Source organism: Tsuneonella troitsensis (genome assembly GCF_001441535.1).
GTDB classification, from domain to species: domain Bacteria; phylum Pseudomonadota; class Alphaproteobacteria; order Sphingomonadales; family Sphingomonadaceae; genus Tsuneonella; species Tsuneonella troitsensis.
Genome location: NZ_LMAU01000006.1, coordinates 1 through 57,671 on the forward strand (window position 1 = coordinate 1; position 57,671 = coordinate 57,671).

Genomic DNA, 57,671 nt, shown 5'->3' on the forward strand with positions numbered 1-57,671 from the left:
CATCGTCGACGACCTTCCGACGGCCTTGAACGACGGTCCATTCGGTGTGGTCGAGGACGGCGTGAGCAACGTTGCGGGCAACGTGCTGACCAACGATGCCTCGGGCGCCGATACGCCCAAGAGCTTCACGGCATGGTCTGCGGGCAATGCGGCGGAGATCGCGGATCTCAACGTTTACGGCACGCTGACCCTCAACCCTGACGGCAGCTACAGCTACGTGCTCGACAACAGCCGTGCGGCGACGCAGGCGCTGACCGCGGCTGACCTGAAGACGTACACGCTCGACTACACGATGCAGGATGCCGACGGCGACGTGTCGCCGGCGACGCTGACGATCACGATCACGGGTGCCAACGACGGCGCGACCGTGGTGACCGCGGCGGCGAACGGCCCGGACAACACGGTGTTCGAGTCGGGTCTGAACCCCAACGGGTCGCAGGCAGCGGGCAACGGCGAGACGAGCACGGGGACGTTCACGGTCTCGGCGACCGACGGCATCGCGACGGTGACGATCGGGGGCACGGTGTTCACGCTGGCGCAGGTCCAGGCGTTCGGCACCACGAACGGCGTGGTCGACACGGGCGAGGGCACGCTGACGCTGACCGGCTACACCGGGAGCGCGACGAGCGGGACGGTGAGCTACAGCTACACGCTGAAGGCGACGATCGACAACGACAGCAAGGTCGGTGCGACCGGGACCGAGTTCGACGACGCGATCGCGCTGTCGGTGGCGGGCCTGGGCGGCACGGCTGCGGGCGACACCCTGGTGGTGCGCATCGTCGACGACCTTCCGACGGCGAATGCCGGCCCCGCGTTGACCGTGGTCGAGACCGCCGGTCCGACTGCAGGCACGAACCTGCTGGCGAACGACGTGAGGGGTGCTGACGGTGCGACTTTGACGCACGTAAACCTGGGATCCGGGTTCGTTGCGATCACGAGCGGCACGAACCTTGGCGGCGGTAATTACAGCTTCATCGTGGTCGGTAAGGGCACCTATGTGTTTAACGCCGACGGAAGCTGGAGCTTCGATCCGGTGCCAGTGAACAACGTCGGCAATGCCGACGTCGATGCGAGTTTCAATTACCGCATCACCGACGGCGATCTCGACACATCGGAAGCTCTGCAGTCGGTGAAAATCACCGACGGGCCGGGTCCGCAGGCGGGTACCGACATCACATTGACGGTTGATGACGAGAATCTGGCCGACGGTACCTCTCCGGCAGTGCCGGTGACCGACGCCGATGCGATCGTGTTCACGGCCGGATCGGACCCGATCACGACCATCGCGTTCGCAAACGACCTGACCACGCTCGACAGTTCGAACCTGACCTGGACCCGCGTGTCGGACACGCAGATCGTGGGCAAGGACACTGGTTCGGGACTCACGATCGTCACGCTGGATCTGGTCAAGACGGGCAATACCGCAACGGTGACCGCGACGCTGTCGGACAATTACGACGCGCATCCGGGGATCAACGCGGACGACCTCAAGACCTTGGGCTACGTCAACGTAATCGCGACAGACAGCGACGGTGACGAAGCGACCAACCGCGTGAACGTCGAGGTTTCGGACGACGTGCCGACCAACTTCACGCCGGAAGCCTCCTCGGCCATCAATACCGGTACGGCAGTTATCTCCAACAAGCTGCTCGACACGGTGGGCAACAACATCTTCGACAACGATGGCGCCGACGGCATCGGCTCGATCCGGTTTGCCGCTTCCCTGAACGGAACCAAGCTTACCGGGGGAAGCGGCATTCTCCAATCGGGCGGGCAGGATATCTTCCTGTACGTGCAGCCCAACGGGTCGCTCATCGCGTCCACCGACGCCAACCCGGGCGACGGCCTGGCGCCTGCTCTCACGGTGTTCACGGCCACGATCGATCCGATCACCGGTACTTATACGATCGATTTCGACCGGCCGATCGACAACGGCAGCGGCGTCAAGATTTCAGATTTCTCTGCAACCAAGGCTGGTCAGAACCAGTGGAACGGAGTCGATCCCGACCTGGTAAATGGGTCTGCCATCGACATCGCAGCTGCCAACGACCCGAATCCGAATTCGACGGATATCTTGTTCACGCCATCTACGGGTGGGACGATCAACACTTCGGCGACCGATATCGGGGTCAGCAATCAGTGGATCGATGCCGGCGAAGCGCTGCGTGTCGATTTCGTGCAGGATCTACGGCGCGATCCGGGATTGGATGAGGCAAATGCCGGAGGCTACCTCTACGACACCCACTCTGGCGTGACGCAGGCGACCTTCACGGTAGTGCAGGCGAAATCGACGGCAACCGTTCGCATTACTGCTAGCAACGTCGACGATACCAACGCCACCTCGCAATCGAATGTGCAGCTGCCCGGTATCAACACCGCAGTGAACCTCGATCATACCACCATCATCGTGAAGAATGCGGGTGGGACCACGCTGACTGCTGGCGTTCACTACACCGTTTATGACGCAGGCAACGCGATCGTCATTTCGGGGCTGGATCAGGGCGACTCGGTCACGTTCGGTGCTCAGGCCAATGCGACATTCGAGGCCTTCACGGTCGAGAATGTGGCAGGAGGCCCCGTCCCTGGAGGAGCCGGCACGTTGCCGGGCGACGATTTCGCCCTGGGTGCCTTCGCGTACAACTTCACTGCTATCGGTGCACCAATAAGCTTCTCGCTGCCGGTGGTACTCACCGATGGCGATGGCGACACTTCGACCGGTTCGATCGCGGTCACGCTAAACCCCGTGACGCCGGTCGTCCTCGACCTGGACGGTGACGGTGCGGAGTTTGTCGACAGTTCTGCTGGGGCGGTGTTCGATTATAACGGCGACGGCAATGGCGTGGCCACGGCCTGGGCAAGTTCGGACGACGCACTGCTGGCGATCGATGCGAACGGCAACGGCACGGTCGATGGAGGCGCGGAGATCGTCTTCGGCGGAAACGGGTTGACCGACCTAGAGGGTCTTGCCGCCCGATACGGCGATATTCTCGATGCGAACGACGCGGACTTCGCCAAGTTCGGCGTTTGGCAGGATCTCGACGGTGACGGCGTGTCCGATGCTGGCGAGTTCCGCACTTTGAGCGACGCCGGTATCGTCTCGATCTCGTTGAAGTCGGATGGGAATGCCTACAAGGCGGCCGATGGCGAAGTACACGTATTCGGAACGTCCACGTTCACTCGAGCCGACGGATCGACCGGCAGCGTCGCAGACGCGGCTTTCGCCACCAAGGCGAAGGACAGCCAGCGGACGGCCGAACTCGTAACCACCGCCGCTGTTGCGGGGGCGATCGTTCAGGCCGCTCCGCTTGCGGCCCAGCCTGCGCTTTCCGAGGTTCATTCGTCGCTTCAGTCGGCGCCGATGGAAACCGCTCGTGTTGCCGGACGGGAAGTCGCCAACTCCGACAGCAGGTCGAACGAGGTCACCATCGATCGAACCGATCGCGATGCGAGCGATGAACCGACCGAAGCAACCGCTCACATCCGCGGCGAAACTGCCGAGGCGCGTATCGTCACCGACGATCCGGACTTCGACCAGGGCGCACCTTCAACCGATTATCTCGCTTCGGCGCAAAGCAACCTTGGCGGAGCAGGCGCAAGTGCGTCGCTGTTCGCTTCCATGGGCACGGAAGGCGTGATGGACGGGCTGCTGACGCTCGGGCAGCCGCAGTTCGCTGAGGGCCATCTGCCTGAAGGCGGGTTCGCCATGGCCGGAAACGTGCTGGCGGATGTTGCAGGCGGAGCCATGATCGACGGCTTGCTCGATCATTTCGCGCCTTTGGGCCAGGGTCCGGCCTTCGCAATGATGTCGCACGACGGAATGGCCGACCTCCTTTCGCAGGGTCTCGGCGGCGCCGGCGGGTTCGCAGTGTTCGCAATGCCCGAAGCCAACGACGACGCGAGCATGCTCGCTGCGGCGCAGGCCTGAACTTCGAGGAACGGGGGTTAATGATGAGAAAGACGCTTGTATCGACGATCGCAATCGCGGTCGCGGCGTATGCAGTGCCGGGGCTGGCCCAGGATAGCTCGCTATCCGGTCTGGACCTCGGATCGCTGCGGTCCGAAATCCAGCAGCGGTACGACGCCGCGCTGACCCTCTCGACCGATCCCGCGATCGTGTCGGGTGACAACCCGCGGTACGTCTGGGCGAACGAGGCGAAGGTCCAGTGCGGGATCGCTCTCGGCTATCTCAAGTCTTCCACGCGCGACGAAGTCAGCATCTCGAAATGCGAGATGGCGTCGAACCTGATGAACCGGGTTTCGACACCGATGGCACCGCCGCCGCCGCCCGCCGCGCCCGCGCCGCCATCCGAAGTGTGCAGCCAGCGTCTTCCGGGGATCGTGTTCTTCGAATTCGATTCGGCGGCCCTTCCGGCCGATGCGAACCAGACCATCGAGTTCGTGTCGACCAACGCGGCTGCCTGTGGCTGGACGGCGTTCGACGTGATCGGTCACGCCGACCGTTCCGGCAGCAATGCCTACAACACCGGTCTGTCCGAACGACGCGCACAGGCGGTCGCCGCGCTGATGGCGTCGATGGGCGTCCCGCAATCCGCGATCACCACCGGTGCCCGCGGCGAAGAAGAGCCGCGTGTCCCAACCGAAGATGGGGTCCGCAATCCGCAGAATCGCCGCGTTGAAATCGGCGTTCGGTAACAGTTCGAGGGGTTACTATGCGCAAGTACACACTATCGATCGCAACAGCGGTCCTGCTCGCATCGACGTCCACTGCCGCGCTCGCTCAGGACTCCGGTCCGGTAACGCTTCAAGAGGCCGTCTCCGTGGCGATGAAATCGAACCCTGAGATCATTCAGGCCCAGATGAATACCGAGGCGATCCAGGCCGAGCGCAAGCAGGCCCAGGGTCTTTACGCTCCCCGCGTGGACCTCGAGGCATCGGCGGGTGTCCGCCGGCTCGAGAACACAACCCGGCGCAACCTCGGCATCGCCGACCAGGAGCTTTATCCGCTCGAAGTGGGCGGTGTGCTCGACTGGACCCTTATCGACTTCGGTCGGCGCCGGGGAGAGCTGCTGCGCCAGGCCGCGCGGGTCGACGGGGCCTCGCTTCGCGTCGTCGAGCGGTCCCAATTCATCGCCCTGCAGATTGCTCGCCAGTACTTCGACGTCCTGTTGCAGCAACGCGTCGCGGCGGCTTCGACCGACAACGTGACGTTCCACCAGATGCTGGTGGGCGATCTCGGCAAGGGGGTCGAGCAGGGCTCGATCAGCATTGCCGACCGGCAGCAGGCGGAAGAGCGCCTTCAGTCGGCGCTGGTCCGTCAGACCGAGGCGCAGCAGGACCTGCAGGATGCGCGGATCGAGCTGCAGCGGCTGACCGGGCTGGACATCAGCCAGGTCGTTCTGCCGCCCAATCTCGCACCGGCGCTTCCGTCGAGCCTCGACGAGGCAGTCGGCCTTGCTCGCACGAAGCACCCCAAGGTGCGCGAGGCGATGGCCGACGTCGACGCCTCGACCGCGATGGTGAAGGCAGCCGAAGGCGATCTCTACCCGACCGTCGGCGTCGAACTGCGCGGGCGCTACGGCGACGACATCGACGGCTTCCGCGGTGAGACCAACGACCTGCAGGCGCGCGCCGTGATGCGCTGGAACATCTTCGACGGCGGCATCAACCGCGCGAAGGTGCAGGAGATGGTCCGTCGTGCCAGCCAGAGCAGGTATCGTCTGCACGAACTGCAGCGCGAAGCCGAGGCAGACGTTCGTACAGCCTGGACCACGATGAACAGCCAGGCCGACATCGTCGGCAAGGTCGAACGCCAGAGCCAGGTCAGCGACGATCTGCTGCTGTCGTATCGCAGCCAGTTCAACGTGGGCCGCCGCTCGCTGCTGGACGTGCTGGATGCGCAGAACACGCGGTACAACACCCAGGTACGGCTCGAAACCTCGCGCTTCTCGCAGCTCTTCGCGCAATATCAGACGCTTGCTGCGACCAACAACCTGCTCGACGCCCTGAGCATCGCTCCGGGCGCAGGTGCAGGTATGGAGGAGCGGACCCGGTTCGACTTCGGACCGCCGGCCCCGGCCGAACTACAGCGTCGCGTTTATCCCTAGAGGATAAGCAGGACGCGCGAACGGACAGAGTATGATGATCGAAGGTGAAGTGATCGAGGGCGCAACGGCCGACCCGTTGGTGGAGTGCGTCCTCGAACTGTCCCGGCGTTTCGGGCCGTCGCTCGACGTCTCTCGACTCGAATATTTGCCCCGCGACGAGACGGGGCGTTTGCCCGGACATCAGGCCGAAGCCGCGCTCGAGGTCGCCGACCTCGGGTTCGAGCCGCTGGTCAGGCGTCGTCTTCCCGCGCAGGCGTCCGACTATCCGGCGCTTGTCGAGTTCGGACCGGGCGAGTTCGCCATCGCGCTCGAGATTCGCGAGGGCGACGTCCTCGTCTGGCGACCATACGTCGGCGAACGATGGGAAAGTCGTTCGGCGCTGAAGTCGGCGGCGATCACCCGTTACATCATGGTCTACGGCGACCCCGACAAGCAGCGCGAGGACGAGGCGCCGTGGCACGCCAAGGGCCGCGGCCACTGGTTCTGGGGCGAACTACGCAAAGAAGTCCCCGCGTTTACTCCTGTTCTTGTAGCCTCGGTCGTCGTGAACCTGCTCGCGGTGGCCCTGCCGCTGTTCTCGATGAACGTCTACGATCGGGTCATTCCCAATCGGGCGCAGGCGACCTTGTGGGTGCTGGCAGTGGGCGTCGTGATCGCCTTCACGCTGGAATTCATGCTGCGCCGGGCGCGCACCGAGGTGATCGACGAGATATCGCGGCGCCTCGATCTCAAGCTGTCCCAGAAGATATTCTCCCGGCTTCTCGCTGCGCCGCTCGACCGCAAGCAGGGCCACACGGGCGCGCTGGCGGCCCGGGTCTCGGAATACGCGACCGTTCGCGAATTCTTCGCCTCGACGACGGTCGTGCTGATCGTCGACGTGTTCTTCCTGTTCATTTTCGTCGGCGTGATCGCGATCATTGCGGGCTGGCTGGCGTTGATCCCGCTGGTGATCATCGCAGCGATGGCTGTGGCAGGTTGGATCCTGCAGAAGCGAGTGGTCGAGGCGGCGCAGGACGCGCAGGCCGACATGGGCCTGCAGCAAACCCTGCTCGTCGAGTCCCTCACCGGCATGGAAACGCTCAAGAGCTTGGGCGGCGAAGGCGGCATGATCGGTCGCTGGCGGCGCCTCGCCGAAGCAGGCGTCCACTCGCAGCAGCGTCTGCGGCACATCAACTCGCTCGCGATCGGTCTTGCCCAGACCTTCCAGCAGATATCCACCGTCGCGCTGGTGATCGGCGGCTACTACCTGTTCGCCGCGGGGCAGATCACCATGGGGGCCATCATCGCGGTGGTCATGCTGGCTTCGCGCTCGCTCGCTCCGGCAGGGCAGATCGCGTTCCTCCTGACCCGTGGCCGCCAAGCCAAGGAGACCCTCGATAGCATCGAACGCCTGTTCGATGGCGACGACGAACGACGCCGGACCGGTGCACTGGCGCTCGGGCGGATTGAGCGGCCGACGATCAAACTGGAAAATCTCTCTTTCCGCTATCCGGATTCTTCGCAATCGGCATTGGATGGGCTCAACCTGACGATCGCTCCGGGCGAGAAGGTTGCCATCGTCGGGCGTGTCGCATCGGGCAAGTCGACATTGGGCCGGATCCTGTGTGGTCTCTATGCGCCGACCGAAGGCGCGCTGCTGATCGACGGTCTCGACAGCCGCCAGTACCGTCCGCAGCAACTGCGTGAGGCGTTTCGCTTCGTCGGACAGGATGCGGCGATCTTCACCGGATCGGTGAAGGAAAACCTCGCCCTGGGCCGCCGCGACGTGAGCGATCAGCAGATGCTGGCAGCATTGCGAGCCACCGGTGCGGACCAGTTCCTTTCGCGCGATGCAGGCGGATTCGACCGCGCCGTGGGTGAAGGCGGGCGTCGCCTTTCCGGCGGCCAGCGGTCGTTCCTGTCGCTGGCCCGCGCTCTCGTGAGTCCGTGCGAACTCCTGTTCTTGGACGAACCCACTGGAGCGATGGACGCGCAAACCGAGCAACTATTCGTCGAGCGGTTGTCCCAATCCATGACGGAAGGGCAAACCCTGGTCATTTCGACCCACCGCCCGGCGCTTTTTGCGGTCTGTCAGCGCCTTATCGTACTCGACAACGGTCGTGTCGTGGCGGACGGACCGATCCAGGAAGTGATCGCCCGATCGGGCTTGGCAGGAAAGACGACATGACCGCTCTCACTCTCGAAAAGGCTGAAAGGTTGCCGCGCGCCGCCACTGCCCGATCGGGCTGGGTCAGGGGCGCTATCCTGTTCGCGATCGTCGCCGGAGCGCTGGGTGCGTCCTCGTTCGTTCCGCCCGAGAGGGCGGCGAGTGCGGCGGTCCCCGTGAGCAATTCGGTGCGCGACCAGATCGCGACTATGTCCACCGGCGTCGACCAGGCGCTCGTGGTCACCGGCGACAGCGCGGTTGATCGCAATGCGCTCATCCCGATCAGCGGATTGCCGGTCGGTCGGATGTCGCCGTTCACCGCAATCGGCACCAGTTCGCCGGCATATGGCACCGCGCTGCGCTGCATGACCCAGGCGATCTATTACGAGGCAGCCAACGAGCCCGAAACGGGCAAGCGGGCCGTTGCCCAGGTGGTGATCAATCGGCTGAAGCACCCGGCTTACCCCAACTCGGTATGCGGGGTGGTCTATGAAGGGGCCAATGCGCGGGTCTGCCAGTTCAGCTTCACCTGCGACGGTTCGCTGCTGCGCGCGCCGGCCGCTCCGCAATGGAACGAATCCCGCCGCATCGCCGCGGAGGCGCTGGCAGGGGTTACCGAGCCTTCCGTCGGCACGGCGACCAATTACCATGCCGACTACGTCGTGCCCCGCTGGGCGTTCACGCTCGGCAAGCTGACCCAGATCGGACGTCACATTTTCTACCGGCTTCCGGGCCGCGTCGGCAGCGAGGGAGCGTTCGGCGACCGCTGGACCGGAGTGGAGCAAATCCCGCAGTTGAACATGAACCGCCTCCGGGCTGCGCTTGACGCGCGGTTGACGGAAGAGGTCATGGCCGAGCCGGAGGACGCGTTCGTGCCCGGCCTAACGGTCACACCGGACGCCAGCGATCGCCATGCTCCGATCGACGTCGGCGGCAGGCTCGACACCACGACGACCTGGCGCCTGTCCATTCCCGATCCCACCGAGCTAAGCACGGGGTACAAGTCCACCATATCAGTCCAGGGCGATGCGACTGCAAGCCAGGCCGCGGCTCCCAAGGAGCCGGATGCGTGAAATTTCGTGAGAGGTACGAAAACTGGGATGCCAGCCGGCGACTGATCGCCGTTTCCGCGCTCGGCGTGGTGTTGCTGATCGTTTGGGCTGCGTTCGCGCAGGTCGATCAGGTCACTCGCGGAATGGGCAAGGTCATCCCATCGAGCAAGGCACAACTGGTTCAACCTGCGGAACCTGCGGTGATTCAGGAAATCCTGGTGCGCGGGGGTCAGTCCGTGAAAAAGGGACAGCTTCTCGTCAGGCTCGACGACGCACAATCTTCGTCCGAGTTGGGCCAGTTGCGGGCGGAGACCGAACGGCTCGCGATCCGTGCCGATCGCCTGCAAGGGGAAGCCGGCGGCGGCGCCTTGGGATGCGAGGGCGCCGATTGCGCCGACGAGCGCCGCTTGCAGCAGGTGAGGGTGGCAACCAACCAGTCCCGTCAGAATGCCTTGGCTGCCGCGGTAGAGCAACGCCGACGCGATCTGAGCGAGGCTCAGGCGACCGCTGCGTCGCTTGAGGATAGCGTCCGACTATCGCGTGAGCAGGTGAACATGCTCACCCCGCTGGCTGCCAAGGGCATCGTCCCCCAGACCGAACTGCTCACAGCCCAGCGCGAGCTTGTAGATGTGCAGGGGCGACTGTCGGCGGCGCGCCAGGCTGCCGCTCGCGCCGCGGCGGGTATCAACGAGGCGCAGGCGGATCTGTCCGCGGCACGCCTCGATTTCCGGCAGCAGGCGCTGACCGAGCGCAGCGAGCTTCAGACCAAGATCGCGGTCAACGAGCAGACGATCCGCGGGGCGTCGGCGCGGCAGCAGCGCAACGAACTGCGTGCACCGAGCGACGGCATCGTCAACGACGTGCAGATCACCACCGTCGGCGGGTTCGTCAACGCGGGCGAAAAGATCATGCAGGTCATCCCGGTGGGTGACAAGCTGCTGGTCGAAGCGCGGATCGCGCCGAGCGACATCGCCTTCATCAAGGTCGGCGACACGGCGAACGTGAAGGTAACCGCCTACGATTTCTCCATCTTCGGCGGGCTGCGCGGAAAGGTGCAGCAGATCAGCGCAGACAGCATTTTCGACGAGGCGGAGCGACAGGCCTATTACACCGTGCTGATCGAGACGGACCGATCCTACATCAACAAGGGCGGTCAGCGATTGCCGATCGTGCCCGGCATGATCTGCGACGTAGAGATCATCACTGGAAGCCGCAGCATCCTGACCTATTTGTTGAAGCCGATCGAAAAGGCCTTCGACATGGCGCTCACCGAACGCTGAAGGCGCGTCCCTGCGTCAGACCCCGTGCAACCAGCGGGTCTGGTTGCCGAAGCTGAGGATCGGGCGGTAGTCGTGGCCGGGCGCGGCATCGAGCACGTCGTCGGTCGCGTTGTCGAGCAGGCGGTACCCGGCATCGGTGCGAACCACCAGCACCGCATGATCGGCATTGCGAACCAGGTCGCGGGCGATCGTCAGGATCATGTCGTCGCGTGGAATGCCGGCCGCGGCGAGCAGTTGCATCTTCACCAGGGCGATATCTTCGCAATCGCCCTTACCCGATTTCAGAGTCTTGCGTGCCCCTGCCCAGAAATCGCCTACCCCGTACTGGTCGCGATCTTCCGCATAGCGGATGCGCCGGTTCACCCAGCGATTGACGGCCGCCAGCGCATCGGCACGCGCTGCGGGAAGTGCGCCCATGTGGCGCCTGAGCTGGCCCACGGAAAGCGTGTCGGAACTGACCCGTTTCCAATCCTTGTCGAAGTTCGTCTGCCCGATGCGAACGCGCTTGCTGGCGAGGAAGTTCTCGGGGTCTGGCGGGACGACGGCAAACGGGGAAAGCGTGCCCGGCTGCGCTGCGACGCGACTGGCCACGAGCCCGTTGCAGGAAGCGGCAGGGCTGACGGACGCGTCGATCCCCGGCGAAAGAGCCGCACGCGGTGTCGCGATCCCGGCGAGCATAGTCGGGGAAGGCGAGAGTGCAGGGCCGGGCACCGTCTGCTGTGCCTTGATTGCGTCGAGCGCGCTGACCGCGCCGCCCAGCAGCGCAGCGGACTTGCTGCCGGCGGAAAAAGGCGCGCTTGCAGGTGAAAGCGGATGCGGCGAGATCGCGCAGCCGGAGGCGGCATCGCGCATAACATGCGCCTTGGCGAGCGCGGTATCGATGGTGCCCGCAGCCTGGGCCGGCGCGCACAGACCGGCTGCGATAAGCGCAGTCGCTCCGGCAATCGACCGGTGCAGCGGCAAGCGGAGGAGATGACCCTTTCGCATGCCCTATCAGATACGGACCACGGATGAGCGTAAGGTCTCGGAACAAGGTTAACGGCCGGGTTACCGATTTGGCGAGGCCGGTGACCCACTCTGCCGAAGGGCGAGCAGCGGCTTGCGTTCCAAAGGCACATGCCCTCGCGAGATGGTCCTGGCGAAGAAACCATCGGCCTATCCCGTTTGGTTGTAACATGATTGCCTCAGGTTATGAGAAAGTGCAGCGAACCTGTCACACGGCAAAACAACCTGATAATCGGGCCGGATAGCTTTCAATGGGGGGAAGTCATGCATTTCTCGAAGAATATCCGTAATGCCCTGTTCGCCACCACCGCGGTTGCGGGCCTGATGCTTTCTCCCGCTGCGAGCGCGCAGGATGCGACAGAGGAGCCGACGGCGGGCACCCCCGCGGGCGATATTATCGTGACCGGTACCCGCGTCGTGCGCGACGGCTACCAGGCGCCTACGCCGCTCACGGTGCTGACCGCCGAAGAGATCGCGAACACTTCGCCCACCAACAACATCGCAGACTTCGTGAACCAGTTGCCCGCGCTGGCGGGATCGACGCGCCCCTCCAACTCGCGTCTCAACATCAGTAGTGGTCAGGCCGGCATCAACGCCCTCAACCTCCGCAACTTCGGCGAAACCCGCACCCTGGTCCTGCTCAACGGTCGCCGTTCGGTCGCTTCGACGATCACAGGCGTGGTGGACGTCAACACGATCCCGCAGATGCTGGTCGAGCGGGTCGACGTCGTGACCGGCGGTGCATCGGCGTCCTACGGTTCGGACGCGGTCGCGGGCGTGGTGAACTTCATCCTCGACAACGACTTCGAAGGTCTGAAGCTCGAGGCAGATACCGGCATCACCAATTACGGCGACGGGTTCAATTATTCGATCAGCGCGGCGGCCGGACTGGCGTTCGCCGACAACCGGGGACGCCTGCTCCTGAGCGGCGAAATCGCCCATCGCGACGGTATCTTCAGCACCGACGACCGCGAATGGAACCAGCGCGGTTATGTCCGGTTCGAAGACCCGACCTGGACGGTCAACAGCACCAATCCGCGCTATATCACCACCTTGCTTCAGGTGGGCGCGGCCAACTCGACTCCCGGCGGCCTGATCACGGGCTCCGCCGGCGGCACGGCCAATCGCCTGCGCGGATTGTACTTCGGCGACGGCGGCCAGGTGCTCCAGTATCAGTACGGCGCCAACACCTTTCCGTCGCCGACCGGCACCGCCGCGCCGACCATCACGCAGGGCGGTTCGTGGCGCGTCAACGACTCCGGACGCCGCATCGGTCTCGATCCGGAAGACGACCGCCGCAGCGTATTCGGGCGTCTCAGCTTCGACGTTTCGGACGGGGTGACCCTGTTCGCCGAAGCTTCGTACAACTGGCAGGAGGTGTTCTTCAACGCCGGGCCGAACCTGTCGACCGGCCAGACCCTTACGGCCACCGGATGCAGTACCGCCACGCCAACGAATGCACCGCTCACCTGCAACGCCTTCCTGTACAACACGCTCGGCCCGGCGGCACTTGCCGGGATCACTAGCGTCACGTTCGCGACGACTGCCGCCGACCTTCCGTTCCGAGCGATCAACAACCGCCGCGAAGTGCAGCGCTACGTCATCGGCGCCGAGGGCGATTTCGAGGCGTTCGGCAACACGGCACGCTGGGACGTCTATGGCCAGTACGGTCGCGCCAACCTGCGCGAACAGCTCCGCAACATCATGCAGACTGGCCCAGCCGACAACCGCAACAAGTTGGCCAATGCCACCAACGTCGCGTTCGCGCAGGCCGGTAATCCGCGCGGCTATTCCGCCGGTTCGATCCAGTGCGTCATCAACCTTGATGCCAACGCGACCAACGACGATGCGGCGTGCGTTCCGCTCAATCGCCTGGGCATCGGCGTCGCCTCTGCCGCCGCCATCGATTACGTGCTGGGCGATCCCTATCGCGACCAGGTCGTCGAACAGACGGTCGCAGGCGCAAACCTGTCGCTGACCCCGTTCGCCACATGGGCGGGCGATGTCGGCATCGCGATCGGCGGAGAATACCGCAAGGAAGAGATCGACGGTTTCGTCCCCGCGGAATTCCAGCCGGTCATCAACCGCAATGCCGCAGGCCAGGCGATTTCGACGACGAACCTCTGGTCGGTGGGTAACTACCTGCCCAGCAAGGGTTCGTTCAACGTCAAGGAAGCCTATCTCGAAACGGTCGTGCCGCTTGGCTTCGGTCTCGAATTCAACGGCGCGGTGCGTGCGACCGATTATTCCACCTCGGGCTACGTGACGACATGGCGTGCCGGTGCGACGTGGCAGCCGATCGAGGATATCCGCCTGCGCGTAACTCGCTCGCGCGACATCCGCGCACCCAACCTCAACGAACTGTTCGCCGCCGGCACCGCCAACACCGATTCGGTCGGCAATCCGTTCTTTAACGCAGCGACCGGCACGGCGACCCCGCTCAATGGCGTTGTCTACAACACCGCCAGCATCGGCTATTCGGGTCTTGCATCGGGCAATCCCAATCTCGACGCCGAGAAGGCCGATTCCTGGAACATCGGCGGAGTGTTCTCGCCCCGCTTCATCCCCGGATTCAGCGCGTCGGTCGATTACTTCAAGATCGAACTGGAAGATGCGATCGACAGCCTCAGCGCGCAGAACATCATCAACCTGTGCTTCCAGGGCCAGGCCGATGTCTGCACGGCGATCGCGCCGGACCCGGCCAACGCGGCGCGGATCTTGATCCGCACGCAGCCGTTCAACTTCCAGTCCCGCCTTGTGCGTGGTATCGATTTCGAGGCGTCCTACCGCACCTCGCTCGACCGGCTGTTCGGCAATTCCGACGGCAACTTCGTCCTTCGTGGACTGGCGACGCACTACCTCGAAAACATCATCGACACCGGCATCCCGGGCGCCACCGTCACCGACACGACCGGCGTCAACAGCGGTCAGTTCAGCACGCCGAGCTGGATTTACCGGGTCAGCGCCACCTTCGACACCCCGTCCTATTCGATTACCGGTGTCGCTCGCGGCGTGAGTGCGGGACGCTATTCCGCCACTGCCATCGAATGTGCACCGGGTACCTGTCCGACGGGTCGGACAGCAGCCGAAGCGTCTGCCGCCCCGACATACGACAACAACCGGATCAAGGGTTCGTTCTACGTCGACCTCAACACGACGTTCAAATTCGACACGTTCGGAGGTCGTAACGGCGAGTTCTTCGTGAACGTGACCAACCTGTTGAACGCGGATCCGATCCTCCTTCCGGAAACCGGGCTCGCAGCCAACAGCACGTACAGTGATCTGCTCGGGCGGACCTATCGCATCGGCGTGCGGATCAAGCTGCGCTGATCGCGAACGGTAATGTGAAAAGCTGGCGCGGCGCGGGATATCTCGCGCCGCGCCTTTACCTGTCCTAAGGTCCCGCGATGACCGCATCCGCCATGCCAGTGCCGGCTACCGGCGGAGGTTCCGCTTCGGTGCGCCGCATACAGGCGCTTTACCTGTTGCTGGGCTTTTCCGCCGGGTTGCCGTTCTACATGTTCAACGCGGTGCTGACCTTGCGGCTCGCGCAGCACGGCATCGACATCGCGATCGTCGGCTTTTTCGCATGGATCGCGCTGCTCCCGACGTTCAAGTTCCTGTGGGCTCCGCTGCTCGAGCGGTTCGACGTTCCGGGGTTCACGCGGTTCTGGGGCAGGCGGCGTGGCTGGCTGATGCTGGCACAGCTAGGCATCGTGACCTCGATGGTGGGGATGGCGGCGACCGCCGACGACTCCAGCCTGCCGCTAACCGCTCTGTTCGCGGTGACCCTGGCGTTCTGGACCACGACGCTGGAGATCGCCGCCGACGGTTGGCGGATCGAGCTTGCTCCGACGCAGGCGGAACAGGGACCGGTCGTGGCGGCGAACCTGTGGGGCTATCGCAGCGCGATGGTGGCCGCGGGCAGCGGCGCTGCTTTCATCGCCGCACGGGCCGATTGGGCGGCCGCCTATCTCGGGATTGCAGTGCTCGCGTTCCTGCCGTTTCCGATCCTTGCCGCGATGCGCCGCGAAGAGGGCGCGCGGGGAGGCCGAGCCGCTGCTCTGGGCGTCGGTCTTGCAGCGAGTGCGGCTATACTTATCGCGGCAACGGTCATCACCGCGGCAGTCGGCTGGACGGCCCTCAAAGCTGCGGCATCCCTCGGCATCGATTCCGGTTCCAACGTCACGCCGTGGGTGCTGGGTATCTGCATGCTACCGTTCGTCGCGATGGCCTTGGCCCTGCCGCGAATTCGCCGGATGGGACCCGATGCGCCGTGGAGGCGATCCGCGGCGATCGGACCGTATGTCGACATCTTCTGGCGCTTCGGCTTCGGCACCCTGGCCGTGCTTGCGTTCGTATCGCTGTACCGGGTCGGAGACGTACTGGCGCTGACGCTGTCGCATCCGATGTGGAATGCGCGCGGCTATTCGCTCGACCAGATCGGTTTCGCCAACGGCTTCGTGGCGCTTCCTGCGAGCATGGTGGGCGTGGCGCTGGGCGGATGGATGGCAGCCAAGTGGCCGCTGGGTCGAACGCTGGCGCTCGGGGCGGTTCTGGCGGCTATCGGCAACCTCATCTACGCCTGGCTCTGGTGGAGCGGACCCGAATCCTGGAAGCTTTACGCATCGGTAGCACTCGACCAGTTCGGTAACGGGTTCGCCGGAACGGTCTTCGTCGTCTACCTGTCGATGCTCGTGAACCCGCGTTTTCCTGCGGCGCAATATGCTTTCCTCTCGGGTTTCGCCTTCCTTCTGGCGCGTCTGCTGGCCGGCGCATCGGGGACGATGCAGAAGGCGATCGACTATGACGGGTTCTTCATCCTCAGCGCGGTCGCATCCATCGCGGCGATCGTGCTGATACCGGTCATCGTCCGCATCCGCGCGAGGCAGGCGGACGAGCGGGTGGTGACGCCCGAGAGCGTGTTCGGCGCATGATCGATGAGGTTGCCCGACGCGCGTTTGCACTGTCTGCCGAGGCGGTCCGGGGCGGTGCGATCCCTGGTGCTGCTTTGGGAGTGGTGACTGTAGCGGGCGAGCGTGCCGTGATTTTCGACGGTTTTGCGGCGATCGAGCCAGAGCGTGAGGCGTTGACGAGGGGGCACTGGTTCGACCTTGCCTCGCTGACCAAGGTCATCGCCACGACCACAATGATCCTCGAAATGTCGGAATTCGGCACTATCGAGCTCGATGAATTCATCACTTCAGCCATGCCGGACCTGCGCCAGTACGACGAAGTCGGCGCGGCCGAGCGCAGGCTGACATTTCGCGACTGCCTGGCGCATCGCACGCACCTGCCGGCGGTGTTTCCGATCTACACTTACGGCGACGATCCGGACCGGCTTCGTGCGTTCGTGTTGCAGCGGGAGTGGCCGAAGGGGCCGGCGGTCTATTCGGACCTCAATTTCATCCTGCTCGGCATCGCGATCGAGCGACTGACCGGGGCGAGCCTGCGCGATTGGCCGCTTAGGGAAGGGTTGTCGTACGGCCCGCCGCCCGGCCCCGCCGTAGCTACGGAACGCTGTTCGTGGCGAGGGCGGGTCATGCAGGGCGAGGTCCACGACGAGAACTGCTTCGCGATGGGCGGCGCGACGGGTCACGCGGGGCTTTTCGGCACCGTCGACGGCGTGCTCGACTTCGCGCAAGGGCTGCTCGACGGCACGGGAGCCAGCCCGTTCGTGCGCGGGGCGATCCGCGAGCGCCACGGGGAGGAGCGCACGTTGGGGTGGGAAGCGCGGTTTCGCGGATGGCAGGGCGGCGATGCGTGCTCGGACCAGACCATCGGCCACACCGGGTTCACCGGCACCGGGTTGTGGATCGATTTCGAACGCGGGCTGGCCTGGACCCTGCTGACCAACCGCGTCCATCCCACGCGGCACGTCGACAACGGGATCTTCGAATTGCGCCCGGCGACCGGCGACGCGGTGATCGCCGCGTTCGACGCGCTCAGTTAGCTGCCGCGATCGCGAGCAGGGCGCGGTCCATGAACTGGGTCGCGCGCACGGATTCGGGCACGTCGTTGGCGTAGATCGCAAACGTTAGCTCGCGCCCGCTGGCGGCGATCATGTATCCGGCAAGCGCGTTGGTGGCGTTGAGCGAACCGGTCTTGGCGAAGATGCGCTGGGCGAGCGCCGTCCCGGCAAAACGCCTGCCCAATGTGCCGTCGATCCCGCCGACGGGCAGGGTCTGCCGCCACTCGCCGCCCCACGGCTGAGCCGCGATCCAGCGCAGCAATCCCGCGGTCGCGCGGGGCGAAACCCGGTTGTAGGTCGACATGCCGGATCCGTCCGAAAGGGCGACCGCGCCGGGATCGACACCCGCCTGGACCAGCATCGCGGCAACCGCGGCCTGTCCGTCGCCGATCGAGCAGGTGCCGGAGATACAGCCCACACGCCGCAATAGCAGCTCCGAATAAAGGTTCTGGCTGACCTTGTTCACCGTCCGCAACGTCTCTCCGAGCGGGGGCGGCTGGAGGACTGCGAGCGAGGGGATGCCGGGCTTGCCGACGGGCGCGGTGTCGCCGCGCGTCTTGGGATCGTCGGTCGGCAGCATGGGCCGATGGCGGGAGAGCGCGTCGCCCGTCACCTTCACCCCGCGCGCGCGCAACATCTCGACAAGCCGCCACGCGGCGTAGTGAGCCGGGTCGTCGACGCCGAGCTTCAGCTCTTCAGGCTTGGCATCGGCCCCGATGGTCCCCGTCAGCAGCAGTTCGCGCCCGTTGGGAGCCCGGTCGTATCCTATCTCCGCCTTGTCGCCCGCCACCGTCGTCGCGAGGTTCCGCACTGTGTAATACGCGGGAAGCGTTACGATCGGCGGCGCGCCGACCGCGCCGGGCGCAACGCTCGCGGTGATCTCGTTGGCGTCGACCGTCAGCGCCGAAATCCCGGTGCCATAGCGCGTCGGGATGTTGTTCCAGCTCATCCCCGGGCTCCAGCGCTGATCGGGAAAGGCGGTGTCGTCGCCCACCACGTTGCGGACCCGGCGCGTTTTGGCGGCAACGGCATCGGCCAGGACGGACAGGCAATCGGTCGCGCAGTCCGCCGCCGCCGAAAGGTGGGCATCGCCGCGCCCTTCGAGGATCACGTCCTGCGCCTTGCCCTTGCCTTCGAGGCGCACCCTGGCGCCGGCCCCTTCGGGTTCCGGCAAAGCGCCTTGCGTTGCGGCGTGCATCGCTACCGCTGTCGTGAAGATCTTCGTGTTGGAAGCAGGGATGAAGCGCTTGTCGGGATCGACCGTCAGTACTTCGCGCCCATCCGCATCTGTCACGATCACGCCCCAGCGGGTGCCCGGTCCCGCTTCGGCAAGGATCGTCGCGACCTCGCGGTCGAGCGGCTCCTGCGCGGCGACGGGAGTGGAAGCGAGGGCGAGCGGGGCGAGGGCAAGGATCAGACGCATAGATGCGCGACGGTAATGGTCGCGGCATCGTTGGCAAGCATGCGCCATGCGATGGCTTGGCTTGGCCATAACCATCGAGCATTTCGGCGGATGCGGGGGTTGCCGCCCATCGCCGCGCCCGCCAGACTTCCGGCCATGAGCTGGGTCGAACGTTTTCGCATGAATGGTCTGCCGCGCTGGGCAGCTGCCGCCGCGCTGATCGCCGCACCGCTCGCTTCGGCCCACGGAGAGGACGACATGCTGATCGAAGGTGCGCGCGTGTTCGACGGCACCGGCGCGAAAGCGCGGGTCGCCGATGTGCTGGTAGCCGATGGACGGATCGTTGCGGTCGGTTCAGACCTCAGCGCGCCTGCAGGCACCGAGCGGATCGACGGGCGCGGCAAGACGCTGATCCCCGGCATGCACGACCTCCACACGCACACGCGGTCGCCGGCCTACAATGCGCCGGAGGACTTGCCGAAGGCCTGGGCCGGATACCTGGTCAACGGGGTCACGACGATCAACGACTTCTCGGTTTCCGGGGAGATGATCGGCCCGATCCGCGAGCTGGTGGGGCCGGGCAAGTTCTGGGCGCCGCACCTCAACCAGGCGATCCGCTTCGGCGTGCCCGGCGGGCATGGGACCGAATACGGCTGGGGCAGCTTCTTCACGATGCCCACCACCACCGCGCGCGCCGCCAAGTTCCTGATGCCGCGGGCGCTGTCGTACGATCCCGACGTGATCAAGGTGTTCGCCGACGGGTGGCGCTATGGCCGCGATCCCGACGTGATGTCGATGAACGAGAATACCCTGTCGGCGATCGTCGAGGATGCGCACGCCGGCGGCAAGCCGGTCATCACGCACACGGTCACGCTCGAGGGGGCGAAGGTCGCCGCCGCTGCCGGGGTCGATGCGGTCGGTCATGGCGTAGGCGATGCGCTGATCGACGACGAACTGATCCGCCTGATGCGCAGCAAGGGCACGTCCTACATCGCGACGCTGGTGGTGTACGAACCACAGGAAGAACGCGCGTTGAGCGCCGCCGAAATCGCCGTGCTCAGTACCGGCGAACGCGCGGACGAGCCCCGGCGGCGCGGCGGCACTATCGGCGAATACGATGCCCGGCGCTGGAAGATCATGCGCGAGAACATCGGCCGCTTGCGGAAGGCGCGCATTCCCATCGGCATCGGCTCGGACGCGGGGATTGGCGGGGTCTATCACGGCCACGGCGCCCTGCGCGAAGTGTGGTGGCTGGCGCAGCTCGGCCTGACGCCCGCCGAGGCGCTGGTATCCGCCACACGCGTAAGCGCGGAGATCATGAACCTGGAGGGCGACCGCGGGACGATCGCGCCGGGCAAGCGTGCCGACCTGGTCCTCGTCGATGGCGAGCCGGACCGCGATATCGACGACCTGTTCCGCATCGCGCGCGTCTGGCAGTCCGGCCGGGAAGTGCCGCTGGCCGAGCTGCGTGCGTTTCGGGATGGAGCCGAAACGACGGCGCTTCCGGCGGAGAAGATGGCCGGGCCGGTCCTCAGCCAGTCGCGCAAGGACGGGCGGACCGATCTCGATACCTTGCCGGTCGCAACTACCGATCCGGGCATCGACCATTCGCACCTGATCGCGGTGGACAAGCCGGGCGGCAAGCCGGTGTTCCTGGCGGCGCAGATGGGCGCATCGCCGAGACCCTATGTCCAGTGGGTCCTGCCGCTGACGCGCGGCCCGATCAACGTGGCCGACGCCAGCGACTTCGCCGGGGTCGAGCTAGTGGTGAAGGGCGGGGGCGAATACCGGCTGGTGATCGAAAGCTACGGGCTGCATGGAAGCGACTGGTTCGCGGCGGCGTTTTCACCTGCGGACGAAGCGGCGGCCCTCCGCCTGCCGTTCGCGGCATTCCGCAGCGCCGATGCGGAAGCCGTGCTGGACCTGACGCAATTGCGCGCGTTGCGCGTGCACCTGTCCGGCGCGACCGGGGGGACCGCCTCGCTCGAGGTCGAGACGATCCGGTTCTATCGCGACTAGGGCGAGCAGGACCCCGGGGGAGGGGTGTGCCGCAGCGCCTTGCCCGCGGCTTCTCCGCTCGGCGCTCCATCGGCCACCGCGACCCTGCCGTTGACGATGACCGCGCGCATCCCGGTCGCGGTCAGTTCGGGCTGCTCGTAAGTCGCGCGCGCGGCGAACGTATCGGGGTCGAACACCGCGATGTCGGCGAACGAGCCCACCGACAGGCGGCCGCGATCGCGGAAACCGAAAAAGTCGGCGGTGATCGCGGTGCTCCGGTCGATGAATTCGCGCAGGGAGAGGACCTGCCGTTCCTTCACATAGACCGCGTATTTGCGGGCGAAGCTGCCGAACGAGCGCGGGTGTCCGGCCGAAGCGTCGGACCCCGTCATCGTCCACGGCTGGCGCATGAAGGCGGCGATGTCGGCTTCGGCCATGTTGAAGCTGACGACCGACACGTCGCCCGACCGGATCACCGACAAAGCCGCCGAAACGGGATCGGTGCCGGTATCGTCGGCGATCTGCTGGAGGCGCTTGCCTTTCCAGCGCCCCTCGGCGACCAGCAGGCTGCCGGCTCCGCCGCGGCGCCGGAGATTCTCGGTCATCCCCTCGCGCACACGCGGATCGTCTAGCCGGGCCAGCATGGCGGGACGACCGCCGTCGAGCGCCCAGAGCGGCATGAGCGAGGCGACCATGCTCGTCCCGCTGGCCTCCCACGGATACTGGCTGGCGGTGACGTCCAGCCCTTCGGCCCGCGCGGCTTCGATCCTGGCGATGATCGCGGGCGCGGATCCATGAAGGTCGACGCCGAGCGCCTTGATATGCGAGATCTGGACCGGGATCTGCGCCGATCGGGCGATGGCGATCGCTTCGTCGACTGCTGCAGCAAGGCCGACGGTGTAGTTCGCCTCGTCGCGCAGGTGGGTGTCGTAGACGCCGTTCATGCCCCCGGCGACCCGCGCGAGTTCGACGACCTCGTCGGTCTCGGCAAAGCTCTGCGGGGCATAGAACAGCCCGGTAGAAAGACCGATCGCACCTTCGCACATGGCATCGCGAACGAGCGTTCGTTGCTGCGATAGTTCGTAGTCGGTGGGCGGGCGGCGATCGTTTCCGATGGCTTCCTTGCGAACCGAGCCGAAGCCCACGAACGTCGCGAAATTGATCCCGACCGGCTTGGTCTCGACGCCGTCGAGGATCGGCTTGACCCTGGTCGCTCCGTTGCCGTCGTTGCCGATGAAGGCGGTGGTGACGCCCTGCAGCAGGAACGGCTCGACAAGGCGCCGCCGGGGGTCGTCGCTCGTCAGCCAGCCATCCATGTGGGTGTGCGGATCGATGAAGCCGGGACTGACGATCATCCCGTGCGCATCGATCGTCCGGGTCGCGGCAACCTGGAGGGCCGGTCCGACTGCGACGATCCGCTCGCCCCGGATGGCGACGTCGCCCACGAATGGTTCGCCGTTGCCGGGATAGATCGTGCCCCCGGCGATCAGCAGGTCGGCTTCGACGGGGGTCAAGGTGGTGCACGAAGACAGCAAGGCCGTGCACAACAGCAGCGAGATATGCCTCAACCCCAGAAACCCTCTGCCGGCGGGTGCATGATGCCGCCGCTTTCGCGAACCCCGCCGGGCCGGTCCTCGGCCAGCCACAACGGTCCGTCAAGGTCGGCCCAGTCGGCCATGCGCGCGATGTGAAGCGCGGGCGCGATGCCGAGTGAGGAGCAGACCATGCAGCCGCTCATCAACCCCAGGCCGCGTTCGCGGGCGGCGCGGGCGAGATCGAGCGCGGCGGTGAGCCCGCCGGTCTTGTCGAGCTTCACGTTGATGGCCTGATACCGCGCGGCCACATCGCCGAGGTCGGCGACCGTGTGCACCGACTCGTCGGCGCAGATCGGAACGGGTCCGGTGAAGTCGGCGAGCCAGCCGTCTTGCTCGGCGGGACAGGGCTGTTCGAGCACGGCGACGCGGCATTCGGCGAGCACCGGCATCGCGGAGCGGACCAGCGCCTCGTCCCAGCTTTCGTTCGGATCGACGATCAGCGCGGCATCCGGCGCGGCGGCGCGAACCGCGCGGATCATCGCCAGCGGCTCGGACGCGTCGACCTTGACCTTGATGAGGGGCGCATCGGCGATGGCGGCCGCGGCCTGCGCCATTGCTTCGGGCGTGTCGATCACCACCGTCAGCGCGGTCGGTAGTGCGGTTGGGGCGGGGGCGCCGATCAGCGACGCGACGCTGCGGCGCGCGGTCTTCGCCTCGAGGTCCCACAAAGCGCAATCGACCGCGTTGCGAGCCGCCCCGGCGCGCATCAGCGAAAGCAACTGGATGCGATCTGCCCCGGCCTCGACCGCGGATCGCGCCGCTTCGATTTCGGCGAGCGAGCTGTCCACCGTTTCGCCGTAGCGGGCATAGGGCACGCCTTCGCCCCGGCCGATATGCCCTCCCGCCGATATCTCGACCGTCACCACCTCTGCCGCGGTTCGGACGCCGCGCGAGATGCGGAACGGTCGGCTCAGCGCGAAGCGATCGGCGCGGGCTTCGACGGTGCGTGACATAGCAGGTTGTCGATGATCGCCTCGACCCCGAAGCGATGGGGATCGGTGCACGGAAGGCCGAGCAGATGCCCCGCTTCTCCGCACAGGCGCCGCGCTTCGTCTTGCGCGAAGCTGGAAGTGTTGAGGCATACCCCCGCGGCGCGCACGCCGGGACTGGTGAGCCGCGCCACCTGGAGGTTAGCGGCAAGGCACTCGGCCAGCCCCGGCATCGGGCGCTCGGGCAAGCCCCTGATGCCCTCGCGCGCGGGGTCGTGGCACAGTACCAGCGCTTCCGCCTGTGCGCCGTGGAGCAGACCGGTCGACACCCCGGCGAACGAGGGGTGGAACAGCGAACCCTGTCCCTCGACCACATCCCAGCCGTCGTCGGTGCGCGCGGGCGTGAGGTATTCGATGGCGCCCGAGATGAAGTCCGCGACCACTGCATCGAGCGGCACACCGCCGCCGGCGATCAGGATGCCGGTCTGGCCGGTAGCGCGGAAGTCCGCCGTCTCGCCGCGCGAAGTCAACCCGTCGACCAGCGCGAGCGAGGCGTACATCTTGCCCACCGAGCAGTCGGTTCCCACGGTAAGCACGCGGCGTCCGGCGCGCGGCCGCCCGGTGCCGACCGGGAGATCGGCCGGCGGATCGCGCACGTCGAACAGCGCCAGGCCCTTCGAATTGGCCAGCGCGACCAGTTCCGGCACCGCGTTCAGCCGGTGATGAAGGCCGGAGGCGACGTTGAGCCCCGCCTCGAGCGCCGCGCGCGCATCGGCGATGAGCGCCGCATCCATGATGCCGCCGGCGTTGGCGATGCCGAGCACGAGTGTCCGCGCCCCCGCCGCAGCACCTTCGGGAATCGTCATGCGCGGCAGGCCCAGCGTCAGCGGGCAGTCGTCGTGCCGGAATTCGCCCAGGCAGTCGGCACGCCGGAACTCGGCCAGGCCGCGCGACGTCTTGATCCCGACCGGGTCGGTCGTGTGGCCCAGATAGAGCAGGAAGGGCGAGGGAATGTTCACCCGCGCACGCTAGCTCCCTAACGGGGCTACGCCCGCATATGGCCGTGGCGGCGGGGCATAAACACCGGTTATGCCGGGCGCGACAGGGCGTCGATCGTGCGGGCCAGCGCCTTGAGGAAATCGGTCGTCAACGCGGTCGGCGGGCGTTCGAGCAGGTACATCGCGTTGATGTCGAACGTGAGGCGCGATTTCAGCGGACGCATTGCCAGCCCGGCGACGAGCGACGCGCGCGCGGTCAGGTTATCCACCACGGTCATGCCCACGCCCAGGCGGACGAGCGCAGTGGCAATGTGGAAGGTGCGCGCCGAAACGACCTCGTTCAATTCGACGCCGAGCCGTTCGGCCTCGTTCGAGAAGATCGTGCCCACGGGGCCGCTGCCGGCGAGGCTGACGAGCGGGCGGCCCGCGAGCTCTTCCAGTCCGATCCGCGAAGGGGCATCGGGCATGTCTTCCTCGCGGTAGAGCACCACCAGCTCGCCCGCGCCGAGCCAGACCTTGCCCAGCGGCGCGCCCTGGGGCACCTCGTAAGCGACGACGACGTCCGTCTCGCGCTCGTAGAGTTTCCGCAGCAGGTCGGCGTGGTGAACCGTCTGCAGATCGAACCGCGTGTCCTTGTGCTTGCGCATGAACTGCGCGACCGTGACCGGCAGGGCATCGAGCGCGATCGAGGGAAGGGCGGATACGCGCAGCAGCGATCCGGCGCCCCGCTTCAGGTTGCGACTGGCTTCGCGCAGCGCATAGACGCGCTCCTGGATCTCCGACACCTCGGCGAACAGGGTATGCGCGTCCTCGGTCGGGACCAGCCGGCCCCCGGTGCGATCGAACAGCGGAAAACCCAGCAGCGATTCGGCATGGCGCAGGACCTTTGACACCGAAGGCTGCGACACGTTCAGCATCCGCGCCGCGGCGCTGACCGAGCCGTTGACGTACACCGCATGGAAGACTTCGATATGGCGCAGGTTCATGGCGCCGGACGATGGCCCACACATGGCGCCGGGCCAAGCATCAATCTCCCGGTATCGTCAGTTGTACGATGAACGCCCGCGCCGCAGAGGCGCGCAGGCGATCAGGCGGGTTCGACGGCCTTCACGCGCTCGGACACGCAGAACGGACAGGCCGCGACCCAGTGATTGGGCAGCACCTCCTCGAACGGCGGTTCGACCTGCTTCATCCGGTCGTCGTGCGGCACGGGGCTGCGCGGCCAGAAATTACATCCGCTGGGCGGATCGAGCGGCGAGGGCGGGTCCCCGCTCAGCACGATGCGCTCGCGTGCGCGCTCCGCCCGCGGATTGGGCTCCGGAATCGCGCTCATCAGCGCCTTCGTATAGAGATGCAGCGGATGATCGATGATGTCCTCGGCGCTGCCGAGTTCGATGATCCGGCCAAGATACATCACCGCGATCCGGTCCGAGATGTAGCGCACCACCGAAAGGTCGTGCGAAATGAAGATCATCGTCAGGCCTAACTCGCGAACCAGGCGCTTCAGCAGGTTGAGGATCTGCGACTGGATCGACACGTCGAGCGCCGACACCGGCTCGTCCGCGATGATCAGCTTGGGTTCGGGCGCAAGAGCGCGGGCGATCGCCACGCGCTGCCGCTGGCCGCCGGAAAATTCGTGCGGATAGCGCTTCATGTGCGCGGGATTGAGACCGACCGTGCGCAGCAGTTCGGCAACGCGTCTTCGCAGCGCGTCGCCCTTGAGGTCCGGATGCCGGGTGCGCACGGCTTCGGCCAAGGTATCGAGGACCGTCATGCGCGGGTTGAGCGACGCGTAGGGATCCTGGAAGATCATCTGGAAGTCGATGCGCTCGCGCCGGACCTCCGCATCGTTCATCGCGGTGAGTTCGTGGCCCTTGAACCAGACGCGTCCGGATGTCGGCCGGATGAGCTGGATGATCGTGCGACTGAGCGTCGACTTGCCGCAGCCGGATTCGCCCACGAGGCCGAGGATTTCGCCCTCTTTGACCGCCAGCGAGACGCCGTCGACCGCCTTGACCACGCCCTTGCTTTCGCGCGACAGGAAGTTGCGCCCGAGATCGAAATGGGTGTGCACGTCGTCGAGAACCAGCAGGTCCTCTCGCGGATCGCCGACAACGGCCAAGCTGCCTTCCGCGCCGCTCATCGGGCGGTCTCCACTTCGACCGGCAGCGGATCTACGATCGCCTCGTCGGCCTTGGCGAGCACGCTTTCGATCGGTGCGCTGCTGTCGCAGTACCCGCAGGCCGCCCAGCAATGCCCTTCGCCAAGATCGACGAGATCGGGGCGCTCGCCCATCGGGTCGCGATTCTTGGGGTAGGGGCAGCGCGGGAAGAACGCGCATCCGGTCGCCGGCTTGGACGCGTCAGGCGGAAGGCCGGGAATGGTGTAGAGTTCCTGTCCCTTGGTCTGCAGCGACGGGATCGTCTTCTGCAGGGCGCGGGTATAGGGGTGGCGCGGCGCGTAAAAGATCTGCTCGGCCGTGCCGCTCTCCATCTCCTGCCCGCCGTACATCACCAGCACCCGGTCGCAGGTGCCTGCGACCACGCCGAGGTCGTGCGTGACGAGGATGACCGCGGTGCCCAGGTCGTTCTGGCGCTGCTTGATGATGTCGAGGATCTGCGCCTGCACCGTCACATCGAGCGCGGTGGTCGGCTCGTCCGCGATCAGCAGGTCGGGCTCTGTGATGAGAGCCATCGCGATCATCACGCGCTGGCGCATGCCGCCCGAAAACTCGTGCGGATAGCCCGTCACGCGCTTGCTTGCCTCGGGAATGCCGACTTCCTCGAGCGCGGCAGTGGCCTTTTTCAGGGCGTCCTTGTTCGAGATGTCCTGGTGCGTCTGGAGCGCTTCGATCAACTGCGTCGAAATCCGCAGGAACGGATTGAGCGACGTCATCGGATCCTGAAAGATCATCGAGATGCGCCTGCCCCGGATGCGGCGCAGCTCAGCCGGGCTCATCTGCAGCAGGTCCTGCCCGTCGAACATCGCGGTACCGCGCTCGATCCGGCCGGGCGGTTCGGGGATCAGGCGCAGGAGCGAGTAGCAGGTCACCGACTTGCCGGAACCGGATTCGCCCACGATCCCCAGCGTCTCCCCGCGGTCGAGGTGGAAGCTCACCCCGTCCACCGCGCGCACGACGCCGTCGCGGGTGTGGAAGTGGGTCGTCAGGTCATTCACATCGAGCAAAGGCATCGCAATCAATCCTTCGCGCTCTTGGGATCGAGCGCGTCGCGCAGGCCGTCACCGATGAAGTTGAGGCAGAACAGCGTGGTGGCGAAGAACGCCGCGGGCCAGATCAGCAGCCACGGATAGATTTCCATGTTCTGCTGCCCTTCGTTGATCAGCACGCCCCACGAAGCGTCCGGCGGCTGCACGCCGAGGCCGAGGAAGCTGAGGAACGCCTCGAGCAGCATGACCGCAGGCACCGTCAGCGTGGCGATCACGATCACCGGGCCGAGCACGTTGGGGATCAGGTGGCGCAGGATGATCCGGCGATGCGAGTAGCCCAATGAAACGGCGGCCTCGACGAATTCCTGCTTCTTCAGGCCGATCACGCCGGACCGGACGATACGAGCCATCGACAGCCACTCGACCGCACCGATGGCGACGAACATGAGCCACAGCGAGCGGCCGAACGCCACCATCAGCAGGATGACGAAGATCGTGAAGGGGATGGCGTAGAGCAGGTCGACAAAACGCATCATCGCCGAATCCGTCCGCCCGCCGACATAGCCCGCGGTCGCGCCGTAGATCACCCCGATCGACAGCGCGACGAGCGTCGCCACGAGGCCGACGAGCAGCGAGATGCGGCCGCCGTACATGACGCGGACCATCAGGTCGCGCCCCAGCGTGTCGGTCCCGAACCAGTGCTGCGCCGACGGGCCGGTCGCGCCCAGGAACAGGTCCTGCGTGTTCGCTTCCCACGGAGAGATCCACGGTCCGACGATGCAGAACAGGACGATGAATATGAAGGTGAACAGGCTGCCGACCGCAAGGCGGTTCTTGCGGAGCCGCGACCAGGCGTCCTTCCACAGCGAGGAACCCTCGACCAGGGCCTCGTCGGCGATCTCGGCCGCGCTGATCGGCGGGGGCATCGGCTCGGAACCGAGGACGGCGGCTTCGGAACGATCAGTCATACTTGAGCCGCGGGTTGAGGGCGACCTGCGCGATGTCGACCAGCAGGTTCATGATCACGATCAGCGTCGCGAACAGCACGGTGAGGCCGAGGACGAGGAAATCGTCGCGGTTGAGCGCCGCGCGCACGAACCATTGGCCGAGGCCGGGAACCTGGAAGATCGTCTCGACCACGAACGAGCCCGAGATGATGCCCGCGAGCGCAGGGCCGAGGAACGTGATCGCCGGGATCAGCCCGCCCTTGAGGCAGTGCTTGAGGACGATCGTCGTTTCCGGAACGCCTTTGGCGCGCGCGGTGCGGACGAAGTCCTGGTTGAGCATCTCGAGCATCCCGCCGCGCGTCAGGCGGGCGAAGTATGCCGCGTAATAGAGGCCCAGCGTGGCGGTCGGCAGGATCCAGAATTCAGGACCGAACCAGCCGCCGACCGGAAGCCAGTTCAGGATCAGGCCGAACAGGAGCGCCAGCAGCGGACCCATCACGAAAGTCGGCAGGCAGATGCCGGCCATCGACACCGACATCGGGATGTAATCGAGCCAGGTGTTGCGCTTCACCGCCGCGAGGATCCCCGCCGGGATGCCGATCCCGAGCGCGACCAGCAGCGCGAGCGAGCCGAGCAGGAGCGACACAGGAAAGGACTCGGCGATGATCTGCGTCACCGTCCGGTTGGCATAGACCGCGGACGGGCCGAATTCGCCCTGCAGGACATTGGTGAGCGAGGTGAAGAACCGCTCGCTGGTCGGCTTGTCGTAGCCATAGAACGCCTCGATCTGGGCGAGGATTTCCGGAGCGATCGCGCGTTCGGTGCTAAACGGGCTGCCCGGGGTCGCAGCGACCAGGAAGAAGGTCACGGCATAGATCGCCAGCAGGACGAGGATACCCTGCAGAAGCCGCGCGATGACGAATTTCAACATGATGCCACCAACGGGCCTGCGCTCAATCGCATCGGGATCACTTTCCGGCTTCTGATGCGTCGGGCTCGAGCCAGACGTGCTTGTATGGATGATTGTCGAGCAGCTTGGGGTACCAACCCTTCACCTTCGTATCGAGCAGGTACACGCGGGTGTACCAGTAGATCGGTACGATCGGCATCTCGTTGAGGAGGACTTCCTCCGCGTCGTGCATCAGGCGCACGCGCTCTTCCTCGCTGCCGGCCCGCCGCGCCGCCTCGATCAGCGCGTCGTAGCGGGCACTGCTCCAGCCGGTGTCGTTGTTGCCGTTGCCGGTCGTGAACATGTCGACGAAGGTCGAGGGGTGGGCGTAGTCGGCGATCCAGCCAGAGCGCGAGAGGTCGAAGTTCAGGCTCGACTGGTTGTCGAGATAGACCTTCCATTCCTGGTTGTAGATGCCGATCTCAATGCCCAGTTCGCGCCGCCACAGCTCCTGCACCGCTTCGGCCACCTTGCGGTGGGCTTCGCTGGTGTTGATCATGATCTCGGTCTTGGGAAAGCCCTTGCCGCCCGGATAGCCGGCCTCGGCCAGAAGGCGTCGCGCCTCGTCGGGGCGGAAGGACACCGCAGTCGACGCCTCGTACCCGGGAATGCCCGTCGGAACGTAGCCGGTTGCCGGGGCCTGACCGCCCTTGGTGACCTTCTCGACCAGCAGCTTCTTGTCGAGAGATAGCGCAAGCGCGCGGCGTACCCGCGGATCGTTAAACGGCTTGCGGGTCACGTTGATGCGATAGAAGTACGTGCCCAGATACGGATCGTTGCGCAGCTGTTCGGGCATCTTTTCCGCGAAGACGGGAATCTTGTCCGGGAACACCTGGTTCGTGATGTGCAACCGATCGTTGCGGAACATCGTCTCTTCCGCATTGATGTTGTCGATCGGGAAGAAGCGGATGCCGTTCAGCTTGACCGTCTTGGCATCCCAGTAATCGGGATTGCGTTCGACCTCGATCACCTGGTTGGTGACCCACTGCTTCAGGCGGAAGGGGCCGTTGCCGACGTAGTTGTCGAACGTGGACCAGCCGCTCTGCCGGTCGGTCATGCCGCCGTGCTCTTCCACCGCGCGCGGATTGACCGGGAAAAAGCTGTAATGCTGCAGCATGAGGGGAAAATACGAGGTCGAACCGCCCAGCGTGACCTGCAGCGTCTTGTCGTCGAGTGCCTTCACGCCGACCTGCGAGAAGTCCTTGAGACCGCCGGTGTTGAACGCCTCGGCGTTCTTGATGACGTAGAGCATCGGCGCATATTCCGCGCCGAGCTCGGGGCTGAGGATGCGCTGCCAGCTATAGACGAAATCCTGCGCTCGCACCGGATCGCCGTTGGTCCACTTCGCGTCGCGCAGGTAGAACGTCCACACGGTGAAGTCGGCATTGGATTCCCACCGCTCGGCCATGCCGGGCGAGGATTCCAGGTCGCTCGTCGGGTGATAGGAAACCAGCCCTTCGACCAGTGCTGAAATGATCTTGTTTTCGGGCACGCCGGTCACGAGGTGCGGGTCGATCCCCTTCGGCTCCGACCCGTTGCCGAACAGCAGGATCCCGTCGCGCGCCGCCCGCTGTGTTTCGCGCTCGCCCGAGCCGCAGGCCGTCAGCGAGCCGATCATTGCGAACGCGAACAGGAAGCGGACGATGTAGGAGGAAAAGGGGATTGATCTCACTCCACAGCTAGCTTGAGCGCCAAGCCAACTTGCGCAAACGAAAGATGTTCCTCGCGGAAAATTCGCTCTCCGCAGCCGATGGCGCGCGGCCTACAAGACTGACGGTTGTTATGCAAACCGGGCACCTGTCGACAATTTGCGGCCTCCTTGCGGAACGTCTGAGTTAACGGTCTGCTGACAGGGGCGAGTCGAACCGTAGATGAACGAATTGTCGCAGATGTTCGGCGCACACCTTCACAAGAAGGGGCGACTTCGGGGCCAGTCCCGCGCGAAGATGGTGGGCGCGACAGGGATTGAACCTGTGACCCCACCCGTGTGAAGGGTAGCTTCCCGACGAACGCAGGCGAACGCTCGCGACCTTTGCGCGCCAGTAAAGCACGAAAATCCTTTGCGATTTGGCCATTCCGAGAGAGAAGGAGCGAACGAAGGCGACCGAACGCGAACGCTGAAAAACTCGCAAAAAGGTCGCTAGAAGGTTCCTTTTGGAGTTTCGCCATGGCCGCGCCGAAGAAGAAGTCCTACCCCAAGACCTACCTGACAGATGTAGCGATTGAGCGCATCGGCCGCCCTGCCAAGGGCCGAGTGTCGGTCAGCGATGTGGAGACCGGTCTGTTCCTCTGGGTCAACGCCACCGGCAAGAGGTCGTGGGCGGTCGTGACCAATCAGAAGGGTTCCGACCGCAAGCAGCGCAAGGTGATCGGGCAGTGGCCTGGCGTGCGCGTGTCGGAAGCTCGGGAGGCCGCGCGCGAGCTTGTCGCGGCGGCGCGGGAGGGCGCGGTCATAAAAGACAGGCTCGCGGAGGAAAAGGCCGCTGCCGAGCGCGAGGCTGCTGACAAGCAGGCGGGCACCTTCCGCGCCGTGGCGGAAAGCTACGTGGCAGCTATGCGGGCAGGGAAGCTAGTCGGCGGGCGCAAGCGCGCTGTCACCGCGACAACCGCGACTGCCCGCGAACGGCTGCTTGAGCAAAGGGTGCTGCCGACGCTGGGCCACCACCCTCTTTCCGAGATTACGACGCCTATGGTGGCGCGGCTCCTTACGCAGTTGGACAAGGCCGGTGGGCCGGTGGACGAAACGCTCAAGGCGATACGCGGCGTGTTCAAGTTCGCCCTGTCGCGCGGGCTGTTCCACGGCGCATTGCCGACCACGGGCATGACCAACCGCCAGCCGCCGAAGAAGATCACTCGGGCGCTCACGGACGATGAACTGCGGTCGATCTGGCTGGCGGCTCGCGAACAGGGTTGGCCGTTCGGTTCGGTCATCCGGCTGCTCATGCTGACCGGCCAGCGCAAGAACGAGATTGCCGGGCTGACTTGGGACGAGGTGGACCTTGAGCGCAAGCTGATTGTGTTGCCGAAGGAGAGGGTGAAGAACCGCAAGGGCGCGCACGAAATCGCCTTGAGCGAGCCGGCCATGCAAGTGCTGGAAGCGGCAGGGGCGATTTACGACGCGCTGCATCCGCGCAAGGCTGGCGCCCAGCCCGAGCCGCGCAAAGGGCTGGTGTTCCCGAGCGACACTGGCGAGACGCCGATCAGCGGCTGGAACAAGCTCAAGGCGGCGCTGGACCGGCGCGTGAAGGGCAACCTCGCTGGCCTCACCGAAGAGGACCATCGGGCAATCCGCGCGGGCGGCGCGCTGCGAACGGACACGGTTGCGCGCAAAAAGGCGGCGCTGGCGCGGGTGGCGGAAGTGCAAACCGAGGCGTGGCGCATCCACGATCTGCGGCACACCTTCATCACTCGCTGCCGAGACGGCGAGGAAAATGCCGAAGGCGAGATTGTTTGGTCAGCGCCGCTCGACGTTCTGCAAGCGGCGGTGAATCATGAGATCACGGCTGGCGTCACTGCGGCCTACGATCATGGCGACATTCAACGGCGCTACCGGCTCCGCAAGCGGGAGCTGATGGAGTGGTGGGCGCGCAAACTCATGTTCATCGTGGGCGAGGCTGAGGCAGCAGACAATGTGGTGCAGATGCCTGCGAGGGCAGGTTAAAAAACGCATTTTGCGTTTCAGGAAAGTTGGCGCATAAAGGTTCCGAAGTCGCTCACGGGCGACCGAACAAAACCGACCGCCACAGATAATCGGAACGGGGCTCCCCTGTTCGTCTGTCGCCCAAAAGCAAGCGCCACGGCGCATTTGGCAGATGGCCGTCTTCTGACAACTTGAGGCTCAAGCCTCAGGCAGAAGGACGTTGCCAATGCCTGCTCGTAAACACCGCACCGGTGAAGAACTTGAAGCGTGGGAAGCTCGCAAGGCCGCCCATCAGATGCAGATGTTGATCGCGCGGGAGACAGTGAAGTCTCTCACCGGTCACACCCTCCTCCGTCTCGACGAGGCTGCTGCTGCAATCGGCGTCACGAAGAAGACGCTCCGCGAACTAGAAGCCCAGAAGCTGCCCAACTGGCCGCAGAGGGTGACACTCAGCCCGAAGGTGACCGGCTACAGATTGAAGGACATTGAGGCGCTGATCGACGGCGGCATGGTTCCGCGCGAAGTGGAGTCGGCCGAATGACCGGCGCTAGCGGAAGCGAGCCGCTGACCGGGCCACCTTGGGAAGAAGAAGCCCCCGCCTCTGGGGGAGAAGCGGGGGCCGGGGACCATGCCACGGGAACGGCTGGCGAGAGGGATTCTGCGCCATCTTCGGATGGATGGAAAGTCTCTTCGGGCGGCGCTCGTGGCTCCTACGAATGGAACGATGATGACCGGCCCCGCTGGGACTTCACCACCAAACTTGAGCGCGAGTACGACTACCACCGCGCGGACGGCAGCTATGCCTACACTGCCCTGAAGGGGCGGCGCGAGGACGGCGAAAAGGCTTTCCTCCGAGGGAGGCGCGTCATTGGCACAGGCGACCTGCAATTCGCACGGGACGAAGGCGAACTCTACAAGTTCCCCGGCATTGAGCATTATCGCAAGGGCACCGGCGAAGAGCCGGACCTGCTTTATCGGCTGCCCGAGTTGCTCTTGACCATGGACGAGCGGCCCCATGCCCTTGTGTTCATCTGCGAGGGCGAGAAGGATGCGGACCGCCTGATCGAGTTGGGCCTGATCGCCACGACGAACCCGAACGGCGCGCTCAACTGGAAGCCCGCGTTGAATACCCACCTTGCAGGGCGGGCGCTCGTCATCTTGACCGACAACGACGACAAGGGCCGCAAGCGCACTGCCAAGTTGCTCCCCATGCTGGCCCCGACAGCGAGGAGCGTAAAGGCGGTGGACCTGCCCGGCCTGCCAGAACGCGGCGACGTCTCCGACTGGCTCGACGCTGGCAACTCGGTTGACGACTTGCTGCGGGAGGTCAGCGCCGCTGCCGGTTCGGGTGTGCACCTGACCGACTTCTATGCCTTCATGCCGTCGCACAATTACATCTTCGCCCCGAGTGGCGAAAGTTGGCCGGCGACAAGTGTGAACGCAAAGGTGCTGCCGATACCGTTGCTCGATAACCAAGGCGAGCCGGTGAAGGACGATAAGGGTAAACCGAAGCGCATTGCCGCGAACCAATGGCTCGATGCCAATCGTTCAGTCGAACAGATGACATGGGCACCTGGCGAGCCGCAGGAGATTTCAGACCGGCTGATTTCCGACGGTGGCTGGATTGTTCGTGCCGGATGCTCCGTTTTCAACCTTTACCGTCCGCCGCTGCCGATCCACGGCGACCCTCAACTGGCAACGCCGTGGCTCGATCACGTCAACGCGGTCTATCCCGCCGACGCGGAACACTTGATCGCTTGGCTGGCGCATCGCGTCCAGCGCCCCGGCGACAAGATCAACCACGCTATTGTGATGGGCGGCGCTCAGGGCATCGGGAAGGACACCATCCTTGAGCCGGTGAAGTATGCGGTTGGGCCGTGGAACTTCGCGGAAGTGTCACCGCAGCACTTGCTCGGGCGCTTCAATGGCTTCGTGAAGTCGGTGATCCTGAGGGTGAGCGAGGCGCGGGATCTTGGCGATGTGGACCGCTTCGCTTTCTACGATCACATGAAAACCTACACCGCCGCGCCGCCAGACGTGTTGCGCGTCGATGAGAAGTTCCAGCGGGAATACTCCGCCTTCAACGTGTGCGGCGTGGTTATCACCACAAACCACAAGGGCGACGGCCTCTATCTGCCGGAAGATGACCGGCGACACTATGTCGCTTGGTCAGAGGCTGATCGGGAAAGCTTCTCCGAAGGCTACTGGAACAAGCTGCACGGTTGGTATGCCGGTGGCGGCGTCGGCCACGTGGCAGCCTACCTGCGGACCCTCGATCTTGCCGCGTTCAACGCCAAGGCTCCCCCGCCAAAGACAGACGCGTTCTGGGACATTGTCACCGCGAACAGCGCACCCGAATCGGCGGAACTGACGGACGCGCTGGAAAAGCTCGCATGGCCGCAGGCGGTGACGCTGGCAGACCTTGTGGAAGCGGCGGAACAGGCATTCGGTGAGTGGCTGCGCGATCGGCGGAACAGCCGCAAGGTGCCGCACAAGATGGAGGAGTGCGGGTATCGCCCGGTTCGCAATCCGACTGCGAAGGCTGGGCGCTGGAAGGTCGGCGGCAAGGATATGGTGATCTACACCAAACGCGAGCTCTCCACGCGTGACGCCATTGAGGCTGCTGAAAAGCTGAGCGCGAGGGGCGATGACGATGGCCCGATTTAACTCCCCAGCGCTGGTAGCGCGTGAAGCGCGTGATCGACCATCCCCCTCCTTTTCACTCCCCTCGCGCGCTTTTGAAAAGTTTTTCCAGAGGGAGAAGGAAGGGGAGGGAAGGTTGGAAAGAGAGGGAATGCAGGATCACGCGCTTCACGCGCCACACGCGCTGACGCGCCCAAAGCCGGGCACATCCAACCTAGAGGAGACCACACCATGATTACCAATCACAAGCAGGCCGTCGCGGCCCGAGAGAAAGAGGCCAAGGCTGTCCTGTCTGCCATGAAGGAGCGGCACCCCGGCGCGTTCCCCACGCCGCCGCGCCCGCTCAAGGTCGGCGTGCGCGAGGACCTCATCGCCGCCGGTTGGACGGATGCTGAGGTGAGCACGGCCCTGAGCTACTACTTGCGGACGCGCGCATACCTTCAGTGCACCTATGCCGAGGGGCAGTTCCGCGTCGGGCTAGACGGGATGCCCGTCGCCCCGGTGCAGGACCGCGACCGGGAGTGGGCACGCAGGCAAGTCCAGCTAGGCGAATATCATGGCTCCTGGAACACACGCTGGTGAGCCGCACCCTTTCCCTAGGGCGCGCAGCCCTTGGCCTCCCTGCACACATCTACGGGCGCTCCCGTGGGTGTCCGGAGGGGGCGGGGCCATTGAAAGTTGAGAACTGTGCAACGCGGTGACCGCCGCCCCTCACAAAGAGCAACGCAAAGGTTCAAATCCGAGAGGAACACACCATGACGAAACCACGCAAGGCGCGCACCGACAGCGTCGCCAACCTCATCCGACTGGCCACCACGGCGAACACTGAAATCGCACCCCCGGCGCACATGGCGATGGAGGCAGAGGTGTGGCCCTTCTTCCATAGCATCGCAGACGAGTTTGCTCGCGCCGACTGGACACCGCACCGACTGTCGCTGGCGGTGATGTTGGCCAGAGCGATGGCCAACGTTGAAGAAAATCAGCGTTTGCTGCGCGAGGAAGGCACCGTCGTCCCCGACGCAAAGGGTGTCCCCCGCGTTAATCCTAGGATGAAGGTTGTCGATGGGCAGCTGAGCCAGGTGCTCGCCATGCGCCGCTCCCTCGCCATGACGGGCCGGGCGATGGCGGGCGGGACGAACAAAGCCGCGCACCAGCGGGAAGCCAACCGCGCCGCCGAACACCGGCTGCGGGGCAATGGCCGCGACGATCTATTAGCTTAAAAGGAACATATCATGAACAAATGGAACGAGAAGATGCCAACCGCCGAGCAAATCGAGATGACCCGGCGAGTCGAGACGGCGATTGCGAACGAGATTAACCTGCTCGCGCGGGAAGGGGTGCCGGTTGCTTGCATCCTCACCGGGCTGGGGCTCTCAATCGCAGACCTTATCACCTGTCAGGCCGAGGCCAGCGCAGTCGCCCCTTGGTTCGAGAAGCAAGCGATATTGGTCCGCACCCTCCAGGGCGATGCGGACAATCCCAACTAGCGGAAAATAAACACTTTTCATGGAGCGCAAGATGGCGCACAATCCCCTCGTTGACGCGCGGCTGTCCGCGTCGAAACACCAATGCTCACGCGGCTGCCCGCGCACATTGGCTGAGAAATGGGCCTTCCTGCCCAACAGCAATGGTGCGCACGTATGAACAGCCAGACACTCCCCTTCCAGATCAAGTCCGTGACTGACTCCGGCGTCGTCGAAGGCGTAATCAGCGCCTTCGGCCAGGTGGACCGCATTGGCGATACCATCGAGCCGGGCGCTTATTCCAAGTCGATCAAGCGTCTTGAGCAGGACGGGCGCAAGCTCCCCTTGCTCTATCAGCATGACCCGCACCGCCCCATCGGCGTGTGGACGGAGTTGAGCGAGCGCAGCGATGCCCTCTTCGGGCGGGCCGAACTCGCAATGGAAGTGCGCGATGCGCAAGAAGCGCACGCACTGGCGCGCAAGGGCGCACTGACCGGGATCAGCATCGGCTACGAAATTGCGCCGGGCGGCTCCCGCAAAGACGGCAACCGCCGCATCCTCAGCGACATCGACCTTTGGGAAGCGTCCCTAGTGACGTTCCCCTGCGACACGCACGCGCGCGTCACAGCGGTCAAGGATTTCGCCTGTGCGCGGGACATTGCCGAATTGCTGCAAGCTGCCGGTCTTTCCGGCCGGCGAGCAAAGGTGGCGGCAGGTGCCGCTTGGAAGGCCATGAACGAAGCCGAAGCGGACGAAGATGAAGTCCGCGCAATCCTCAACGCATCCGCCGCCCGCATTGCGGCCATAGGAGCATGAAAATGAACGCACTGACCAAAGACTTCACCGACGCAGTTGAGCAGCAGTTTAGTAAGCTGAACAGCGACGTTCAGAGCGCCCTCAAAAAGGCCGGCACGGTCGAAGGCATCCTGCAAGAACTTGAGCAGAAAATGGCCTGTTCCAGCTATGGCGGCGGTGCTACCGCGCCCGAAAGCTGGGGCCAGCAGGTCGTGGACAGCGATCAGGTTAAATCGCTGGCGGGCATCGCCACCTCGCAGCCCGGTCGGGTAAAGATCGAACTGAAGGAAATCACCTCGATTGCGTCCAGTGGCGGAAGCCTCGACGGCGGAATGCGTGACTCCGCGATCAACTCCCTGCCGGTTCGCCAGCCGCGCATCCGTGACTTGCTCAACGTGCTCAACACCACGAGCGGCAACGTCGAATACGTGGACCAGACCACGCGCGACAATCAGGCGGCTCCGCAGGTGGAAGGTGCGCTCAAAGAAGAGAGCAGCTATGCCTGGGAGTTGAAGAACCTGCCCATCCGCACAATCGCCCACTGGACCAAGGCCAGCGTACAGATTCTGGCCGACGCGCCGCAGCTTCAGTCGGTGATCGACACTGAACTACGGTATGGCCTCGCGCTGGCGGAAGAGACGCAGCTACTCAACGGCGACGGCGTAAGCCCGAACCTTGATGGCCTAATCACCAACGCCACCGCCTATGTGGCCGACTTCACTCCGACCACGGAGACTATGATCGACAAAGTCGGGCTGGGAATGCTGCAAGTGACGCTGGCGGACTACGTGCCCAACGGCGTGGTCATGCACCCTTCGGATTGGATGCGTATTCGCCTGCTGAAGAACACGGACGGGGAATATCTGCTGGGCGACCCGCAGTCCAACCCCAACCCACTCCTGTTCGGCCTTCCGGTTGTGGCCACTACGGCCATCGCCAAGGACGCCTTCCTAGTCGGAGACTTCCGCCGGGCAGCAACCCTCTATGACCGCGAGCAGGCCAACGTGGCCCTTTCCACGGAAGATGGAGACAACTTCGTGAAGAACATGGTGACCATCCGCGCTGAGGAACGCTTGGGGCTGGCAGTGAAGAATGCCACCGCCATGAGCCTCGGGGACTTCGGCAACGTCACCTAATCGAATTGCCGCCGGTCCCGGTCCCCCATTTGGCGACCGGCGGTAACTTGGGGAGGCGCTTTCTTGGTTTCGCGCCGCCCTGTTTCGTCGGGAAGGCGAGAGCGGTTATTCCCTATGGCCGCTCTCGCCTTTTCCGCATCACCCCTCCACAAAGAAATCCTCGTCAATCCGCTTGACCTTGACTGCGCGGCTGATCCTCACCCCTACGTCATGCTCGATCATCAGGTCCGTGAGGCGCACCCCGTCGATCAGGATGATGCGCTGAGGGATTTGCTCGGCATACTGCCGAGCTCCGGAACTGAAAGACGAGGTTGTGACAAACACGCCCTTGTTTGCGCCGAACCCGACTAGGCTCCCCACAAACCCCTGCACCTCTGGCCGCTGGACGGAATTTGTCTCCGCATACCGCTTGGCTTGAACGTAGATACGATCGAGGCCCAGCCGATCTTCGTCGATCACTCCATCCACCCCATTGTCGCCGCTTTTGCCCAGCTTCAATGCGGCATTCTCATGGCTTCCGCCGTAGCCCATCGCCACGAGCAAATCGACGATCAGGTGCTCGAAGAAGAGGGGCGAATTGTCGAGAATGCGTTGCAGAAGGTCGCTGCTCAGCGCCGAGTGAAGAACGGCCTGCGCCGCGTCGATTTGCTCCTCGGGAGTGGCGGGCGATACAGAGGCAGCCGTCGCCACCGGCTTCTCGGATTTAGTCTGCCCGCTCGCGCTCGCCTGCTGAAACGCGACGAATGCGGGATATGCCTTGAGCGTCTCGTTATCGATCGTCGTCGGGTTCTTAGCCAACATGGCCTGCCCTTCGGTGCTGGCGCGGAACAAGCCTCGCTTAGGACTTTCGATCAGCCCCGCTTTGCTCATGTAGAACTTGGCCCAGTGAATGCGATTGTGCAGCACGCGTTGGCGATTGCTGGGCAGCATTTCTTCGCGCTCTTCGTCCGACAGACCGAACTGATCCGCAATTTTCTGCGCAGCTTCGGGCACCCGCATTTCGCCTTGAGCGGCGAGCCGCAGAACCGGCAACATCAGCGTCTGATAGTCTGGTATAGCCAAGGTATCCCCCTTGTGGGCGGTGTTCTCACACAGCTTCAGGTGTGGCAAGCCTATGGCAACAGGAGGAAGTCTGTGTCGGGAGCCAGAGAAACAGCGATTGGCATAGCCACGGTTCTTGGCTCGAAAAACGCGCCAAACCCGTTCCTGCTGACGTTCCAAAACCAAGTGCTCGCTGAGGCAGGCGAGATTGTGCGTCTCACCGTTGCGGAGTGTCGGGACGCCGGCATCGCGCTCACCCGGCTGGAATTGGACCGCGATCTTTTCGGAGAGCTAGAGGGCAAGGTTGACCTGCCAATTCGCTACTGCCCGGACCTAGCGGCTGCCGTTCGGTTCGTCCGGCCCAGCGAGACCTGATTGCAAGTCGCTTGCAATCCGTTCTCCATCTGTTCCAATTGGCAGATGATGATTCGGCCCGACAACAGAGAACTTGAACAGGCGATCTCCATCGCCCTGACCACTGCCCCCAACTATGCCCTGCGGGACGCTTTCAGCCCCACCGGCAAGCTGAACCGGCAGGTGGCGATACAAACCCTCACGGCGCGCGTCGTCGCTGCCCTGCGGCCCTACGAGCTGACGCGGGAGCCGAACGCCTACGAGGTTGGCCGGGGGACGTTGCCGCTGTTTCCGGAGGAAGGTCGCTGAGCGGCGGAAAGGTCCCTTAAAAGGTTCCTTGCGCCGATTTCAGCGGGATAGTGGGGCATCTTTTCCGGCCTAAGCCTTTGAAAAGATGGTGGGCGCGACAGGGATTGAACCTGTGACCCCACCCGTGTGAAGGGTGTGCTCTACCGCTGAGCTACGCGCCCGTCCGGCGGCCCCCAAGCAAAACTCGGCGGGGCGGACAGGGGCGCGCCTTTGCCACCGCCTCTGCCGCTTGGCAAGCCGGTATGCCGCGGTCTCAGGTCAGGAGTGCGATAAGTTTCGCCATCCATCCCTGCGCTTCGCTATCGGGGGTACTGCGAACGATCGGAGCACATTCGAGGCAGTATGCCTGCATTCCCTTGGTGCCCGTCAGGCGACCGAGGTCGGCAGTCAGTTGCGACATGGCCCGATTGCGCTGCAGTGCGAACATACCGACCAGATCGCTGCTGCGCGCGCGTTCGGCTTCGTCGCCGACAAGCATGCGACGAAGCAGCGTGTCGCTGGTGCCGGTTTCGTCCCCGAGGAACTCGGCATGCCAGTCGCCGTCGCCAAGCTTCGCCTGTCCGGCAACCCAGGCGAGCGCATCGTCCAGCCCGCCGTACTGATCGACCAGACCGACCTGACGCGCGGTACCGCCGTCCCAGACGCGGCCCTGGCCGACCTCGTCCACGCGGGCCGGGGTCATCTTGCGCGCCTTGCCGACCCGGTCCACGAAGTCAGAATAGCCGTCCTCGATATAGGCCTGCATCAGCGCGTCGGCTTCGGGCGGAAGGCCGCCGATCAGGTCCGGCTGGCCCGAAAGCGGCGTGGTGCTGACGCCGTCGGTGCTGACGCCCCATTTCGCGGCCGCGTTCTCGAACGTGGGCAGGACTGCGAAGATGCCTATCGAACCGGTGATCGTGTCCGGTTCCGCAAATATGCGATCGGCTGGCGTGGACACCCAGTACCCGCCGCTGGCCGCAACGTTCGCCATCGAGACGGCGATGGGGATCTTGCGATCCTTGTGCCGCAGGATCGCGCGGCGGATTTCCTCGCTCGCCAGCACCGAGCCGCCGGGCGAGTCCACCCGCACAACGAGCCCCTTGAGATCGCTTTCCAGCGCCTCGTCGAGCACGCGGGCGATCCGGTCGCCCCCGGCAACGCCGGGTCCGGCGTCGCCATCGACGATTTCGCCGGCGATGGTCACCACGCCGATTGCGTCGCCGGTGTCGGGCATAGGCTTGTCGGCCAGCCACGGATCGAGCTCGGTGAAGGCGAACGTGCCGGGCAGCTTGTCCCACGGGTCCTCGCCGGCGATTTCCGCCACGCGCCTGCCGAACTGGACGCGGTCGCCCAGCTTGTCGACGAGGCCCGCGTTCTTCGCCGCCGTTGCCGCATCGCCGCCCGCGCGGGCGAACCATTCGGCCGGGTTCTGGGCGAAGGCTGCGAGGTTGACCTGCGGGCGGGCCTTCTTCACGTGCGCCTGCCATTCGGCCCACATCGAGCCGTAGAGCTGGGTGTAGTTCTCGCGCGCCTCGGGCGACATTGCGTTGAGGATGTAGGGTTCGACCGCGCTCTTGTAGGTGCCGACCTTGTAGACGCGGGCGTTGACGTCGAGCTTCTTCAAAAGGTCGCCGTAATACATCCTGTTTCCGCCGGGACCCAGCACCAGCGCGCCGCCCAGCGGATCGATCCAGATCTCGCTGGCATGGCTCGCCAGCATGACCGAATCGTCGGTGTAGACCGTGGCATAGCTCAGCACGGGTTTCTTCGCTGCGCGCACGCGCTCGAGCGCCGCGCCGATGTCTTCGAGGTGGACCTGGCCGCCGCCGAAAACGGCGCCGAATTCCAGCACGACCGCCTTGATCCGGTCGTCCTCCGCCGCCTCGTCGATCGCGTGGACCAGCTCCTGGACGTCGTATTCGCCGGTGGGTGCCTGTCCCGAAAACAGCACCGCGAAGGGATCGAGCGGGCTCTTTTCCTCCACGACCACGCCGTCGAGCGACAGCAGCAGCGCGCCTTCACGCACCGACGCGGGGCTGGGCCGGGCGGTGAGCAGCGCATAGAGCGCGAAGAAGAACAACAGCAGGAACACCAGGCTGAGGCCGTCCTTGACGGCGACGATCAGGTGCCAGACCTTGCGGGCGAACGACATGTACAGGGGTGTTCCCGGATAGAGCGATAGAACGGTCTATCTAGGGAGTGCGGCGCGTCAATGCCACCCGAATGCACTTGACCGGCATACGGCTCTCGACCAAGGGCATGGCTTCAATGACATCGGCGGAAAACACCCCTGCGGCTGGCCCTCGGCCCGGTCGCTATCCGGCGGGCTCGCGCGCCTTCCCGCATCGCGATCTTTTGGCGGTCGGAGCGCTCGAACGGCACGAGATCCTGTTCCTCCTGGACGAGGCGGAACAGTGGGTCGCGATGAACCGTACGGCTGCCAAGCACACCGATTTGCTCGGCGGTCTGACGATCATCAACGCCTTCTTCGAGAACTCCACGCGCACGCTGCTGAGCTTCGAGATCGCCGGCAAGCGGCTGGGCGCGGACGTGGTCAACATGCACGCCGCGCAATCGAGCGTGAAGAAGGGCGAAACGCTGATCGATACCGCAATCACGCTCAACGCGATGCGGCCCGATGCGATCGTGATCCGCCACGGATCGAGCGGAGCGACCGCGCTGATCGCCGACAAGGTCGACTGCCCGGTGATCAACGCCGGTGACGGTCAGCACGAGCATCCGACGCAAGCTCTGCTTGATGCGCTTGCATTGCGGCACGCGCTGCAAGCCCGCGGGCAGACTGCGGACGACTTCACCGGTCTCACGGTCACGATCTGCGGCGACGTGCTGCACAGCCGGGTGGCTCGTTCCAACATCCTGTGCCTCCAGGCGCTCGGTGCCAGTGTGCGCGTGTGCGCGCCGCCGGCGCTGATGCCGCAGGGGATCGAGGCGATGGGCGTGGAGGCGTTCCACGACTTCGACCGGGCGCTGGAAGGGACCGACGTGGCCATGATGCTGCGCCTGCAGACCGAGCGGATGAGCGGCCAGTTCGTGCCGTCGCCGCGCGAGTATCACCACCTCTACGGCCTGACCGCCAGGCGGCTGGCGAATGCCGCGCCCGACGCCATCGTGATGCATCCGGGACCGATGAACCGGGGGATCGAGATCGATAGCGACGTGGCGGATTCGATCGACCGCTCGATCATCACCGCGCAGGTCGAGATGGGGGTCGCGATCCGCATGGCCTGCCTAGACGTGCTGACCCGTCGCCGCCGCGGTATCGCGGGCTGGGGAGATCCTGCATGACCCCGCACGCCGTCACGATCGTCGGGGGCAGGGTCGTCACGCCCGACGGTATCCAGGATGTTCCCTTGCGCATGGCAGGGGGCGCGATCGCCGGTTTCGCCGGGCCCGAGCAGGGCGACGAGGTGGTCGATGCAAAGGGCCAGCTCGTCGCGCCCGGAATCGTCGATCTGGGCGTCTTCGCGGTCGACAAGCCCGCGTTCCGGTTCGGCGGGATCACGCGCGCCGCGCTGATGCCCGACCAGAATCCGCCGCTCGACTATCCCGCGCGGGTCAATTTCATCGCCAAGAGCGGCAAGCCCGACCTGTGGGTGCATCCGCTTGCGGCGGCCACGGTGTCGCTCGAAGGCGAGCAGTTGGCCGAGATCGCGCTCATGAAAGCGGCGGGCGCGCGCGGGATCGCGACGGGGCGGCGGTGGATCGCGGATTCGGGCGTGATGCTGCGATTGCTGCAGTATGCCGCGATGCTCGACCTGGTGGTGGTGAGCCATGCCGAGGATGACGGCCTTGCCGGAAGCGCGGTCGCGACCGCCGGCGAAGTGGCGACCCGGCTCGGGTTGCCGAGCGCTCCGGCGGAAGCCGAGGCTCTTGCAGTCGCGCGCGACATCGCGCTGACCGAGCTGAGCGGAGCGCGGTTGCACCTGCGCCAGGTGACGACCCGCTCTGCACTGTCGCTCGTTCGTGCTGCAAAGGCGCGCGGTGTCACCGTTACGGCTGGAGTAACCCCGGCGCACTTCATGCTGTCCGACCTGTCGACGATGGACTTTCGCACGTTCGCACGGCTTTCGCCTCCGTTGCGGTGCGAGGACGACCGGCAAGCGGTGCGCGAGGCGATCGGCGACGGAACCATCGACGTGATCGCCAGCGGCCACGACCCGCGCGGGCCGGAGGACAAGCGCTTGCCGTTCGCCGACGCTGCGCCCGGAATGGCCGGAGCGGAAACCCTGCTCGCGATGACCCTCACCCTCGTGCGCGACGGGGTGATCGACCTGCCGCGCGCATTTGCGCTGCTCTCGGCGAACCCCGCGCGGCTTCTGGGTGTGAACGCAGGGGAGTTGCGCGATGGTTGCGAAGCCGACGTGGCGATCATCGACGTCGAGCGTCCATGGGTAGTCGACGGTAGCCGGATGGAAGCCAGCGCGGGCAACACGCCGTTCGACCGCCAGCCTACACAAGGGCGCGTCTCGTCGCTCTACAAGGGCGGAATGCCGGTTTAGCACGGCGCGTCGTCAAGGTTTTGGGAACGCAGCCCGCGCTCGAACGATAAGGCTGCATGGACTTCTCGTTCGCCAGTTTGCTTCCAATCGATACGTTCGAGGGGTTGCTGGCCATGCCGTTCGGCGAGGTCTGGCTAGCCGCGGCATTTCTTGCGATCACCGCCTCGATCTACGCCTCTGGGATTCCCGGTGCGCTCTTGCCCCTCTCGTTCTCTTCAGGCGCATTGCTTGGCGGCCCGCTCGGCATGGTCGCAGTAGCCGCTGGCGCGCTGATCGGCTCGCTCCTGATGTATGCCCTGCTTCGGCGCGGGTCGGAGGTGACGCTCCGGCAGAAATACGGCGACCGTCTCGAAAAGCTCGATCGGATCGCCGCGCGCGGGGGAATCCTGCCGATCATCGGGCTTCGGCTCGCCGGGGTGCCGCACGTTGCGGTGACGGCAGTGTGCGCTTTGGCGCTCGTCGAGCCGAAGCGTTATGCGCTGGCTACGATCGTCGGGGTCTTTCCGGCAATTGCGCTATCGGCATTGGCAGGAGCCTCTGTCTGAGGTTCCAAATGCGAAAAGACCCCCACCCGTAAGGGCAGGGGTCTTCGCTCGGTGGCTTGTTGAATGTGTTTAGCGGCGGGCGAAGCGCGCGCCGGTGGTGACCGCTCCGCGCAGCGGATTGTTCGCGGCCCATGCGATGCACCCCTGGCCCTGGCGCTTGGCGGTCGAGCAGAACGAACCCGCATCGGCCCGGGCGAGGCCGCCCGCCGAGACGCGATAGTACGTCTTTCCGCGCACGACCGCCTTGGTGATCACCATGTCGAACTGGCTCAGTTGCGGGAAGCGCTTGGCATAGATGTCCCATGCCCGGCGCGCACCTGCCTCGCTCGAGAACGAACCGAGCTGCACGAGGTGATCGCCCGAAGCGATCGCGGCCGAGGTGCGCTCGACGACCCGCGCGTCGGCCACGCGGCGGGGACCGGGTGTGGTGGTCGCGGGGCGAGCAGGCGCCTGCTGGACGACCGGCTGCGAAACGAACTCGACCGCTGACGCCAGCATTTGAGCAGGCGTTGCTCCGGCAGGGGCAGGGGCCGCGAAAGCAGCTTGGAAATCGGTCGGCGAGTCTGCCGCGGCGAGGGCAGGTGCGGATTCGACGGGCGCCGGCACCTGATCGGTGAGGGCCGGCAATTCTTCGCCCGTCAGCGCGACCTGCTCGACCGGATCGGACGGAGCGACTGCCTCGGCGGCCAGTTGCTGAGTGGTGGGGTGATTGGCCAGAGCGAGCTGCGCCGGCTGTCCGCCATCCACGGCAACGCGCGTTCCGAGCAGCGATGCCACGCGATTGGGCGATTCCTCCGGGCGCGCCATCGCGGCCCAATGCGAAATGCGCGCGTCGAGCTGGTCGAGCGGCACGTCTTCGGCGGCCATGATTCGCGCGCCGGCCCAGTTGCCGTTGAGCGCGAGGGCATAGGCGAGGTTCTGGCGCGACTTGGGTGTGTTGTCGCCGCCGCGCACCGCGTTCGAGAGAACGTGCACGCCCTGTTCGGTCTCGCCCGCGAGAGCGAGGGCCAGCCCCAGATCGGCGGCCGGAATGTCGTCCCGCCAGTCCTCCAGGACTTCGAGGGCAGCGACCCGGTCACCGGTGGCGATCGCGGCGAGCGCATAGCCCAAGGCCACGCGAGCGCTTTCGTCACCCAGTGCCATCGCATCGTCGAAGCTCGTGCGAGCCGACAGGAAGCGCCCGGCTTCCATGTATGCTGCGCCCAGCGTGGTGCGGTATTCGGCATTGCGCGGATCGGCGAGCACGGCAGCTTCCGCGTGCGCGATGGCCGAGGTGACTTTGCCCTTCTTGAGCGCGACGTCGGCGCGCTCGGCGGAAATGTCGGCACGCGGCGCGGCTTGCGTCGCGCACCCACCCAGCATGGCCGAAGCGAGCGCGGTGCCCGCGGCCAGCGTCAGCAGGCGTGCGTTCTTGGCGGTGCGGCTCATGGTCATTTCCCCCTGTCGATCCGGTAATTCAGCGCCGCTTGACCTGCGCGGCGAGCGCTTCGAGTTCGGGCATCGTGCCCAGCCAGGCGTCGAGCGCCTCGGTTACGAGTGCCTGGGCACTGCAGTCGCGCATCGTGCAGGCGAGGCGCAACTTGAGGTGGCGATCCGTATCGAGGCGCAGCGTAAAGGCGGCCCGGTTCGATCGTTCGATCTTGGTCTTGCGGGCGGGTGCGATCCGCTGTGCGATGGCATCGCGCTGGCGGCGCACTTCCGGCTCGGCGGCGGGGCTTAACCCGGTGGCCTCGGGCAACCGCGCCATCGGGGTCAGCTGGACGATGTCGGCCGTCTGCGGCTGATCGTCGTTTTCGCCCATGTCGTTCCACCCGAGATCCTCGAGTTTCTCGGCATCGACGGGCGTATCGGAGGCAGGCATCGAAGCGAGCGCCGCGTGTTGCGGACGCATCGCGGGCTTGGCGCCGCCCTTGCGGGCTAGAAGCGTCGGGCTCAGCGAGGCGAAGGAGGGTTCGGCCATTGCGATCGGCCTTCCTTACCGCCGCTTACTGCGCGACGCGGCGACCGAAGCCGCCCTGTGCGCGATAGGCGGCCCCGGGTGCCTGCTGGTGCATGGCGTTGGGCGCGGCGAAAACGGTGCGGCGGAAGTTCTTTTCCAGACGATCCGAAATGTAATTCCAAAGCGCGGCCATTTCGGCTGCGGAGCGGCCTTCCGGATCCACTTCCATCACCGTCCGGCCGTCGATCATCGAGGCCGCGAAATCGGTGCGGTGGTGAAGGGTGATCGGAGCGACCGTGCCGTGCTGGCTCAGCGCGACGGCGGCTTCCGAGGTGATCTTGGCCTTGGGCGTGGCGGCGTTGACGACGAAGATCAGCGGCTTTCCTGCGCGTTCGCACAGGTCGACCGTTGCGCCGACGGCGCGCAGGTCGTGCGGCGACGGGCGGGTCGGCACGACGATGAGCTCGGCCACGCCGATGACCGACTGGATCGCCATCGTGATCGCGGGCGGCGTGTCGATGACAGCCAGCTTGAAGCCCTGCTGGCGCAGCACCTGCAGGTCGCTGGCGAGCCTGGCGACGGTCGTCTGCGCGAAAGCCGGATATTCCGCCTCGCGCTCGTTCCACCAGTCGGCGAGCGAGCCTTGCGGATCGATGTCGATCAGGACGACCGGACCGGCGCCGGCGCGTTGCGCCTGCACGGCGAGGTGCCCGGACAAGGTGGTCTTCCCCGAACCGCCCTTCTGCGAAGCCAATGCCAATACCCGCAAGGCTGATCCCCCATTGAATTCCAGTGCGAGGCGCACCCATGCACCCCACGCAAGGAACGAGATCGCAGCATACCCCTAATATTGGGTTAACCCGGCACCGTTGACATGGCCGAATTAGGGACGCCGATTTTTACCCCCGAAGAAACTCTTTGCTAACGGCTTGTTCACTATGTCACCGTGCCGAAAGCACTTTTTCGTGCGCGAGCGATGTGGGGTAGTCCGTGATGATCCAGGCAAGATCGGCATTCGGTGCCATCGTCGGCGCCGTCGGCCTCGCTTCGATCCTGTATGCGACCGGTGCGATCGCGGGAGTGAAGGACGGGGTCGATGCGTGGAGTGTCGGCGACTACTCGCGCGCGGTGGCCGAATGGCGAGAGCCGGCGAACCGGGGTGACGCCGACGCTCAGTTCAATCTCGCACAGGCCTATCGCCTCGGCCGCGGAGTGAACCAGGATAGCGCGCAAGCCGAGACGCTCTATGCGCGCGCCGCCGCGCAGGGCCACCTCAAGGCGGCCGATACATATGGCCTGATGCTGTTCCAGACCGGACGCCGCGAACAGGCGATGCCCTATGTCGTCGCGGCCGCGGAGCGCGGCGATCCGCGCGCGCAGTACCTGCTGGGCCTTGCCCACTTCAATGGTGACCTGGCTCCGAAGGACTGGGTACGGGCCTATGCCCTGCTGACGCTGGCGAACGGCGCGGGATTGCCGCAGGCGACTCCCGCGATCGGCGAGATGGATCTGTATATCCCGCTCGAGCAGCGGCAGCAGGCGCAAGTGCTGGCAAGCAGCATTCGCGCGAATGCCGACGTGACCCGCTCGACCAGGATGGCTGCTAGCGACCTTGGCGCGGAGACCACGGCGGTAGCGGCCCCCGTAGCTGTCACGGCAGCGCCAGTCGCGGTCGCGGTCGAGCAGGCGCGCGCGCCCAGACCGATCGAGCCGGTCAACGTGTTGCCCTCCATCGCGGCGGCAGAGGCTGCGGTCGCCGAAGCAGTCCGCGCCACCGGTCGCGAAAGCCCCGCTACTGCGGGCGCAGATTACGCGCAGGCTTCCCGCGCATCGGTCGCAGCGCCATCCGTCCGGCCAGCCACGACCGCGACTGTTGTTGCTTCTGCGCCAACTCAAGTGGCTGGCGGACCGTGGAAACTGCAACTCGGGGCGTTTTCCGTTGCCGGCAATGCGGACCGGTTGTGGTCGCAGCTTGCCGGAAAGGCGGCGCTTGCCGGAAAGGCGAAGCAGGTCGTGCCCGCCGGGAAACTCGATCGGCTGCTCGCCGCAGGGTGGCCGACGCAGGCGAGTGCCCAGTCGGCCTGCACCGCGCTCAAGGCGGGCGGGGCGGCCTGTATCGTTACGCGATAGCACTTCCTCATGTGAACTCGTCTGCTATGCTCGGAAGCACGGCAGGGGGGGTACTGAACGATGGAACCGGCGACGCAATTCGCGCAATCCGACACTGCGGCGCCCACGGGTCGCGATCGTCTGGATAGCCTCGATTTTATCCGCGGGATCGCGGTTATGGGCATTCTGGCGGCCAACATCGTCGCGTTCGGTCAGTCCTTTCCCGCCTACATCTATCCGGCTGCATTCGAAGTGCCGCATTCGGCTGCGGAAGACTGGATGTGGGTCGCTCAACTCGTCCTCGTGGACGGCAAAATGCGCGGGCTGTTCACGCTGCTGTTCGGCGCGGGGATGCTGCTGTTTCTCGACCGTGCCTGGGCGGCCGGGAAGGGGCGCTCGTTACAGGTCCGGCGTCTGTTGTGGCTTGCCGTGTTCGGCCTGATCCACTTCTTCTTCCTGTGGCGGGGCGACATCCTCTTCGGATACGCGACGCTGGGCCTGGTAGCGCTGCTGTTCGTAAAACTGCCTCCGCACAAGCAGATGGCGATCGGCATTACCGGATATCTGGTCGGCGTGGTCGCCTATGCTGCGATGATGGGCGCGCCGCAGATCGTCGCCGATAGCCCGGTGGGCGACCAGCCTCAGTTCTCCGAGATGCGAGAGGGTCTGCAGTCCGGGATGGACAGCGAAATGGCCGATGCAAAGGCCGAATCGCCGCTGCTGCGCGAAGGCCGCTACGGCGAATGGGTCGCGCACAATTTCTCCGCGCATGGGTCGATGGTGCTGATCACCCCGATCCTGTTTTCATTCGAAACGATACCGCTGATGCTCATCGGCATGGCGCTGTACCGGTACGGTCTGTTCAACGGCGGGATCGATCGGGGCAAGATGCGGCGGTGGGGCTGGACGGGGGTAATCGTCGGTAGCCTGGTCACGCTCGCGATCGGCCTGTGGGCGAAGGCTGGCGGGCTCACCTATTACGGCACGATGGCGGCCATGCTGGGTTGGTCCCCGCTGCCGCGGCTTGCGATGGTCATGGGGCTGGCCTCGTTGTTGGCCCTTTGGTCCGCTCATGCAAACGGCTGGTTGGGCGAGCGGGTCAAGGCGGCCGGGAGAGCGGCGTTCACCAACTACCTCGGCACATCGATGATGATGGTGCTGGTGTTCCATGGCTGGGCGCTGGGGCTGTATGGAGAGCTCGGCCGCAGCGCACTCTACCTCGTCGTGCTCGCGGCGTGGATCGTGATGCTGGCGTGGTCCAAGCCGTGGCTCGAACGCTTCCGCTATGGGCCGCTGGAATGGCTGTGGCGATGCCTGACTTACGGACGCCTTTTTCCGCTTCGCAGATAGGGCTTGCATCTGCGAGTGGTTCGCATTAGCGTTTCTTCATCGAAGGAGCCGCGAGCGAATGTACGTCTGCGTCTGCAATGCCATCCGCGAATGCGAACTGCGCCGCGCCGCGCTGCGCACGTCGGGCGATGCCGAAGCGGTGTACGCCGCGCTGGGAAAGCGCCCGAACTGCGGAAGCTGCCTTCAGGAAGCTGACGCGGTCGTGTTCGAAGAGCGCGAACTGGCCTCGATTCCGCAGGCCGCCTGAGGCTGCGAAGCACTCGCAACTGGCGGAATTCCGCCATTTTTCGCGTTCTGCCGGTTGTTCGATAGCCCCAATCAGGGCATAGTGTCGGCTCACCTGCAGGAGACGAAATCATGAAGGGCGACCCGACGGTCATCGACTATCTCAACCGGGCGCTCACCAACGAGCTGACGGCGATCAACCAGTACTGGCTGCACTACCGCGTGCTGCATCACTGGGGCATCAACAAGCTCGCCGAGTATGAGCGGCACGAGTCGATCGACGAGATGAAGCACGCCGATACGCTGGCCGAGCGCATCCTGTTCCTCGACGGGCTGCCCAACTTCCAGGCGCTCCACAAGTTGAAGGTCGGCGAAACGGTCGAGGAAATCCTCCGTGCCGACCTCGCGGTCGAGATGGAGGCGATTCCCCTGCTCAAGGACGCGATCCAGCACTGCGAGACAGTCCGCGACTACGTCAGCCGCGAGATTTTCGAGCGGATCCTCGAGAGCGAAGAAGAGCACGTCGATTTCCTCGAAACCCAGTTCGAGATGATCGAGCGGATGGGGCTACCAAATTATATCCAGCTTCAGAGCGAGCCGGCCGGCGAGGGCGGTTGAGCTAGCGCCGCCGGAGCCAGTGCCAGATCGTCCGGCGCGGCTGGTCGTGCAGGGCCTCGCTGTGCGGTCGGCCGATGCCGGACGCGGCCAGCAATTCCTCCTCGTCGATAGGAGTGTCGGCTTCGATTCCGACCCGGGATCGTTCGCGCCAGACCACCGATCCGGTCATACCCCAGCCGCGGTGGCGCAGTTCGATGCGCTCGCCGACAGCGGGAGGGGACGCGGACCGGAGCATCAGCCCGGTCCGAGAGACATTGCCGATCTGCACGTCCGCCCAGCCGTCGCCCTTGCGCAGCTTGGCCTTGATGAACGTAATTCGGCGTGGTTTGCGACCGCCACTTTTTAACACCCCTATCGGCTAGCACAGGGAGAATTGCGCGCCAAGCACCTGAATTGTCGCGCCGAATCGGCTGCGGAGCTCAGTCTTTGGAGTAGGGGTTTTTCGGCGCCTTCAGGACGATCCGCACCGGTACCGCTTCGAACCCCAGCTCCTTGCGGATGCTATTGACGAGATACCGCTCGTAGCTTTTGGGCAGCATGTCGAGGCGGGTGCCGAACACCACGAATCGCGGCGGGCGTGTGCCCGCCTGAGTGATGTAGCGCAGCTTGATCCGCTTGCCCTTTGGAGCAGGCGGCGGGTTGGTCTCGATCGCGTCCTCGAACCAGCGGTTCAGGGCGGACGTGGGCACACGCTTGGACCATGCCTCGCGGATTTCGAACGCCGCCTTGAGCATCGTGTCGAGGCCCTTGCCGGTCTTGGCCGAGACCGCGAACACTGGCAGCCCCTTCACCTGCGACAGGCCGTCCTCCAGGGCGCCCTTGATCCCGTTGAACAGGCTGCTCGCATTTTCCGCGATGTCCCACTTGTTGATCGCGACCATGAGCGCGCGGCCTTCCTCGATCACGTGGGCGGCAATCTTGAGGTCCTGGTGCTCCAGGCCACGCGTAGCATCGAGCAACAGCACGACGACTTCGGCGAAATCTACCGCGTGCTTAGCGTCGGCGACCGACAGCTTCTCCAGCTTGTCCACCACCAGCGCACGCTTGCGCATTCCGGCAGTGTCGATCAGCCGGATGTCGCGCACGTCGCCGTCGGGCATCGTCCACTGATAATCGACCGCGATCGAATCGCGGGTGATCCCGGCTTCGGGACCCGTCAGCAGACGGTCTTCGCCCAGCAGGCGGTTGATCAGCGTGGACTTGCCCGCGTTCGGGCGCCCGACGATCGCCAGCTTGAGCGGGCCCGAGGCCTCGGCCTCTTCGTCGATCTCACCCGCCCGGTCGGCCGCGTCGCGCTCGTCCTCCGATGCTCCGATGATAGGGTAGAGCGCCTCGAACAGGTCGGCGACACCCTCGCCATGCTCGGCCGAAAGGGCCACCGGCTCCCCGAAGCCGAGCGAGAACGCCTCGTAGAGACCCGCGTCGCCTGCACGTCCTTCGGCCTTGTTGGCGACCGCAATTACGGGGATCTCCTGCGTCCGCAGCCAGCGGGCGATTTCTTCGTCCAGGGGAGTGAGGCCGGCGCGCGAATCGATCACGAACAGCGCGGCATCGGCGCCTTCGACGCTGACCTCGGTCTGCTTTCGCATCCGGCCGGGCAGGGTTTCTTCGTCGGTGTCTTCCCAGCCGGCGGTATCTACGATCGTGAACTCGAGACCGGCGATGGCCGCATCGCCGAACCTGCGATCGCGCGTCACGCCCGGCTGGTCGTCGACCAGCGCAAGCTTTTTACCGACCAGCCGGTTGAAGAGCGTGGACTTGCCCACGTTGGGGCGTCCGATGATGATGACGGTGGGTTTCATGAGCGTGTCCCGCGCAGGTGGCCGCTCGCGGGTCGATTGGCAAGCGCGGCGGTAACCCGATGCTAACCTTGTTTCGGCATCGATAGCGGCATGAGGGGAATTACGCTTGCCATCGCTGCCTCCGCGCTTGCCTGTCCGGCGGTGGCGTTCGCCAACGCGGGAGCGGTTTCCGCAGGCAGCGTCGAGCTGGCGCCCTACCTGCAATGCGTACCGTATGCGCGCGAGCGGACCGGCCTGCAGATTTACGGCGATGCCCACACGTGGTGGGACCAGGCCGAGGGGCGATACAAGCGAGGCTTCCGGCCCAAGATCGGCGCGGTCATGGCATTTCGGCCGACCTCAAGCATGGCACTGGGCCACGTCGCGGCGGTCTCGCGCGTAATCGACAGCCGAACCGTCTTGCTGGATCACGCGAACTGGTCGCCGATCAATGGACGGCGTGGTCAGATCGAACGCGATGTCCGGGCGATCGACGTCTCTCCGGCCAACGACTGGAGCCAGGTGCGCGTCTGGTACGCACCGCTCGGCGACCTGGGCACGACCGCGTGGTCCGTTGCCGGATTCATCTATAACGAACGCGAGTCCGGATCGCCGCTCGGCGGTCCGCGTGTGCTGGCCGCTGCTTCCAGGCTGCCCGAGGTGGCGGTGATGGACCCGAAACCGTCGAAGGCCTTCACGCAGGCATTCGCCAACCTGGCAGAGCCTGCGACGACGCGGCCAGCTGCTTCACGCCCGGTTCCGCGCCGGACGGTGGCAGTATCGGCAGTGAAGACGCACGATCCGATCGCTGCGGCGATCGACCGTTACGGAAGCTGATCAGTCTTTCTTGGCGACCGGCGGTTCGTCGCCCAGGTCTTCGAACCAGGCTTCGACGGGGCCATTGAGCTTCAGCGTCAGCGGCTGACCCTTGCGGTCCATCGTCTTGCCGGCCTGTACGCGGATCCACCCTTCCGAAATGCAGTATTCTTCCACGTCGGTGCGGACCCGGTCCTTGAACCGGATTCCGATGCCGCGCTCCAGCGCGTCCTGCGCGAAGTGCGGGCTGCGGTGGTTGACCGAAAGGCGGTCGGGCGGGGTCTGTGCTTTTTCGTCGCTCATGGGGCCGCGCCATTAGTCGCCTGCGGGGCAGGCGGCAAGCTCAGTCGGGTGGAGGCGGCGTTTCATCCGGGCCCTTGCCCGGTTCGATCGTGTCGGGTTCGTCGGGCTGAACCTCGTCCGGCTCGCGGATGGGATCCTCGTCGGGCGCGTTGCCCGGGTGAGTCTCGGGCGGAGACTGCGGATTGATCGTGTCGGGGTTGGGGTGCGGCTGAATTTCGGGCTGGCTAGCCATCGGTCGATCCTTGTGTGGCTTCGGACATCAACGATTGCCGCGTCGCTGTCGTTCCCCCCGCTTGCCCTTTGCGCCCGCGCGCTGTAACGGCGCACCCCTGTTCGCGAGCGGGCCTGCCCGCCCGCGCCACTTCGTTCGGGTTTGCGGGCGTGGCGGAATTGGTAGACGCGCTGGTTTTAGGTACCAGTATCGAAAGATGTGGGGGTTCGAGTCCCTTCGCCCGCACCAACCGCCGCCCCGATGTCGAGCGATCACGAGATTACTGTTTTACAAAGGCTTTTGACCTCCCATGAAGATCGAAGAGACCACCAACGAAGGCCTGCGCCGCGCCTATAAGCTGACCATCCCGGCCAAGGATATCGATGCCGCGGTCAGTGCCGAAGTGAAGAAGATCGCGCCGCAGGTGCGGATGCCCGGCTTCCGTCCGGGCAAGGTGCCCGCGAACCTCGTCAAGAAGATGCACGGCGAGGCGATTCACGGCCAGGTGGTCAACGAGCAGATCACCGGTGCCATCGATTCGCTGATGCGCGACAAGAAGCTGCGTCCGGCCATGCAGCCGCGCGTGGAACTTGGCGAAGGTTATGAGGAAGGCAAGGACGCCACCCTGACCGTCGACCTCGAAATCCTCCCCGAAGTCGAGGCGCCGTCGACCGATGGCATCAAGCTGGAAAAGCTGACCGTTCCCGTCAGCGATGCCGAAGTCGACGAGGCGGTGGGCAACATCGCCGGCCAGCAGAAGAGTTGGAAGGACGCGCCCAAGACGAAGAAGGCGGCCGACGGCGACCAGATCGTCATCGATTTCACCGGTTCGATCGACGGTGTCGAATTCGAGGGCGGCAAGGCCGAGGAAGCGCCGCTCGTCATCGGGTCGGGCCGCTTCATTCCCGGGTTCGAGGAACAGCTTACCGGTGTGAAGGCGGGCGACGACAAGACGATCACCGTCTCCTTCCCGAAGGATTACCCGGCCAAGGAACTGGCGGGCAAGGACGCCCAGTTCGCCGTCCATGTGCACAAGGTGCAGGTCGAGGACGAGACCAAGGTCGACGAGGATTTCGCCAAGTCGCTGGGTCTCGAAAGCCTCGAACAGCTCCGCGGCCTGCTCAAGGGCCAGCTCGAGCAGGAGCTTGCCGGGCTTACCCGCACGGCCATGAAGCGCCAGCTTCTCGATACGCTGGCTTCGGGCCACGATTTCGCCGTGCCGCAGGGCATGGTCGATGCCGAGTTTGAGCAGATCTGGGCCCAGCTACAGCAGGAAGCCGCCCAGGACGCGGATCCGGCTGCCGCACTGAAGGAAATCGAAAGCGAGAAGGACGAGTATCGTTCGATCGCCGAGCGCCGCGTTCGCCTGGGCCTGCTCCTTTCCGAGATTGGCCAGGCCAACGGCGTGCAGGTGACCCAGCAGGAAATGAGCATGCTCATCCAGCAGGCCGCTCAGCAGTACCGCCCGGAAGACCGCGACCGGTTCATGGAACTGATCCGCACCAACGACATGGCCGCGGCCCAGCTCCGCGCTCCGCTGTACGAGGACAAGGTCGTCGACTTCCTGTTCGACAAGGCCGACGTTTCGGAACGCGAAGTGACCCGCGAGGAACTTCAGGCGGCGATCGAGGCCGAGGAAACCACGGCTCCGGCGCCTGCCAAGAAGAAGGCTTCCGCCAAGAAGGACGCTCCGAAGAAGGATGCGCCCAAGAAGGACGCCGGTTCGGATGAAGCGGCCAAGCCCAAGAAGGCAGCGCCGAAGGAGGAAGCTGCTCCGGCCGAGGACAAGCCCGCCGCCAAGAAGGCTCCGGCGAAGAAGTCCGCGGCCAAGGACGAGCCCGCCGCCAAGGAGGCCCCCGCCAAGAAGGCTCCGGCAAAGAAGGTGGCCGCCAAGAAGTGACGCGCATGCGGGCAGGGCCGGTATCGACCGGCTCTGCCCCGCGTCGTCCGATCAGCGCTCGGCGGGAGCCCATCGCTTGAAGGATGGCGTCGGCAATGGCGCCGTTCGCGCCCTTTCGTAGGCCGCTCCAGCTTTCAGGATCGCGTGATCCTGCCACTTTCCACCCATGAAGCTCATGCCGACCGGCAGTCCCTCGACCGCGCCCATCGGCACCGTCAAGTGCGGGTACCCAGCGATCGCCGCGAGCGATCCGGCACCGATCCCGCCGGGAAAATTGTCGCCCCGGATGAGGTCGGATACCCAGGCCGGACCCGTCGTCGGCGCGACGAGGAATTCGACGCGGTGCTGCGCCAGCATGCGATCGATGCCGTCTTCGCGCGTCGCCTTAAGGTTCGCTTCGCGCGCGGCAACGTAAGCTGCTTCGTCGGTGGCGGTGAGCGCCTGTTCGAATAGGTCCTGTCCGAACCAGCGCATTTCCCTGTCCGCGTT

At 65.2% G+C, this 57,671-nt stretch carries 50 protein-coding genes and 2 tRNA genes (1 of these 52 running past the window's edge); 30 read left to right on the forward strand and 22 right to left on the reverse strand.

The annotated features are described in order from the left end of the window. The first annotated feature begins 1 nt into the window (after position 1). Genes AR323_RS12525 through AR323_RS12550 form a run of 6 tightly spaced genes read left to right on the forward strand, consistent with a single transcriptional unit; the run spans position 2 to position 10,543 of the window. Complete coding sequence (locus tag AR323_RS12525) at positions 2 to 3,925, forward strand: beta strand repeat-containing protein (RefSeq protein WP_083495427.1); 3,924 nt, start codon at positions 2 to 4, stop codon at positions 3,923 to 3,925. A 20-nt stretch (positions 3,926 to 3,945) separates the two neighbouring features. Next, complete coding sequence (locus tag AR323_RS12530) at positions 3,946 to 4,653, forward strand: OmpA family protein (RefSeq protein WP_057884332.1); 708 nt, start codon at positions 3,946 to 3,948, stop codon at positions 4,651 to 4,653. Between the two features lie 17 nt (positions 4,654 to 4,670). Next, a complete protein-coding gene (locus AR323_RS12535) occupies positions 4,671 to 6,065 on the forward strand; it encodes a TolC family protein (protein WP_057884333.1) in 1,395 nt (464 codons plus the stop codon). 31 nt (positions 6,066 to 6,096) lie between these two features. Continuing rightward, positions 6,097 to 8,232, forward strand: coding sequence for a type I secretion system permease/ATPase (locus tag AR323_RS12540; protein ID WP_235510625.1), 2,136 nt, complete (start codon positions 6,097 to 6,099; stop codon positions 8,230 to 8,232). Further along, positions 8,229 to 9,284 (forward strand): cell wall hydrolase, encoded by a 1,056-nt coding sequence (locus tag AR323_RS12545; RefSeq protein ID WP_057884334.1) that lies wholly within the window; start codon positions 8,229 to 8,231, stop codon positions 9,282 to 9,284. The genes AR323_RS12540 and AR323_RS12545 overlap by 4 nt, the downstream gene beginning before the upstream one ends. Next, positions 9,281 to 10,543 (forward strand): HlyD family type I secretion periplasmic adaptor subunit, encoded by a 1,263-nt coding sequence (locus AR323_RS12550; protein WP_057884335.1) that lies wholly within the window; start codon positions 9,281 to 9,283, stop codon positions 10,541 to 10,543. The genes AR323_RS12545 and AR323_RS12550 overlap by 4 nt, the downstream gene beginning before the upstream one ends. 15 nt (positions 10,544 to 10,558) lie before the next feature. Here AR323_RS12550 and AR323_RS12555 read toward each other — a convergent pair whose 3' ends face one another. Continuing rightward, complete coding sequence (locus AR323_RS12555; protein WP_235510626.1) at positions 10,559 to 11,530, reverse strand: transglutaminase-like cysteine peptidase; 972 nt, start codon at positions 11,528 to 11,530, stop codon at positions 10,559 to 10,561. A gap of 282 nt (positions 11,531 to 11,812) precedes the next feature. Between AR323_RS12555 and AR323_RS12560 the strand changes: the two genes are divergently transcribed. The 3 genes from AR323_RS12560 to AR323_RS12570 all read left to right on the forward strand — a co-directional run bounded on the left by AR323_RS12560 (position 11,813) and on the right by AR323_RS12570 (position 17,501). After that, positions 11,813 to 14,878 (forward strand): TonB-dependent receptor plug domain-containing protein, encoded by a 3,066-nt coding sequence (locus tag AR323_RS12560; protein WP_057884336.1) that lies wholly within the window; start codon positions 11,813 to 11,815, stop codon positions 14,876 to 14,878. A gap of 77 nt (positions 14,879 to 14,955) precedes the next feature. After that, positions 14,956 to 16,485 (forward strand): MFS transporter, encoded by a 1,530-nt coding sequence (locus AR323_RS12565; RefSeq protein WP_235510627.1) that lies wholly within the window; start codon positions 14,956 to 14,958, stop codon positions 16,483 to 16,485. After that, complete coding sequence (locus AR323_RS12570; protein ID WP_057884337.1) at positions 16,482 to 17,501, forward strand: serine hydrolase domain-containing protein; 1,020 nt, start codon at positions 16,482 to 16,484, stop codon at positions 17,499 to 17,501. The genes AR323_RS12565 and AR323_RS12570 overlap by 4 nt, the downstream gene beginning before the upstream one ends. On the opposite strand, the gene dacB is transcribed toward AR323_RS12570, so the two are convergent. After that, entirely contained in the window at positions 17,494 to 18,942 is a 1,449-nt protein-coding gene (gene dacB / locus AR323_RS12575) for a D-alanyl-D-alanine carboxypeptidase/D-alanyl-D-alanine endopeptidase (RefSeq protein ID WP_057884338.1), read from the reverse strand. The two genes, AR323_RS12570 and dacB, sit on opposite strands and share 8 nt — an antisense overlap. 135 nt (positions 18,943 to 19,077) lie before the next feature. Between dacB and AR323_RS12580 the strand changes: the two genes are divergently transcribed. Next, a complete protein-coding gene (locus AR323_RS12580) occupies positions 19,078 to 20,940 on the forward strand; it encodes an amidohydrolase family protein (RefSeq protein WP_057884339.1) in 1,863 nt (620 codons plus the stop codon). Here AR323_RS12580 and AR323_RS12585 read toward each other — a convergent pair. The 9 genes from AR323_RS12585 to AR323_RS12625 form a co-directional block, all read right to left on the reverse strand. Further along, complete coding sequence (locus AR323_RS12585) at positions 20,937 to 22,487, reverse strand: N-acyl-D-amino-acid deacylase family protein (RefSeq protein WP_235510628.1); 1,551 nt, start codon at positions 22,485 to 22,487, stop codon at positions 20,937 to 20,939. The two genes, AR323_RS12580 and AR323_RS12585, sit on opposite strands and share 4 nt — an antisense overlap. Beyond that, on the reverse strand, positions 22,484 to 23,467 hold the full coding sequence (gene dgcA, locus AR323_RS12590; RefSeq protein WP_057884340.1) for an N-acetyl-D-Glu racemase DgcA: 984 nt from the start codon (positions 23,465 to 23,467) through the stop codon (positions 22,484 to 22,486). Before dgcA ends, AR323_RS12585 begins: the two co-directional genes overlap by 4 nt. Continuing rightward, entirely contained in the window at positions 23,425 to 24,462 is a 1,038-nt protein-coding gene (gene dgcN / locus AR323_RS12595; RefSeq protein ID WP_057884341.1) for an N-acetyltransferase DgcN, read from the reverse strand. Before dgcN ends, dgcA begins: the two co-directional genes overlap by 43 nt. Positions 24,463 to 24,530: 68 nt before the next feature. Then, on the reverse strand, positions 24,531 to 25,427 hold the full coding sequence (locus AR323_RS12600; protein ID WP_057884342.1) for a LysR family transcriptional regulator: 897 nt from the start codon (positions 25,425 to 25,427) through the stop codon (positions 24,531 to 24,533). 101 nt (positions 25,428 to 25,528) lie between these two features. After that, positions 25,529 to 26,584, reverse strand: coding sequence for an ABC transporter ATP-binding protein (locus AR323_RS12605; RefSeq protein WP_083495429.1), 1,056 nt, complete (start codon positions 26,582 to 26,584; stop codon positions 25,529 to 25,531). Beyond that, entirely contained in the window at positions 26,581 to 27,633 is a 1,053-nt protein-coding gene (locus tag AR323_RS12610) for an ABC transporter ATP-binding protein (protein ID WP_083495430.1), read from the reverse strand. The genes AR323_RS12605 and AR323_RS12610 overlap by 4 nt, the downstream gene beginning before the upstream one ends. Before the next feature lie 5 nt (positions 27,634 to 27,638). Then, positions 27,639 to 28,577: an ABC transporter permease gene (locus AR323_RS12615; protein ID WP_200956714.1), complete on the reverse strand. Its 939-nt coding sequence runs from the start codon at positions 28,575 to 28,577 to the stop codon at positions 27,639 to 27,641. Further along, entirely contained in the window at positions 28,570 to 29,487 is a 918-nt protein-coding gene (locus AR323_RS12620) for an ABC transporter permease (RefSeq protein WP_057884343.1), read from the reverse strand. The genes AR323_RS12615 and AR323_RS12620 overlap by 8 nt, the downstream gene beginning before the upstream one ends. Before the next feature lie 37 nt (positions 29,488 to 29,524). Then, complete coding sequence (locus AR323_RS12625; RefSeq protein WP_200956715.1) at positions 29,525 to 31,177, reverse strand: peptide ABC transporter substrate-binding protein; 1,653 nt, start codon at positions 31,175 to 31,177, stop codon at positions 29,525 to 29,527. Between the two features lie 495 nt (positions 31,178 to 31,672). Here AR323_RS12625 and AR323_RS12635 point away from each other — a divergent pair, with 495 nt between their 5' ends. The 8 genes from AR323_RS12635 (at position 31,673) to AR323_RS12670 (ending at position 39,182) form a co-directional block, all read left to right on the forward strand. Beyond that, complete coding sequence (locus tag AR323_RS12635) at positions 31,673 to 33,166, forward strand: tyrosine-type recombinase/integrase (protein ID WP_057884344.1); 1,494 nt, start codon at positions 31,673 to 31,675, stop codon at positions 33,164 to 33,166. A 205-nt stretch (positions 33,167 to 33,371) separates the two neighbouring features. Next, a complete protein-coding gene (locus tag AR323_RS12640; RefSeq protein WP_057884345.1) occupies positions 33,372 to 33,686 on the forward strand; it encodes a hypothetical protein in 315 nt (104 codons plus the stop codon). Then, on the forward strand, positions 33,683 to 35,812 hold the full coding sequence (locus AR323_RS12645) for a primase-helicase family protein (protein ID WP_057884346.1): 2,130 nt from the start codon (positions 33,683 to 33,685) through the stop codon (positions 35,810 to 35,812). The genes AR323_RS12640 and AR323_RS12645 overlap by 4 nt, the downstream gene beginning before the upstream one ends. Positions 35,813 to 36,019: 207 nt before the next feature. After that, on the forward strand, positions 36,020 to 36,370 hold the full coding sequence (locus AR323_RS12650) for a ProQ/FinO family protein (protein WP_057884347.1): 351 nt from the start codon (positions 36,020 to 36,022) through the stop codon (positions 36,368 to 36,370). A 173-nt stretch (positions 36,371 to 36,543) separates the two neighbouring features. After that, positions 36,544 to 37,008, forward strand: coding sequence for a hypothetical protein (locus AR323_RS12655; protein WP_057884348.1), 465 nt, complete (start codon positions 36,544 to 36,546; stop codon positions 37,006 to 37,008). Positions 37,009 to 37,020: 12 nt separating this feature from the next. Beyond that, the gene (locus AR323_RS12660) at positions 37,021 to 37,275 is read left to right on the forward strand and encodes a hypothetical protein (RefSeq protein WP_057884349.1); all 255 of its coding nucleotides are present in this window, start codon (positions 37,021 to 37,023) and stop codon (positions 37,273 to 37,275) included. Positions 37,276 to 37,392: 117 nt separating this feature from the next. After that, positions 37,393 to 38,067: an HK97 family phage prohead protease gene (locus AR323_RS12665; RefSeq protein ID WP_083495432.1), complete on the forward strand. Its 675-nt coding sequence runs from the start codon at positions 37,393 to 37,395 to the stop codon at positions 38,065 to 38,067. A 2-nt stretch (positions 38,068 to 38,069) separates the two neighbouring features. Then, positions 38,070 to 39,182 carry a phage major capsid protein gene (locus tag AR323_RS12670; protein ID WP_057884351.1) on the forward strand — a complete coding sequence of 371 codons (1,113 nt, stop codon included), beginning with the start codon at positions 38,070 to 38,072 and terminating at the stop codon, positions 39,180 to 39,182. A gap of 138 nt (positions 39,183 to 39,320) precedes the next feature. Here the strand turns inward: AR323_RS12670 and AR323_RS12675 are convergent, their stop codons facing one another. Continuing rightward, positions 39,321 to 40,292, reverse strand: coding sequence for a restriction endonuclease (locus tag AR323_RS12675; RefSeq protein WP_235510629.1), 972 nt, complete (start codon positions 40,290 to 40,292; stop codon positions 39,321 to 39,323). 24 nt (positions 40,293 to 40,316) lie between these two features. Between AR323_RS12675 and AR323_RS12680 the strand changes: the two genes are divergently transcribed. Continuing rightward, complete coding sequence (locus AR323_RS12680) at positions 40,317 to 40,598, forward strand: hypothetical protein (protein ID WP_152980356.1); 282 nt, start codon at positions 40,317 to 40,319, stop codon at positions 40,596 to 40,598. Positions 40,599 to 40,643: 45 nt separating this feature from the next. Beyond that, the gene (locus tag AR323_RS12685; protein WP_057884354.1) at positions 40,644 to 40,886 is read left to right on the forward strand and encodes a hypothetical protein; all 243 of its coding nucleotides are present in this window, start codon (positions 40,644 to 40,646) and stop codon (positions 40,884 to 40,886) included. Between the two features lie 86 nt (positions 40,887 to 40,972). Here AR323_RS12685 and AR323_RS12690 read toward each other — a convergent pair. Next, positions 40,973 to 41,047: transfer RNA gene (locus AR323_RS12690), tRNA-Val, on the reverse strand. A gap of 92 nt (positions 41,048 to 41,139) precedes the next feature. After that, positions 41,140 to 43,017: a signal peptide peptidase SppA gene (sppA, locus tag AR323_RS12695; protein ID WP_057884355.1), complete on the reverse strand. Its 1,878-nt coding sequence runs from the start codon at positions 43,015 to 43,017 to the stop codon at positions 41,140 to 41,142. Positions 43,018 to 43,133: 116 nt separating this feature from the next. Between sppA and AR323_RS12700 the strand changes: the two genes are divergently transcribed. Genes AR323_RS12700 through AR323_RS12710 form a run of 3 tightly spaced genes read left to right on the forward strand, consistent with a single transcriptional unit; the run spans position 43,134 to position 45,930 of the window. Further along, positions 43,134 to 44,171: an aspartate carbamoyltransferase catalytic subunit gene (locus tag AR323_RS12700; RefSeq protein WP_057884461.1), complete on the forward strand. Its 1,038-nt coding sequence runs from the start codon at positions 43,134 to 43,136 to the stop codon at positions 44,169 to 44,171. Further along, positions 44,168 to 45,385, forward strand: coding sequence for a dihydroorotase (locus tag AR323_RS12705; protein ID WP_057884356.1), 1,218 nt, complete (start codon positions 44,168 to 44,170; stop codon positions 45,383 to 45,385). Before AR323_RS12700 ends, AR323_RS12705 begins: the two co-directional genes overlap by 4 nt. 56 nt (positions 45,386 to 45,441) lie before the next feature. After that, positions 45,442 to 45,930 (forward strand): VTT domain-containing protein, encoded by a 489-nt coding sequence (locus AR323_RS12710; RefSeq protein ID WP_057884357.1) that lies wholly within the window; start codon positions 45,442 to 45,444, stop codon positions 45,928 to 45,930. 69 nt (positions 45,931 to 45,999) lie between these two features. Here AR323_RS12710 and AR323_RS12715 read toward each other — a convergent pair whose 3' ends face one another. From AR323_RS12715 to AR323_RS12725, 3 genes are read right to left on the reverse strand one after another with little or no spacing between them, the layout of a single operon-like run. Next, complete coding sequence (locus tag AR323_RS12715) at positions 46,000 to 47,358, reverse strand: SPOR domain-containing protein (RefSeq protein WP_083495441.1); 1,359 nt, start codon at positions 47,356 to 47,358, stop codon at positions 46,000 to 46,002. A gap of 28 nt (positions 47,359 to 47,386) precedes the next feature. Beyond that, a complete protein-coding gene (locus AR323_RS12720; RefSeq protein ID WP_057884359.1) occupies positions 47,387 to 47,890 on the reverse strand; it encodes a hypothetical protein in 504 nt (167 codons plus the stop codon). Between the two features lie 25 nt (positions 47,891 to 47,915). Continuing rightward, a complete protein-coding gene (locus AR323_RS12725) occupies positions 47,916 to 48,638 on the reverse strand; it encodes a ParA family protein (RefSeq protein ID WP_057884462.1) in 723 nt (240 codons plus the stop codon). A gap of 224 nt (positions 48,639 to 48,862) precedes the next feature. Between AR323_RS12725 and AR323_RS12730 the strand changes: the two genes are divergently transcribed. From AR323_RS12730 to bfr, 4 genes are all read left to right on the forward strand, one after another. Further along, a complete protein-coding gene (locus AR323_RS12730; protein WP_083495434.1) occupies positions 48,863 to 49,999 on the forward strand; it encodes an SPOR domain-containing protein in 1,137 nt (378 codons plus the stop codon). A 60-nt stretch (positions 50,000 to 50,059) separates the two neighbouring features. Beyond that, positions 50,060 to 51,328, forward strand: coding sequence for a DUF418 domain-containing protein (locus tag AR323_RS12735; protein WP_235510630.1), 1,269 nt, complete (start codon positions 50,060 to 50,062; stop codon positions 51,326 to 51,328). A gap of 58 nt (positions 51,329 to 51,386) precedes the next feature. Continuing rightward, a complete protein-coding gene (locus tag AR323_RS12740) occupies positions 51,387 to 51,575 on the forward strand; it encodes a (2Fe-2S)-binding protein (protein WP_057884360.1) in 189 nt (62 codons plus the stop codon). A 110-nt stretch (positions 51,576 to 51,685) separates the two neighbouring features. Beyond that, positions 51,686 to 52,171: a bacterioferritin gene (gene bfr, locus AR323_RS12745; RefSeq protein ID WP_057884361.1), complete on the forward strand. Its 486-nt coding sequence runs from the start codon at positions 51,686 to 51,688 to the stop codon at positions 52,169 to 52,171. Between the two features lies 1 nt (position 52,172). Here bfr and AR323_RS12750 read toward each other — a convergent pair whose 3' ends face one another. Together AR323_RS12750 and der are read right to left on the reverse strand one after the other, a co-directional pair. After that, complete coding sequence (locus AR323_RS12750) at positions 52,173 to 52,520, reverse strand: PilZ domain-containing protein (RefSeq protein ID WP_057884362.1); 348 nt, start codon at positions 52,518 to 52,520, stop codon at positions 52,173 to 52,175. A 70-nt stretch (positions 52,521 to 52,590) separates the two neighbouring features. Continuing rightward, positions 52,591 to 53,973 (reverse strand): ribosome biogenesis GTPase Der, encoded by a 1,383-nt coding sequence (der, locus tag AR323_RS12755; RefSeq protein WP_057884363.1) that lies wholly within the window; start codon positions 53,971 to 53,973, stop codon positions 52,591 to 52,593. Between the two features lie 90 nt (positions 53,974 to 54,063). On the opposite strand from der, the gene AR323_RS12760 reads away from it, so the two are divergent. Next, positions 54,064 to 54,789: a CHAP domain-containing protein gene (locus tag AR323_RS12760; RefSeq protein WP_057884364.1), complete on the forward strand. Its 726-nt coding sequence runs from the start codon at positions 54,064 to 54,066 to the stop codon at positions 54,787 to 54,789. On the opposite strand, the gene AR323_RS12765 is transcribed toward AR323_RS12760, so the two are convergent. Together AR323_RS12765 and AR323_RS12770 are read right to left on the reverse strand one after the other, a co-directional pair. Further along, positions 54,790 to 55,071 (reverse strand): DUF3297 family protein, encoded by a 282-nt coding sequence (locus AR323_RS12765; protein ID WP_057884365.1) that lies wholly within the window; start codon positions 55,069 to 55,071, stop codon positions 54,790 to 54,792. It lies immediately after the preceding gene. Between the two features lie 40 nt (positions 55,072 to 55,111). Continuing rightward, positions 55,112 to 55,303: a hypothetical protein gene (locus AR323_RS12770; RefSeq protein ID WP_057884366.1), complete on the reverse strand. Its 192-nt coding sequence runs from the start codon at positions 55,301 to 55,303 to the stop codon at positions 55,112 to 55,114. Positions 55,304 to 55,446: 143 nt separating this feature from the next. Here AR323_RS12770 and AR323_RS12775 point away from each other — a divergent pair. After that, positions 55,447 to 55,531, forward strand: a tRNA-Leu gene (locus AR323_RS12775). 61 nt (positions 55,532 to 55,592) lie between these two features. Then, a complete protein-coding gene (gene tig / locus AR323_RS12780) occupies positions 55,593 to 57,182 on the forward strand; it encodes a trigger factor (protein WP_057884367.1) in 1,590 nt (529 codons plus the stop codon). A 51-nt stretch (positions 57,183 to 57,233) separates the two neighbouring features. Here the strand turns inward: tig and AR323_RS12785 are convergent, their stop codons facing one another. Beyond that, positions 57,234 to 57,671: the final stretch of an amidase gene (locus tag AR323_RS12785; protein ID WP_057884368.1), read on the reverse strand. The gene runs 1,116 nt beyond the window's last position; the window shows 438 of its 1,554 coding nt (coding positions 1,117-1,554); its start codon lies off the right edge, out of view — the gene reads right to left on this strand; its stop codon occupies positions 57,234 to 57,236.

Coding starts and splice junctions, on each gene's coding strand:
- der (WP_057884363.1), bottom strand. CDS start 53,973: ATGAAACCCACCGTCATCATCATCGGACGCCCCAACGTGGGCAAGTCC.
- AR323_RS12700 (WP_057884461.1), top strand. CDS start 43,134: ATGACATCGGCGGAAAACACCCCTGCGGCTGGCCCTCGGCCCGGTCGC.
- AR323_RS12615 (WP_200956714.1), bottom strand. CDS start 28,577: ATGACTGATCGTTCCGAAGCCGCCGTCCTCGGTTCCGAGCCGATGCCC.
- AR323_RS12555 (WP_235510626.1), bottom strand. CDS start 11,530: ATGCGAAAGGGTCATCTCCTCCGCTTGCCGCTGCACCGGTCGATTGCC.
- AR323_RS12655 (WP_057884348.1), top strand. CDS start 36,544: ATGACGAAACCACGCAAGGCGCGCACCGACAGCGTCGCCAACCTCATC.
- AR323_RS12740 (WP_057884360.1), top strand. CDS start 51,387: ATGTACGTCTGCGTCTGCAATGCCATCCGCGAATGCGAACTGCGCCGC.
- AR323_RS12760 (WP_057884364.1), top strand. CDS start 54,064: ATGAGGGGAATTACGCTTGCCATCGCTGCCTCCGCGCTTGCCTGTCCG.
- AR323_RS12645 (WP_057884346.1), top strand. CDS start 33,683: ATGACCGGCGCTAGCGGAAGCGAGCCGCTGACCGGGCCACCTTGGGAA.
- tig (WP_057884367.1), top strand. CDS start 55,593: ATGAAGATCGAAGAGACCACCAACGAAGGCCTGCGCCGCGCCTATAAG.
- AR323_RS12610 (WP_083495430.1), bottom strand. CDS start 27,633: ATGCCTTTGCTCGATGTGAATGACCTGACGACCCACTTCCACACCCGC.
- AR323_RS12730 (WP_083495434.1), top strand. CDS start 48,863: ATGATCCAGGCAAGATCGGCATTCGGTGCCATCGTCGGCGCCGTCGGC.
- AR323_RS12605 (WP_083495429.1), bottom strand. CDS start 26,584: ATGAGCGGCGCGGAAGGCAGCTTGGCCGTTGTCGGCGATCCGCGAGAG.
- AR323_RS12735 (WP_235510630.1), top strand. CDS start 50,060: ATGGAACCGGCGACGCAATTCGCGCAATCCGACACTGCGGCGCCCACG.
- dacB (WP_057884338.1), bottom strand. CDS start 18,942: ATGCGTCTGATCCTTGCCCTCGCCCCGCTCGCCCTCGCTTCCACTCCC.
- AR323_RS12535 (WP_057884333.1), top strand. CDS start 4,671: ATGCGCAAGTACACACTATCGATCGCAACAGCGGTCCTGCTCGCATCG.
- AR323_RS12635 (WP_057884344.1), top strand. CDS start 31,673: ATGGCCGCGCCGAAGAAGAAGTCCTACCCCAAGACCTACCTGACAGAT.
- AR323_RS12715 (WP_083495441.1), bottom strand. CDS start 47,358: ATGAGCCGCACCGCCAAGAACGCACGCCTGCTGACGCTGGCCGCGGGC.
- AR323_RS12665 (WP_083495432.1), top strand. CDS start 37,393: ATGGGCCTTCCTGCCCAACAGCAATGGTGCGCACGTATGAACAGCCAG.
- AR323_RS12710 (WP_057884357.1), top strand. CDS start 45,442: ATGGACTTCTCGTTCGCCAGTTTGCTTCCAATCGATACGTTCGAGGGG.
- AR323_RS12565 (WP_235510627.1), top strand. CDS start 14,956: ATGACCGCATCCGCCATGCCAGTGCCGGCTACCGGCGGAGGTTCCGCT.
- AR323_RS12765 (WP_057884365.1), bottom strand. CDS start 55,071: ATGAGCGACGAAAAAGCACAGACCCCGCCCGACCGCCTTTCGGTCAAC.
- AR323_RS12770 (WP_057884366.1), bottom strand. CDS start 55,303: ATGGCTAGCCAGCCCGAAATTCAGCCGCACCCCAACCCCGACACGATC.
- AR323_RS12600 (WP_057884342.1), bottom strand. CDS start 25,427: ATGAACCTGCGCCATATCGAAGTCTTCCATGCGGTGTACGTCAACGGC.
- dgcA (WP_057884340.1), bottom strand. CDS start 23,467: ATGTCACGCACCGTCGAAGCCCGCGCCGATCGCTTCGCGCTGAGCCGA.
- AR323_RS12720 (WP_057884359.1), bottom strand. CDS start 47,890: ATGGCCGAACCCTCCTTCGCCTCGCTGAGCCCGACGCTTCTAGCCCGC.
- AR323_RS12620 (WP_057884343.1), bottom strand. CDS start 29,487: ATGTTGAAATTCGTCATCGCGCGGCTTCTGCAGGGTATCCTCGTCCTG.
- AR323_RS12540 (WP_235510625.1), top strand. CDS start 6,097: ATGATGATCGAAGGTGAAGTGATCGAGGGCGCAACGGCCGACCCGTTG.
- AR323_RS12530 (WP_057884332.1), top strand. CDS start 3,946: ATGATGAGAAAGACGCTTGTATCGACGATCGCAATCGCGGTCGCGGCG.
- AR323_RS12580 (WP_057884339.1), top strand. CDS start 19,078: ATGAGCTGGGTCGAACGTTTTCGCATGAATGGTCTGCCGCGCTGGGCA.
- AR323_RS12570 (WP_057884337.1), top strand. CDS start 16,482: ATGATCGATGAGGTTGCCCGACGCGCGTTTGCACTGTCTGCCGAGGCG.
- AR323_RS12660 (WP_057884349.1), top strand. CDS start 37,021: ATGAACAAATGGAACGAGAAGATGCCAACCGCCGAGCAAATCGAGATG.
- sppA (WP_057884355.1), bottom strand. CDS start 43,017: ATGTCGTTCGCCCGCAAGGTCTGGCACCTGATCGTCGCCGTCAAGGAC.
- AR323_RS12670 (WP_057884351.1), top strand. CDS start 38,070: ATGAACGCACTGACCAAAGACTTCACCGACGCAGTTGAGCAGCAGTTT.
- AR323_RS12685 (WP_057884354.1), top strand. CDS start 40,644: ATGATGATTCGGCCCGACAACAGAGAACTTGAACAGGCGATCTCCATC.
- AR323_RS12545 (WP_057884334.1), top strand. CDS start 8,229: ATGACCGCTCTCACTCTCGAAAAGGCTGAAAGGTTGCCGCGCGCCGCC.
- bfr (WP_057884361.1), top strand. CDS start 51,686: ATGAAGGGCGACCCGACGGTCATCGACTATCTCAACCGGGCGCTCACC.
- AR323_RS12650 (WP_057884347.1), top strand. CDS start 36,020: ATGATTACCAATCACAAGCAGGCCGTCGCGGCCCGAGAGAAAGAGGCC.
- AR323_RS12705 (WP_057884356.1), top strand. CDS start 44,168: ATGACCCCGCACGCCGTCACGATCGTCGGGGGCAGGGTCGTCACGCCC.
- AR323_RS12640 (WP_057884345.1), top strand. CDS start 33,372: ATGCCTGCTCGTAAACACCGCACCGGTGAAGAACTTGAAGCGTGGGAA.
- AR323_RS12560 (WP_057884336.1), top strand. CDS start 11,813: ATGCATTTCTCGAAGAATATCCGTAATGCCCTGTTCGCCACCACCGCG.